The organism is Microbacterium sp. NPDC088619 (assembly GCF_044752825.1).
Lineage (GTDB): Bacteria > Actinomycetota > Actinomycetes > Actinomycetales > Microbacteriaceae > Microbacterium.
In genome coordinates this window covers 170,365-226,112 of record NZ_JBIVLZ010000001.1, presented here as the reverse complement: position 1 = coordinate 226,112, position 55,748 = coordinate 170,365, and the positions used below count along the sequence as shown (strand labels likewise).

Below are 55,748 nucleotides of genomic sequence, written 5' to 3'. Positions count from 1 at the left end.
CGAGCGCGACCAGTCGTCCTCGAACGGCATCTCGGAAGCGCGCGCTGTCTGGCATCGATCCGGCGATCGCCAGGATGCCGTCGCTGTTCGCCCTTCCGAAAGCGGCGATCGTCACGATGCGGGCACGGTCGGCGACGAGTTCGAGCGAGACGTCGACGGCTTCGTCGGTGCCCACGGCATCGAGCCCCGCAGAGATGCGCTCCCCGGCTGCGGCATCTCGGACCCTATCGGCGAGGCCGGATCCATAGCTCACGGGAATGCCACCGAATCGCTCGACGACATCGAACCTGCCGACGCTGGAGGTGCCGATCACCCGGATGCCGCGCAGCGCCGCCTGCTGAAGCACGCTCACCCCGACCGCGCCGGAGGCGCCGTGCAACAGGATCGTCTCGCCGGGAGCGACACCCGTCACACTCAGCATCTCCGCCGCCGTGGTGCCGGCGAGAAGCAGATTCGCCGCCTCAGGATGCGTGAGTGTGGTCGGCTTCTTGAAGGCCTTCTCCGCCGGGATCGTCAGCTCAGTGGCGTACCCGCCCCTCACGCGGAACGCGACGACCTCGTCGCCGACCGCGGCTTCACCCGACCCGATCCTCGTGTCCGGTCCGAGCGCCGTGATCTCACCCGAGACCTCGTAGCCGATCGGCACCGGCAGTTCGGCGCCAGGACTGGCCGCCGCTACATGCTTCGCATCCGCCGGGTTCACTCCGGCGGCGCGCACACGGATGGTGACCTCACCTGGGCCTGGACTCGGCACCTCGTACTCGACGAACTGCCAGGCATCAGGCGAGCCCCACGAGGTGGCGATCCAGTGGCGCGCCATCAGAATCCGAGACGTCCGAGCTGCTTCGGGTCGCGCTGCCATTCCTTCGCGACCTTCACATGAAGCCCGAGGAACACGCGAGTGCCGAGGAGCTCTTCGATGCCGACGCGAGCACGGCGTCCGACGTCGGCCAGACGCTTGCCCTTGTGGCCGATGATGATCGCCTTCTGGCTGTCGCGCTCCACCACGATCGACGCGTGCACATCGGTCAGGTCGGTTCCCTCGCGGGGGGCGATGTCGTCGATCACGACCGCGATCGAGTGGGGAAGCTCGTCGCGAACACCGTCGAGCGCCGCCTCCCGGATCATCTCGGCGATGCGGTCCTCTTCCGACTCGTCGGTCGTGACTCCCTCGCCGTAGAGAGCGGGCCCCGCCGGCATGAGGGCGAGGACTTCATCGGCGAGGACCTCGAGCTGATCGTTCGTGAGCGCGGAGATCGGGATCACTGCGTCCCAGTCCTCGCGCAGTGCGTCGACCTCCAGGAGGCGTTCGGTGATCTCGTCGCGCCCTGCGGCATCCGTCTTGGTGACGATCGCGATCTTCTTGGCCCGGCGATATCCATCGAGCGAGGCCGCGATGCGGCGATCGCCCGGACCGACCTTCTCGGTCGCCGGCACGCAGAAGCCGATCACGTCGACGTCACCGAGCACCTGCTCGACGAGGTCGTTCAAGCGCTCACCCAGAAGTGTGCGGGGCTTGTGGATGCCGGGGGTGTCGACGATGACGAGCTGTCCCTCCGGGCGGTTCACGATTCCACGGATCGCCCGACGAGTCGTCTGCGGCTTCTCGCTGGTGATCGCGATCTTCTCCCCCACCAGCGCGTTCGTGAGAGTGGACTTTCCGACGTTGGGCCGCCCCACGAAGGTCACGAACCCGCTCCGCGTCTGCTCAGTCATCGTTTCCGTCTCTCTCATCTGCGGTGTGTCCCGCATCGTCTGCGGCGCGTTCGACGAACACGGTCGCGATTCCACGGCCTCGCCCTCGAGACGCGCCGCCGGTGAGGGTCAGTCCCTCCACCGTCGCTGTGGATCCTGGTTGCGGAACCTGGCCGAGTGCCTTGCCCAGCAGCCCGCCGATGGAGTCCACGTCCTCGTCCTCGAGTTCGAGGCCGAACAGGTCGCCGACGTCCTCCAGCGAGAGTCGGGAACTCACGCGGTAGCGTCCGTCGCCCAGTTCGACGACCTCGGCCGATACCTGATCGTACTCGTCGGAGATCTCGCCCACGAGTTCCTCGATGAGGTCCTCCAGCGTCACGAGTCCGGAGATGCCGCCGTGCTCGTCGATCACGAGGCATACGTGCACGGCGTCGCGCTTCATCTGCTGAAGCAGCGTCTCGGCGCGCATGGACTCGGGCACGAAAGTCGCCGGCCGCGAGATGGGACGGATGGACGCGGTGCGCCAGGCGTTCTCATCACGGAAGGCGAACAGCACGAGGTCTTTCAGATACAGCACGCCGACGACGTCATCGGCGTCGTCGTCGACCACCGGCATGCGCGACACGCCACGCTGCAGGAACAGCGTCATCGCCTCGCTCGTCGTCGCAGTCGCGTCGACCGTCACCATCTCGGTGCGCGGCACCATCACCGCGCGGACGAACTGATCGGTGAAGTCGAAGACCGAGTGGATGAGGTCGCGATCGTCGGCCTCGATCAGGTCGTTAGAGGCGGCCTCGTCGACCATGCTGAGCAGCTGCTCCTCGGAGGTGAAAGTGCTGCGTCCGCGTCCGGGGGTCACTCGGTTGCCGAGAACCACCAGCCCTTGGGCGAGCGGACCGAGGATGATGCGAAGCCCACGGACGATCCGCGCGTTCGCACGGAGCATCCCCTCGGCGTGGTGCCGGCCGAAGGAGCGAGGGCTCGCCCCCACCAGCACGAAGCTGATGCCCGTCATCAGCAGGGCCGCGGCGAGCATCGCCCACCAGATGTTGTCGAACAGGATGCTGAACGCGACCGTGACGAGCACGGCGGCAGCCGTCTCCGCGAGCACGCGGATGAACGCGACGGCGTTGACGTGTGCGTCCGGGTCAGCCGCGATTCGCACCAGCTGAGGGCCGTTGCGCCCCTCGGCGCCCATCTCCTCGATATCCGAGCGCGACGTGACGCCGAAGGCCGCGTCGATCGCCGCCATGAGTCCGCCGAAGGCGACGAGCAGGACGGCGCCTGCGAGCAGGAGAGCCGCGGTCATCGTCGACGTTCAGCCGCGGCGAAGCCCTGGATGAGCTCCTTCTGCAGTCCGAACATCTCGCGCTCCTCTTCGGGCTCGGCGTGGTCGAAGCCGAGGAGGTGCAGCAGCCCGTGCGTGGTGAGCAGGATCAGCTCGTCCATGAGCGTGTGGCCGGCCGCCTGCGCCTGGGCCTCCGCGACCTGAGGGCACAGCACGATGTCTCCGAGCAGCCCCGGCGCTGTGGGGCGGTCTTCGGTGCCGGGGCGCAGCTCATCCATCGGAAAGCTGAGCACGTCGGTAGGGCCCGGCTCATCCATCCACTGCACATGGAGGGCCTCCATGGCACCCTCGTCGACGAGGACGATCGCGACCTCGGCATCCGGGCTCACGTGCATCTGGGCGAGATTGAAGTCGGTGAGTCGCTGCAGCACGGTCTCGTCGACATCGATCGCTGACTCGTTGTTGATCTCGATCATGGCTGTGCTCGTTTCATCAGGAGAGGCCTCGTTTCGGCGTCCGGTCTCGGGGCCCTGGTCTCTGCGCGCCGCGTCGCTCTGCGCGATTGGCGAACTCCGCCGCCTGCTCGCGCTCGAAACGCTGCGCCGTGCGGCGCTCGTCGTACTCGCTGTACGCGTCGACGATGCGGCCGACAAGAGAGTGACGCACCACGTCCTCACTCGTGAGTCGCGCGAAGTGGATGTCGTCGATGCCGTCGAGCACGCGAGTCACGAGGCGGAGCCCAGAGGATCCCTGCGGGAGGTCGACCTGGGTGATGTCGCCCGTGACAACCATCTTCGAGCCGAAGCCGAGACGAGTCAGGAACATCTTCATCTGCTCGGGCGTCGTGTTCTGCGCCTCGTCGAGAACCACGAACGAGTCGTTCAGCGTCCGTCCGCGCATGTACGCGAGCGGTGCGACCTCGATCGTCCCCGTCGCCATCAGACGAGGCACGATCTCGGGGTCCATCATCTCGTTGAGCGCGTCGTAGAGCGGACGCAGGTAGGGGTCGATCTTGTCGGTGAGCGTTCCGGGGAGGAAGCCGAGCCGTTCGCCTGCTTCGACTGCGGGACGCGTCAGGATGATCCGCGTGACCTCCTTGCGCTGCAGCGCCTGGACGGCCTTCGCCATCGCCAGGTAGGTCTTGCCCGTTCCGGCCGGACCGATGCCGAACACGATCGTGTTCTCCTCGATCGCGTCGACGTACTCCTTCTGGCCCAGGGTCTTCGGTCGGATGACCTTGCCGCGGGTCGACAGGATCGCCTCGCCGAGCACCTCGCTCGGGCGCGGTCCTCCGTCGTTGCGGAGCATGCGAGCCGAACTCGTGACATCACTCGGAGCGAGGTCGTGGCCGGCCTTGGTCATCGTCATCAGCTCGTCGACGAGGTTCTTGGCCTTCGCGACGGCATCCGCCGAGCCGGTGAGAGTGATCTCGTTGCCGCGGACGAGGACCTGCACGTCGCGATGCTCCTTCTCGAGCATCCGCAGCAGGCGGTCCTGCGGTCCGAGCAGCTGCACCATGGCGACGCCGTCGGCGTAGATCTTCTCGACAGCGGTGTCGGATGCGGTGACAGGGTCGTTTTCGTCAGAAGCCAACGAGCTTGTTCTCCTCGATATTGCCGAGCACATGGGCGTGCACGTGGAAGACGGATTGGGCGGCGCTCGCGCCGTTGTTGAAGATGAGGCGATACTCGCCGTTGGCATGCTCTGCGGCGAGCTGCTTCGCGACGGCGACCATCTCGGCGAGAAGCCCAGGATCGCCCTGAGCGAGCTCGGTGACGTCGCGATAGTCCTCGGTCTTCGGGATCACGAGCGCGTGCAGCGGCGCCTGCGGATCGATGTCGCGGATCGCGAACACGCGGTCGGTGTCCAGCAGGATCTCACCCGGGATGTCGCCGTTCAGGATGAGCGTGAAGATCGAGGGTTCGGACATGTTCCCAGTCTACTGACCGCAGCCTGGCAGGGCCCGTCGCGAGATCACCAGCGCCCGAGCGCCACGGACAGGACCGCGATGGCTGCGGGGCCGGCCGTCGAGGTGCGCAGCACCGTGTCTCCGAGCAGCACGCGCTCGGCACCGGCGTCGGACAGCTTCGTCAGCTCGTCGTCCGCGATGCCGCCCTCCGGTCCGACGACGAGCACGATGTCTCGACCGTCGGGCTCGAGCTCCGACAACCGGGTGGTCGCGCTCGGGTCGAGCAGCAGCACGCGCTCGGAAGACGCGCGCTTCACGAGGTCTGCGGTCGACGCGGGAGCCGACACCTCAGGCACCCAGGCACGGTGCGCCTGCTTGGCGGCCTCGCGGACGATGGTCGCCCAGCGCTCTCGGCCCTTGAGGGCCTTGGCGCCCTCCCATCTGGAGATGCTGCGGCTCGCCTGCCACGGCACGATCTCGTCGACGCCGAGCTCGCAGGCGGCCTGCACTGCGAGCTCGTCGCGATCACCCTTCGCGAGCGCCTGCACGAGGACGAGACGAGGAGTGGGTGCGGGATCGGCGGACCGCTCCGACACACGGACGTCGACGCGAGACGGCGACACCTCCTCTGCGACGCCCGTGAGCCAGACACCCGAGCCGTCTCCGACGGTGACCGCTTCACCGACGCGGAGCCGCCTGACGACTGCGGCGTGCTTCGCCTCCGCGCCGGTGAGCGACACCAGATCGCCGACCGCGGCATCCGACGAGTTCTCGACGAGGAAATGGAGTGCCATGAGGGCCGCCCGGATCAGTGCGAACGGAAGCGGTCGCGGAGCTTCGAGAACAGTCCCTGCTGGAACTGCGCGAGCTGCGGGCCCGGTGCTTTGGTCTTCTTCGCGAAGTCCTCGATCAGCGCGCGCTGCGCCGAATCCAGTTTCGTGGGCGTGACCACCTGCACGCCGACGCGCAGGTCGCCGCGCTGGTTTCCCCGCAGAGGGGTGATGCCGCGACCCTTGATGGTCAGGACGTCGCCCGACTGCACGCCCGAGCGGATCTCGAGATCGACCTCGCCGTCGAGTCCTTGGATCGTGGTCTCGGTGCCGAGGACAGCATCAGGCATCGACACCTCGAGCGTGGCGAGCAGGTCGTCGCCGTCACGGCTGAACGAAGGATGCGGGTTGACGGAGACCTCGACGTACAGATCGCCGTTCGGGCCACCGGCCTTGCCGACCTCGCCGGACCCGGGAAGCTGCAGACGCAGACCGGTCTCGACGCCGGCGGGGATGTCGAGGGACACAGTGCGGCGGGACCGCACCCGCCCCTGTCCTCCGCAGGTTCCGCACGGGTACGGGATGGTGGTGCCGTAGCCTTCGCAGGTGCCGCAGGGCTGAGACGTCACGACGTTGCCGAGCAGGCTCCGCACCTGACGCTGAACGTGACCGGAGCCGCCGCAGATGTCGCAGGTGACGGGCGACGTCCCCTCCTGACAGCACGAGCCGTTGCAGGTCTCGCACAGCACGGCCGTGTCGACCTCGATGTCGCGATGCGCTCCGAAGACCACGTCGCCGAGATCGAGGTTCACCCGCACCAGCGCGTCCTGGCCGCGTTCCCGACGCGAGCGCGGCCGCGCACCGCGTCCGCCGCCCTGCCCTGCGCCGAAGAACGTCTCGAAGATGTCGCCGAAGCCGCCGAAGCCGCCGAAGTCGTTCGCTGCTCCGTCTCCCCCGCCCATGTCGTACCGGCGACGGGAGTCGTCGTCGCTCAGAACGTCGTAGGCGTGCGTCACGAGCTTGAAACGCTCTGCGGCGTCGTCACCCGGGTTCACGTCGGGGTGGAGCTGACGGGCGAGGCGTCGGTACGCCTTCTTGATCTCGTCGGTGGAGGCGTCGCGAGAGACGCCGAGTACCTCGTAGTGGTCTGCCACAATGGCCCTTCTGCGTGTGCTGTCATCTGGGCGGCCGCGTCAGCGGGCCGCCTCGTCTTCGTCGAGCATCCGAGACAGGTAGCGGGCCACTGCCCGTGCCGCCGCGAGATTGCTCGGATAGTCCATGCGCGTCGGCCCCATCACGCCGACGCGCGCCGTGCCGCTGGGAGCGGCGTAGTTGCTGGCCACGATCGACGCCTCGCCGAGTCCGAAAGACGCGTTCTCCGTGCCGATGCTGGCGGCGAGCCCATGCGAGTCCGCCTCCATCTCGCTCATCAGGCGCAGCAGCGTCACCTGCTCCTCGATCGCCTCGAGGATGGGATGGATGCTGCCGCGGAAGTCCTGCTCACGGCGAGCCAAGGTGGCCGCGCCTGCCATCACCAGGCGCTCCTGGCGGAAGGCGCCGAGTTCGTCGATCACGATCGTCGCGAGTGCGCGGAGCACGATGTCGTGCGTGTGGTCGTCGTCGGTCAGGAGCGTCTGCAGCCGCTCGGCCGCATCGCTCACCGCCCTGCCGGTGATCAGCGCCGACAGGCGCGCACGGAGCAGGGCCATGTCGGCGTCGTCGACGTCGACGGGCAAGGGCGCGATCCGCTGTGAGACGCCGCCCGCGTCGGTGACGAGCACGATGAGCAGTCGATTGGGAGCGAGCGCCACGAGCTCGAGATGCGTCAGATGCGCGCGGGCGAACGACGGGTACTGTGCGAGAGCGACCTGGCCCGTGAGCTGCGTGAGCACACGGACGGTGCGCACCATCAGGTCGTCGAGGTCGGAGGGTGCGGTGAGGAAGGATTCGATGGCCGTGCGCTGGGCGACCGAGAGCGGCCGCAACTGCGCGAGGTGGTCGACGAAGACCCGATAGCCCTTGTCTGTGGGAACTCGGCCGGAAGAGGTGTGCGGGGCGGCGATCAGCTCTTCGTCTTCGAGAAGAGCCATGTCGTTGCGGATCGTCGCCGCGGACACGCCGAACGAGTAGCGGTCGACGATCGACCTGCTGCCGACGGGCTCGTGGGTCTCGACGTAGTCCTGCACGATCGCGCGGAGAACCTGAAGGCCTCTTTCACTGACCATCGCGACTCCCTCCTCTTGGCACTCACTGGCTACGAGTGCCAATTCTACCCGCCGACGCCGACCAGGTGCTGATCGCCATACGATGAGCCCATGAGTGTCGCCCCACAGGTCGCCGTGTCTGCCGGAATCGTGCGTGGCGAGGCCATCGACGGCGTTCGGCGCTTCCTCGGCATCCCGTACGCGGCGGCGCCGTTCGGGCCGAACCGCTTCCGTGAGCCTCAGCCGGCTCTCTCGTGGGCCGGCATCCGCGATGCCACGGCATTCGGACCCACCGCACCCCAGCTTCCGTACGCCGGTGCCATAGGCGAGCTGCTGGGCTCGGTGGAGATCCCCGGTGAGGACATCCTCTCCGTCAACATCTGGGCGCCGCGGGATGCCGACCGAGCCCCGGTCGTCCTCTGGATCCACGGTGGCGCGCTCGAGCGAGGCACCGCGGCGCTGCCGTTGTACGACGGCGCCGGGTTCGCGCGTGCCGGGATCGTCTTCGCCTCGATCAACTACCGACTGGGCTCCGAAGGATTTTCCGTTCTCGACGACGCTCCCCGGAACCTCGGATTGCAGGACGCTGCGGCGGGCCTCGCCTGGGTGCACAGCGAGATCGCCTCGTTCGGCGGAGATGCCGGACAGATCACGGTCATGGGCGAGTCCGCGGGCGGTGCGATCGTCGCGGGACTGCTCGCGAGTGAATCGTCGCGTGCGCAGATCGCTCGGGCCATCATCGAATCAGGGCCTCTCGAAGCGCAGACGGCGAAGAAGGCCGGCCGCGTGACCGCCCAGCTCGCGAAGCGGCTCGAGGTCGCCGCCGACCGAGCGAGCTTCGCGACGATCTCCCCCGAGCAGCTGCTCGAGGCACGGCTACAGCAGGCCGCAGGGTCGTCTCCGCTCGGCGGAGCCCCCGGGTTCCAGTTCGCGGTGGATGCCGGGTCGCTGCCCCGGTCGCCGCATGAGGTGCTCGCCGACACCGACGTGCCGCTCCTCATCGGGAGCAATACCGACGAGTACCGGCTCTGGTTCCCGCCCGCGGCCCTCGCCGGGATCAGCGAGATGAAACTGCTGCTGGCACGCCTCGCTCTGCGGATCCCCCGCCGAGCGGTGGCGGCCTATCGGTCGGCCTTCCCCGGCGCGACCACCGGCGAGAACTTCGGCCAGCTCGCGACCGACATCATGCTGCGCGCGCCCCTGACCCGACTGGCCCGGGCGCGCACGGCGCCGACCTTTGTCTACGAGTTCGCCTGGCGGAGTCCGGTTCGAGATCTCCGTGCCGCGCACGCGCTGGAACTGGGCTTCGTCTTCGACCGTCTCGGCGACCCCGAAGCGCAGCGGCTCGCCGGGACCGATGCGCCGCAGAACCTCGCAGACGAGATGCACTCGGCGTGGATCTCGTTCATCAAGACCGGTGACCCCGGGTGGCCGGTATTCGGCCCGGAGCGGAACACGCGCCTGTTCGACACGGACAGCGCCACGGTGCCGCAGCGTCGCACGGACGCGCTCGACCTGCTTCCGTAGCCCGGGTCTCTGCTCAGTCGGTGAGCTCGCGCACCACGGCGTCGGCGAGCAGCCGACCGCGCAGAGTGAGTTGCACTCGTCCGCGCACTGCGGCGCCGGCATCGACGAGACCGTCTGCGATCAGACCCGCGACCCTGGTGCGCTTGTCCGGCTGCAGGTCGGCGACGGCGATCCCCTCGCGGATGCGGCTCAGAAGCAGGATCCGCTCCAGCGTCCTGGACTTCTCGTCCGGTCGCTCGGTGCCCGCTGCCGGTGACTCCGAAGCCGCGAGACGCTGAGCGTACGCGGCCGGGTGCTTCACGTTCCACCAGCGCAGACCAGCCACATGGCTGTGCGCGCCGGGACCGAAACCCCACCAGTCGCTCCCGCGCCAGTACGCGAGGTTGTGTCGCGAGCGCTGCTCGACGCTTCGCGACCAGTTACTGATCTCGTACCAGTCGAAGCCCGCCGCTGCGAGACGCGCATCGGCGAGCTCGTACATGTCGGCCTGCAGGTCGTCGTCCGGCATCGGCACCTCACCTCGACGGATCTGCCGCGCGAGCTTCGTGCCGTCCTCGATGATCAGCGCGTAGGCCGAGATGTGGTCCGACTCGAACGCGAGGGCCGCATCGAGCGACGTCTCCCAGTCGTCGAGCGACTCCCCCGGTGCTCCGTAGATGAGGTCGACACTGACTGCGAGACCCGCATCCTTCGCGGCTGCGACAGCGGTCGTCACGTTCTCCGGACGGTGAGTGCGGTCGAGGGCAGCGAGCACATGGGGGACCGCCGACTGCATGCCGATCGACAGCCGGGTGACGCCGGCGTCCGCCAGGATTCGAGCGACCTCGGGCGTCACCGTATCGGGATTCGCCTCCACCGTGACCTCGGCGCCGTCGACCAGACCGAACGCGTCTGTCGCGGCGTCGAGCATCCGGGCGAGATCGCCCGCCGGCAGCAAGGTGGGGGTGCCACCTCCGAAGAACACCGTGTCCATCGGGCGCAGCGCGCCGGCATCCGAGAGCACTCGCCTGGCGAGGTCGATCTCCGTGATCAGCGTCGAGGCGTAGTCCTCCTGCTTCGCACCGCGGAGTTCTCCAGAGGTGTAGGTGTTGAAGTCGCAGTAGCCGCAGCGCACCCGGCAGAACGGGACGTGCAGATAGGCGGAGAAGGCTGCGGACGGATCGACCGGCAGATCGGACGGAAGGCGGCCGTCGGCCGGTGCCGGATCGCCGAGGGGAAGCGGGCCGGCCATCAGAGAGGTGCGGCCATCAGACCGGAGTCGCGTACAGCGGCGAGATCGCCCGCAGATAGCGTGCGAACAGCTCACGGCGGCGGCGCTTCACGAGAGCGGGGACGACCCTGTAGAGCAGAGAGTTCGGCGCGTCGAACGCTCGCACCGTGAACCAGACCTCGTCATTGTCCTCGCGCCAGTCGATGTCGAAGGATTCCTCACCGCGCACGACGGACCCACCGACGGTGCCGAGCACGAAGCCGATCCGACGCTTCTCCTCGGTCACGGAGATCACACGCAGCTCGGCATCCGCTCGCATGCTCGCGACCCGGCCGTGCAGGCGCAAGGTCATCCCCGGACCCGCGAACGGTGTGCCCTCCGCATCGAAGCGCTGTTCGACGTCGTTCTTGCTCGGAGCGATCGGCGTGCCCTCGGCGTCGAAGCTGACGCCGGCGTAGGCCGGCCCTGGCGCGGGGCGCACGTCTTCGACACTGAGCCCGGACGCGCGCTGCGCAGTCCAGCTGAGCAGTGCCTCGCCCGCGGACTGGAAGCGTTCGGGGCCGCTGCCGATCCGCCAGGAGTTCTCCGCCGGGATGCTGCGCTCCGGCGGGTACTGCATCAGATCGGGCGCGTGGGTCGCACCCACGGCCGCATAGTCAACCGTGTCGTCTCGGAAAGTCCCGCGCCGCATGATTTCCAGCCTACTTCCCGTTCCCTGGACGATCGCCCCCACGCGCCGAAGACGCTCGGCTCGCGGGCTCCTACTTCTTGTCCTTGCCCTCGACGTCGCCGGAGAGCGCGGCGATGAACGCCTCCTGCGGCACCTCGACCCGACCGACCATCTTCATGCGCTTCTTGCCCTCTTTCTGCTTCTCGAGGAGCTTGCGCTTACGGCTGATGTCACCGCCGTAGCACTTGGCGAGCACGTCCTTGCGGAGCGCCCTGATCGTCTCACGGGCGATGATCCTGGCGCCGATGGCGGCCTGGATCGGCACCTCGAAGTTCTGGCGAGGGATCAGCTTGCGCAGTCGCTCCGTCATCAGCGTGCCGTAGGCGTACGCCTTGTCGCGGTGCACGATCGAGCTGAACGCGTCGACCTTGTCACCCTGCAGGAGGATGTCGACCTTGACCAGGTCCGCCTCCTGCTGTCCGGCGGGCTCGTAGTCGAGCGAGGCATAGCCCTGGGTCTTCGACTTGAGCTGATCGAAGAAGTCGAAGACGATCTCACCGAGCGGCATCATGTAGCGGAGCTCGACGCGCTCCTCGGAGAAGTACTCCATGCCCAGCAGTGCTCCGCGACGCGACTGGCACAGCTCCATCACGGTGCCGACGTAGTCCTTCGGCAGCAGGATGGCCGTCTTGACCATGGGCTCCGACACCGAACCGATGCGCCCGTCAGGGTACTCGCTCGGGTTCGTGACCGTCACGGTCTCGCCCGTGTCGCTCGTGAGCACCTCGTAGATCACGCTGGGTGCGGTGGTGATGAGGTCGAGACCGAACTCACGCTCGAGCCGCTCGGTGATGATCTCGAGGTGCAGAAGACCGAGGAACCCACAGCGGAAACCGAAACCGAGCGCGACCGACGTCTCAGGCTCGTACTGCAGCGAGGCGTCGGAGAGCTTGAGCTTGTCGAGCGCCTCGCGGAGCTCCGCGTAGTCGCTGCCGTCGATCGGGTAGACCCCCGAGAACACCATCGGCTTGGGATCGGTGTAGCCGGCGAGGGCCTCGGTTGCGGGCCTGCGCGCCGTCGTGACGGTGTCGCCGACCTTGGAGAGCCGCACGTCCTTCACGCCCGTGATGAGATAGCCGACCTCGCCGACACCCAGACCCTTGGTCGGCACCGGCTCGGGACTCGACACGCCGACCTCGAGCGCCTCGTGGGTAGCACCCGTGGACATCATCTGGATGCGCTCGCGGGGCGACAGGCTGCCGTCGATCATGCGGACGTAGGTGACGACACCGCGGTACGCGTCGTAGACGGAGTCGAAGATCATGGCTCGGGCAGGCGCGTCGGCGTCGCCCACGGGTGCCGGGATCTCCTTGACCAGGCGGTCGAGCAGCTCCTCGACCCCCACGCCGGTCTTGCCCGAGACGCGCAGCACGTCTTCGGGCTTGCCACCGATGAGGGATGCCAGCTCCTTCGCGTACTTGTCGGGGTCAGCCGCCGGCAGGTCGATCTTGTTCAGCACCGGGATGATGTGCAGGTCGTTCTCGAGCGCCAGATAGAGGTTGGCGAGAGTCTGGGCCTCGATGCCCTGTGCGGCGTCTACGAGCAGGATGGCTCCCTCGCACGCGGCGAGAGAGCGCGACACCTCATAGGTGAAGTCGACGTGGCCGGGGGTGTCGATCATGTTGAGCGCGAAGGTCTCGCCGTCGATCTCCCACGGCATCCGCACGGCCTGGCTCTTGATCGTGATGCCGCGCTCGCGCTCGATGTCCATGCGGTCGAGGTACTGCGCACGCATGTCTCGGTCCGAGACCACGCCGGTGATCTGGAGCATGCGGTCGGCGAGAGTCGACTTGCCGTGGTCGATGTGCGCGATGATGCAGAAATTGCGGATCTGCGCCGAAGGCGTCGCGGCAGGCTGAAGCGGAGTGAGGGCGCGTGGTGACATGTCCTGACGATTCTACGGTGAGGCGAGGCTAATGCCCGCTTCGTGTGATCCGGTGATATTCTGCCGAGGTTGCCCGGGAGCCATCCGTGACACCGGATCCCGTGAGCGATAAGACTCCGTCACAGACCACGTGCAGGCGTCGTGTCGCGCAGATCGGCTGATGGTGATTGACTGTCTTCCCGGCTCAGCGTTGCGTCGGCAAAACCCGCGCGCGTCTGTAAAAGAGAAAGAATCATCACCTTGATCAAGTATCTGTTGCGCCGCCTGCTGGGTTGGGTGCTGATGATCGTCATCGCGACGAACATCACCTACTTCCTCGCGTGGCTGTACCTCGACCCCGAGAACAACTACGTCGGACGGCGTCCTCCTCTCTCCCCAGAACAGATCGACGGGCTCCTGCGTCCGCGCAACCTCAGCGAGTCGGTTCCCCTGCTCGAGCGGTGGTGGACCTGGTTCTCCAACATCCTCTTCCACTGGAACTGGGGCCTCAGCCCGACCGGCGAGTCCATCAACGAGCAGGTCGCCTACCGCGTCTGGATCAGTGCGGAGCTCGTCCTCGGTGCGACGATCATCACGACGATCCTCGGCATCGCCCTCGGCGTGTACACCGCCTCGCGGCAGTACAAGCTCGCCGATCGCATCGGTCAGGGCACCAGCATCATCACGATGAACATCCCGACCGTCGTCGCCGGCTTCGCTCTGGTCCTGCTGGCGATCAACTTCAACAACGCGGTCGGCACGACCGTCTTCTACGTCGTGGGTTCGTCCAGTCAGGGGGTGGAGGGCTTCTTCCCCGTCCTCATAGATGTGCTGCAGCATCTGACCCTCCCCACGCTGGCCCTGGTCCTGACGGGGTATGCGGGCATCCACTTCCTGCAGCGCTCGCTGCTGCTCGACAACATCAAGGCCGACTACGTGCGCACGGCGCGGGCGAAGGGGCTGACCAAGCAGCAGGCGATCCGCAAGCACGCGCTGCGGACCTCGCTGATCCCCGTCACGACACAGGTCGCGTTCACGATCCCGGCGGTCTTCACCGGTGCGGTGCTGACGGAGACGATCTTCAACTGGAACGGGATGGGGCGCTACTTCATCCAGACCCTCAACAACAACGACATCCACGGCGTCGTCGCGGTCGCGGCATTCGGCGCCCTGATGACGGCGATCGGCGCGATCCTCGCCGACATCGCCGTGGTCGTCCTCGATCCGAGAGTGCGGGTGAGCTGATGGCTCTGGAAAGCATCGGGGTCTCCCCCGAGATCGCAGACAAGCCGAAGAACCGCAAGCGCACCTCGATGCTGACGCTTTACACGCGTCGCTTCATGCGCAACCGCGGCGCGCTGATCGGCGTCGTCATCCTCGCTCTGCTGGTGGTCTTCGCCATCGTCGGTCCGCTGATCTCGCCGTATTCGCACACCGACCTCGACTTCCTCGCGCTGCGCACGGGCCCGTCGGCCGAGCACTGGTTCGGGACGAACGGATCGGGCAACGACAACTTCGCCCAGGTCGCGGTGGGTCTCCAGCGCTCCATGATGATCGCTGCGCTGGTGGCGATCGGCACCACCGTGGTCTCGGCCATCGTCGGTGCGACCGCCGCATACTTCGGCGGACGCTACGAGCGCGTGATGCTCGCCATCATCCACTTCATGATGGTGGTGCCGAACTTCCTCATCCTCGCGATGATCTCGAACGACGCCGGCGGAAACTGGCTCGTGATCTCGCTCGTGATGATCTTCATCGTCGGCTGGTTCTTCCCCGCGCGGGTCATCTGGACGCTCTCGCTGTCGATCCGCGAACGTGAGTACGTCCACGCCGCCCGCTACGCCGGCCTGTCGGGCATGCGCATCGTCGTCCGCCACATGCTGCCGAACATCGGCTCGCTGCTGGTGATCAACTTCACCCTCGGCGTCGTCTCGGCGGTACTCACCGAGACCGCCCTGTCGTTCCTCGGGTTCGGTGTGAAGCTGCCGGATGTCTCGCTCGGCGCGCTCATCGGCTACGGCTCGAGCACGCTCGTGAGTGCTCCGTGGCTGTTCTACTTCCCCGCGGCGGCGCTGACGCTGCTCACCGTCTCGATGGCTCTCATCGCCGACGGTCTGCGCGACGCCCTCGATCCGACCTCGGCGGCTGGAGGTCGCGCATGAGTACTGTCCTTTCCGTCCGCGACCTCAAGGTCAGCTTCCCGTCCGAAGCGGGTCGCGTCGACGCCGTCCGTGGCGTCTCGTTCGATCTCGAAGCGGGCAAGACGCTCGGCATCGTCGGCGAGTCCGGCTCGGGCAAATCCGTCACCTCGCTCGCGATCATGGGCCTGCTCGACGACAACGCCAAGGTCACCGGCTCGATCATCTACGACGGCCAGGAGCTGCTCGGCAAGTCCGACAAGCAGCTCTCGGTGATCCGCGGCAACGGCATGGCCATGGTCTTCCAAGACCCGCTGACCTCGCTCACCCCGGTCTTCACGATCGGTGACCAGCTGATCGAGGCGTTGACGGTGCATCGTCGACTGTCGAAGAAGGAGGCGTGGGACCGCTCGGTCGAGCTGCTGAAGCTCGTGGGGATCCCCGAGGCCGAACGCCGCATGAAGGCGTTCCCGCACGAGTTCTCGGGCGGCATGCGTCAGCGCGTCGTGATCGCCATCGCGATGGCCAACGACCCGAAGCTGATCATCGCCGACGAGCCGACCACCGCGCTCGACGTCACCATCCAGGCGCAGATCCTCGAGCTCATGGAGAAGGCGCAGGAGGAGACCGGCGCCGCGATGATGATCATCACGCACGACATGGGCGTGGTCGCGAAGACCGCCGACGACGTGCTCGTGATGTATGCGGGCAAGCCCGTCGAGCAGGCGCCCGTGCGCGAGCTCTTCTACCGCACTCGGATGCCCTACTCGATCGGCCTTCTCGGTGCGATCCCCCGCGTCGACAAGACCGAGAAGGTGCCGTTGATCCCGATCAAGGGCAACCCGCCGCTGTTGATCAACCTGCCGGACGCGTGCCCCTTCGCGGCGCGCTGCCCGATCGCGATCGACGCGTGCCGTGAGCGCGAGCCCGACCTGCTGCCCATCACCACGAGCGGCCACTCGGATCACTCCGTGGCGTGCATCCGTGCGAACGACATCGACGACGACGGCAGAATCGGCGGCCTGCCGGTCTTCCCGATCCCCGAGATCCCCGAGAGCTCTCTCGCCAAGGTCCCGCGGGAAGATCGCCCGATCACCCTCGAGGCCGTCAACCTGAACAAGACGTTCCCGCTGATGAAGGGCGCCTTCTTCAAGCGCAAGGTCGGCGAGGTGCGCGCGGTCAAGGGCATCAGCTTCGATATCCGCCAGGGCGAGACCCTCGCGATCGTTGGCGAGTCGGGCAGCGGCAAGACGACGACCCTGTTGCAGATCATGGACCTCGTCACCCAGGAGGACGGCGACATCCGGATCGGCGGCACGAGCGTCGCCGACATCAAGAACCGTTCGGAGGAGCGCAGGATCCGTCGCGACCTCCAGATCGTGTTCCAGGATCCGATGGGGGCGCTCGACCCTCGCATGACGGTGTGGGACATCATCGCGGAGCCGATGCTCGCGATCGGCATGAGCAAGGACGACGTGTTCGACCGCGTCGAAGAGCTCATGGGGCTCGTCGGTCTCGACCCGGCGCACAGCGATCGATTCCCCCAGGCCTTCTCGGGCGGTCAGCGTCAGCGCATCGGCATCGCCCGCGCCCTGTCGACGAACCCCAAGATCGTCGTGCTCGATGAGCCCGTATCGGCGCTCGACGTGTCGATCCAGGCGGGCGTGATCAACCTGCTCGACGAGCTGAAGGCGAAGCTCGGCCTGTCGTACCTGTTCGTCGCCCACGACCTCGCGGTCGTGCGGCACATCGCCGACCGGGTAGCGGTGATGTACAAGGGCTCGTTCGTCGAGCACGGTGACGTGGATCAGGTGTTCGACGATCCGCAGCATCCGTACACGAAGGCGCTGCTCTCGGCGATCCCGATTCCCGACCCCGACATCGAGCGCACGCGCGAGCGGATCATCCTCCCCGTCGAGGGCTTCGACGCCGAGGCGATCGCCGCCAGCTGATCCGCATATCGATGTGCACAGTCCGGTAACGGTTCCGTGTCCCTGGGGTTTAGCCCGCGAGTTGCGGGGTTAGTCTGCCCCTATCCCAAGTAAGGCCGACAGGCACTAAGGAGTACCATGAAACGGCATCAGAAGCTGATGGGCATCGCTGCTCTCGGCGCCGCCTTCGCACTCGTCATGAGCGGGTGTGCACCGGCAGGCAACGGCGGCGGCAACAGCGGCGAAGGCGAAGCTCAGACGGTCGAAGGCGCGGACTACAACCCGCAGCCCCGTGAGAACCTCGCAGAGGGTGGCGAACTCCGCATCCCGATCTCGAACATCGCCGAGCAGCTGAACTACTTCCACAGCGACGGCGACGCTCGCGTCACCCAGGTCGGCACGTGGTTCCGCCCGCAGATCCTGCTCATGGATCCTGACGGCACGGTCAAGAAGAACGACGCGTACCTCGACGACTACTCCTTCGGTGTCGAAGACGGCAAGACCGTCCTGCACTTCAAGGTCAACGAGAAGGCTGTCTGGAACGACGGCACGCCGATCGACGTCACCGCGTTCAAGGCCACCTGGGAAGCCCAGAACGGCGAGAACGAGGAGTACCAGCCGAACGCGACCGACGGCTGGAAGGAGATCGAGTCCGTCGAGGCCGGCGAGAACGACCGCGACGTCATCGTCACCTTCAAGGGCGAGTTCGCCTGGCCCGAGATGGTCTACTCCCAGCTCCTGCACCCGGCGGTCAACACGCCTGAGCTCTTCAACACCGCCTTCCTCGGCGACTGGCACCCGGAGTGGGGCGCTGGCCCCTACACGGTCGAGAACTTCGACAAGACCGGTGGCGTCGTCACGCTCGTTCCGAACGAGAAGTGGTGGGGCAACGCTCCGCTGCTCGACAAGGTCTCCTTCATCCAGATGGAGCCGACCGCTGCGGTCAACGCCCTGCGCAACGGCGAGGTCGACATGGCCGAGACCGGCAGCGCCGAGCTGCTCGCACAGGTCGAAGGCCTCGAAGGCGTCAAGACCTACAAGGGTCAGGCCACCGCGAACGCGATCTTCACGCTGAACTCGACCAACCCGGTGCTGGCCGACCTCGAGGTCCGCAAGGCCGTGTTCGAGGCCATCAGCATCGAGCAGGTCAAGGACATCGTCTTCAACGGTCTGAACTACACCGAGGAGCCCGCCGGGTCCCTCACGCTGTTCTCGTTCCAGCCGAACTACATCAACGCGCTGGAAGAAGCCGGCCGCAAGGACGGCGACACCGAGGGTGCCAACAAGCTCCTCGACGAGGCCGGCTGGGTCGCCGGTGCCGACGGCATCCGTGAGAAGGACGGCGAGCGTCTGTCGCTCGTGTTCCCGAACCACTCCGACACCGAGACCGCTCGTGCCCGCACGCTCGCGGTTCAGGCGCAGCTGAAGGAGGTCGGTGTCGAGGTCGTCATCGACCAGCGCCCGTCGGCGGACTTCGCAGAGGACTACACCACGCAGAACGGTGACATCTTCTTCCTCAACTTCACGTCGTCCGACCCGTTCGGTGCTGCCTGGTTCTGCCAGCTGTACTGCTCGGACAGCGGCCTGAACCTCTCGGGCACCGGCACCGAGGAGATCGACAAGATGATCCACGATGAGCTGGAGACGATCTCCGACCCGGTCGAGCAGACCAAGAAGGCCATGGAGATGGAGTCCGAGATCTTCGCGAAGACCTGGGGCGTCATCCCGGTCCTCAACGGCCCGGAGATCTGGACCGTCAAGGAGGGTCTCGCCAACCTCACGCCCGAGCCCTACGTGGGTCTCGACCTCTTCGGCATCACGCCGGTGGAGAACGTGGGATACGAGAAGTAATCCATTCGGAGCCTGACTCGTCAGGGCTTCGCGGCGGGGTCGGTGGTTCTTCCACCGGCCCCGCCTTTCTCTATGCTGAAGGCGTGAACGTCCAGATCGTCTTCGTGCACGGCATCCGCACGTCTGCGACGATGTGGCGCTCGCAGCTCGCATTCCTCGAGGAACAGGGCATACCCGCGGTCGCTGTCGATCTTCCCGGCCACGGCACGCGGATGGACGAGGACTTCACCCTGCACGAGGCGCTCCACACGATCGACGTCGCCGTGCGCGACGCTGCCGCGCGAGGGCCCGTGCTTCTCGTCGGGCACTCGATGGGCGGTCTGCTGTCGCTCGCCTATGTGGGCGGCGCCGCGGCGCCGAGAGTCGCCGGTCTGGTGGCTGCGTCCTGCACCTCGCTCCCCCGCGGCGCCGGGCTCGCGGCCTATCGCGCCATCGCCCGGGCGGTCGACCGCCTGCCAGACCGCGGGATGTGGATCACCAAGCGCATCCTCGAAGCGACGATCCCCGAGGAGACGCGCTCCGACTTCGCAGCCGGAGGGTATGCGCTCGACACCCAGGACACCGCGCTCCGGGATCTCGCGACCCTCGATCTCGCCACGGCCGTTGCCCGCATCAGCGTGCCGCTGTGGTTCGTGAACGGGCAATGGGATCAGCTGCGGGTCAACGAAGCCCTCTTCCGACGGCTCGCGCCGCACGCCGAGCTGATCGTCGTGCCCCGCACCACGCATCTCGTCACCGCGATGCGTCCGCAGATCTTCAATGCTGTGCTGCGGCTGGCCGTGGCGACCGTCGAGTCGGGAGCTACCGCTGGGGCAGTGGATCTCGAGCAGGCTGCCTCGCGAGAGCGGTGAGCCCGCCGCCGACGAGCGACAGCACGGCGGCGACGATGAACACGAGCCAGAACCCGCCGACCAGCGCCACGAGACCTGCGCCGAGCACAGGACCGATCAGCTGGCCGAGCGCGGCGGTGACGTAGACGATCCCGAGATCACGGGCGTGATCCTTCTCATCGGGCAGGAGATCGGCGGCGAAGGCGAGTCCGACAGTGGAGAACGCACCGTAGCCCAGCCCCATGAGTGCCGCCGCGACCATGGTCGCCTCGAACGTCGGGATGACTGCGATCACGACACCGGAGGCCGCCTGCACGAACGTGGCCAGGATGGTGAGGGCGCGCCTGTTGCCGGTGCGATCGGACAGCACGCCCGTGAACACGGACGCGAGCACCACGAACAGCGTGTAGACGACGATCAGGAGCAGCAGGTTGTCCTGCGCCACCGTCGTCTCCTGGCGCAGCCCGTGGAGCAGGAAGAAGAGGAACAGCGCGGTGCCCAGCGCGTTGCCGATGTTGGTCACGAGCCGGCCGGACAGCATCCAGGCGAAGTCGCGATCGCGCAGCGATGCCAACAGTCGACGATCCCGCCTCGCAGGAGAGGCGTCGACGAGTGTCGGAGGATCGGGCAGCAGCAGCGCCGCGCTGGTTCCCACGATCGCGATGATCGCCGCCAGCAGAAGGTAGCCGTCGCGGATGCCGAGGCCGAGGAGCACCACGAGACCGACCCCCAGGACGATCCCCACCGCTTGGCTGGAGCCCACGGCGGCTGATGCCGCACCACGCTGAGTCGCCGGGAGCTGGTCGGCGATCAGTGCGGTGAAAGCTGCGGAAGACACCGCGACGCCGATCGACACCCCGACCCACGCTCCTCCGACAGCCCAAGGTCCCTCGCTGAAGCCCGTCACGACCAGGAACAGCGCTGTCACGAGCGCGCCGCCCACCGCCCAGGAGCGCCGACGCCGACGCCCGGCGCCCGCTCGGTCCGAGAGGGCACCGGCCACCGGACCCGCGACGATCCCGGCGAGCCCTCCGATACCGAGCACGAGCCCGGATGAGATGACCCCGGGGATCCAGTCCTCCTCGGAGGTGTTCAGCTGCAGCGGGAGGAGCAACTGCACGGGCGTGAGCTGCACCGTCCAGATGGCCAGCCAGGCGAGAGTGAACACGGTCATCCATCGTGGCCCGACCCTGCGCAGGGTCGACACCGGCGAGGCAGGTGGGAGGGCGGGGCTCATGTCGCTCCTTGACGTCGATGTCGCGACACGAGTGTCGGGATACTGATGATTGTGCACCCGCATGCGCCGACGCCGCATCCCGCATCCGCAACCCGCACGAGGGGACGCCGCCACCGTGTAGGGCGAACCGCTCACATGCTGGTAGAGTTGGTTCTTGGCTTGCGTGTGGGTTCTTCCCTCACGACCGCCGAGTGGAAGCCCTCTTCTTCTGCCGGCATTTCCTAACAACTCCGTACAGAAAGCGTCCACACGTGGCAAACATCAAGTCGCAGATCAAGCGCAACAAGACCAACGACAAGGCTCACGAGCGCAACAAGGCCGTGAAGAGCGAGCTGAAGACGCACATCCGCGCGACGCGCGCCGCTGTCGTCTCCGGTGACAAGGCTGCAGCCGAGAAGGCTCTGAAGGCTGCTTCCCGCAAGCTCGACAAGGCCGTCAGCAAGGGTGTCATCCACCAGAACCAGGCTGCGAACCGCAAGTCCTCCATCGCCAAGCAGGTTTCCGCTCTCTGAGTTGATTCCACGCCTGACGGTGTGACAAGAGCCCGTCCCGTTCGCGGGGCGGGCTCTTTCGCGTGTGCTGAGGCCCTCGGCGACACGTCGGGTGCGCGTGACAGCGCACTGTCGACGTGGCGACGAGCGTGATGTCAGTGATGGAGCCGCACGACCGCGGCGGCGCTCACTCGCCGAACGGCTGACGCGTCGCGATGACTGTGAGCATGCGCTCGAGCGCGAAGATCGGATCGCGCGCCGCACCCTTGACCTCGGCATCGGCGCGCGCAGTCGCCTGGATCGCCATGCCGAGCGAGCGCTCGTTCCACCCGGCGAGGTCGCGCCGCGCACGGTCGACCTGCCAGTCCTTCATACCGAGGCGCTGCGCGAGCTGACGGCTCGGCTCACGGTTTCCGGCGACGCGCGCCATGGTGCGCAGCTTCATCGCGAACGCGGCGACCATCGGCACCGGATCGGCACCGGATGCGAGCGCATGCCGCAGTGCGACCAGGGCCTCGCCGTAGCGGCCGGCGATCGCCGTGTCGGCGACGACGAACGCCGACACCTCGACGCGCCCGCCGTAGTACTTCGTGACGACGTCTTCGGTGATGTCGCCCTCGACATCGGCGATCAGCTGCTGGCATGCCGCGGCAAGCTCGGTGAGGTCATCGGCGAACGCCGAGACCAGCGCACGCAGCGCGGGCGGTGCGATCCGCTTCTTCGCCGCCTTGAACTCGCCTGCCGCGAAGTCGACGCGATCTCCGTCACGCTTGATCGCCGGGCACGGGATCTCGATGCCGTCGCCAGTGCCTGCGCGCAGAGCGTCGAGCAGCTTCTTTCCGCGCACGCTCGCCCCGGTGTGCCGCAGGACGACCGTCGCGCCTTCCTGGGGATGTTCCAGGTACGAGACCGCCTCCTGCAGGAAGGCGTCCGAACACTTCTCGACACCCGACACCCGCACGAGGCGCGGTTCGCCGAACAGCGACGGCGACGTGAGCGAGAGCAGGGTGCCTGGCGCATAGTCGTCAGCCCGGACGTCGGTCACCTCGAGCGCGGGGTCTTCGGTGCGGAGATAGTCGCGGACCCCGGCGATCGCACGCTCTGCGCAGACCTCTTCGGGGCCGAACACGAGCACCACGGGGGCGGGTCGAGGATCGCGCCACGACACCTGCGCGATCTTGGCTGCCTTGGTCCCGCCGCGGGAGGGGGTACGAGAAGCAGCCATGCCTCAAGACTACCGGGGGCCGCAGACGTCGCCCTCGTCGTCACGGCGGCTGTCTCTCTGTCCACAGCTGCAGCTCGCCGTCACGGATGCCCACCAGCAGCCGTCCCTCTTGATCGGTTCTCAGCACCGCGGCCCCGGCAGACGCGAGCGCTGCGAGCGTCTCGGCCCGAGGGTGCCCGTAGTCGTTGTCGACGCCGGCACTGAACAGCGCGACAGCGGGGTGAAGGTCTTGGTACAGCTGCAGGTCCTGGTCGGCGCTGCCATGATGCGCCACCTTGACCACGGCGTAGCTGCCTCGAAGATGCGCGGTGCGCATCAGCATGCGCTGCGCCTCCGCCGACAGATCGCCCAGGAAGAGTGCCCGCGGCACCCCGCCTCCTTCGATCTCGAGCACCACGCTCTGGTCGTTGCCCGGCGGGAACACTTCGGATCCGCGCTGCGGCCACAGCACTTGCCATGAGGATGCGCCCAGCTCGCCCTGCATCCCCGCTCCGGCGAGGGTGGCCGTCGCGCCGCCGTCGGTCAGGCGCTGCAGCATCCGCTCGTCAGCGGTCTCCCCCGGCGGCCCATGCAGCACTGCCCCGATTCTCCCCTGTACGGCCTCGACGCCGCCCACGTGATCGAGGTCGAAGTGCGTGAGAACGAGGAGGTCGATGTGCTCGACTCCGAGACTGCGCAGGCAGGCGGCGAGGGGCTCGGGCTCCGGGCCCGTGTCGATCAGCGCGATCCGGCTGTCGGATCTGACGAGCAGCGCGTCTCCTTGACCCACGTCGCAGGCGGCGACCGACCAGTCATCCGGGCTGGTCGCGCTCGCGAGTGGCCCGTTGAGGACGACGTGGGCGCCGCCCAGTGCGAGCATCACTGCGAGAACGGATGCTGCAGCCCCTCTGATGACCGGGATCGTGCGGCACCCGTCGGTCAGAACCACTGCGGCCGCCGCGCTCACGATGCCGACGAGCGCCGCGCTTGCGACGCCGGGAGCCACCGCGACCTGGGCGAACGGAAGTCGAGCGGTGATGGTTGCGGTGTGAGCGATCCAGGCGGCCGGCAACCACGCGGAGGCCGCCAAGAGGTCTGCGAGCACTGGCACCGGAGCCGCGAGGCACGCGAGGAGACCGATGATCGTGGCGATCGGCGCCGCAGGTGCGGCCAACAGGTTCGCCGCGAGACCGACGAGCGACTGCTGCTCGGCGAACAGGGCGATGACGGGACCGCACACCAACTGCGCTGCCGTAGGCACGGCGATCGCGAGAGCGAGAGGCTGCGGCATCCATCGTGCGAGTCCGCGGGTGAGCGACGGCGAGAGCATGATCAGCGCCCCGGATGCGGCGACCGACAGCGCGAATCCTGCGGTGGACGCCAGCCACGGGTCGGCGATGAGGATGCCACTCGCGCTGAGCGCGAGCATTCCGGCCCCGGCGCTCGGTCGGCCGAGCAGCAGCGACAGCATCGCGACACCGGCCATGACCGCAGCCCTGATCACGCTGGGTTCCGGTGTGACCAGCACGACGAATCCCGCGAGGGCGACCGCCGCCGCGATGATACGAGTCACTCGTCCGGCCCCGCACAATGCGGCCAGCCAGAAGACGGCACCGACGACGATGGCGCAGTTCGCCCCGCTGACGGCGGTCAGGTGGCTGAGTCCGCTGGTGCGCATGTCGTCGTTCAGCTCGGTCGACACCGCGCGGGTGTCCCCCACCGCGAGCCCCGGGAGAAGACCCGCTCCGGGTTCGGGGAGATGCGTGGACCGCTCGATGAAGGCGCTGCGCAGGCCAGCGGCAACAGCGAACACCCCCGATGCCGGCACTTCAACCGATGCGGCGCTCACGAACACGACGAGCGCAGACCTCTCCCCCGGATCCGTCGCCGCTGCCTCGCCCTTCACTCTGACTGTGGCACCGAGATCGAATCCGTCGGCCGGATCGATGCCGACTCGCACCGGGGCGGATGCCGCGCGCACCGACCCCGGTGATCCGATGCCCGTGAGCTGCACCTCCATCCACAGCCGCCCGTCGCGACCGACCGACGCCGACGATGTGATCTCCCCCGTCGCCTCGACCACACGCCCATCCCAGGAGGCCGCGCTGTCGCGAGCCGGCGATGCAGCCATGACCGTGATCGAGACAGCGGCGATCGCGGCGAGCATCACGAGCACCAGCCCGGCCACGGACGCGGAACCCGAAGAATGCCGCAGCATCCACACCAGCGATCCCACCGCCCCGAGCGCGCCTGCGAGCACACACCACCCTGCGGCTGGAGGTACGAACACGCAGACGAGAGCGACCACCCACACAGCCCCGGCGATCGGCAGCAGCCGAAGATCGCGCCTCATACCGGCGCGCCGTAGAGCGCCCGAGCGCGCGCGTCGCTCCTCATCGTCGGCCAGTGCATCAGGTCAACCTAGGTGCGTGCGACCGTCCCGCAGCGCACCCGCCACCAGGTGAGTGGAGAACCTATCAATACCTGTGCGGCGTGCAGGAGCCGCGGATGCGAAGCCGCGAGGCACTGCTTCACCCGACGGTGCTCGTGGCGCAGAGGCCCAGCGACTGCTGGGTATCGCGAAGTGTTGCCATACGTTCGCGCCCGGTTTCCGGGAATCTCGAGGAGTTCGGGCGCTCCCCTGCTCTCGACGAATGGGGCATCGAATCAGGCCCCCGGCAGTTGAGCTCATCCGGGCCCGGCCAAGTCGGACGATTACCTCGCCCTGTACGATCGCACGATGGCAGAGATCGCTGGAACCCGCTGGGTCATCACAGGAGCGGCCGGGAACATCGGTTCGCCACTCCGCTCCGCATTACTCGATCGGGAGGCGGTGCTCATCTCCACCGACATCCGAACAATGACTCCGCTCGGACCGCAGGAGTCCGTCGTCCGGACGGACCTTGCCGACCTGGATGCGCTGGTCGAGCTCTTCTCCGGTGCGGACGGTGTGATCCACCTCGGCGGGATACCCGACGAGGCCGACTTCCACGACCTGGCCGAGGTGAACATCGTCGGGACTTATCACGTCCTCGAGGCCGCGCGGCGGGCCGGTGTCCCCCGAGTCGTCTACGCGAGCAGCAACCGGTTGACAGGCCTGTACGCCTCTGACCGTCACGTGACGCCGGACATGCCGCCCCGCCCGGACGGGTTCTACGGCGTGTCCAAAGTCGCCGGGGAAGCGCTGTGTCGGCTGTATGCGGACAAGTTCGGCATCAGCACCATCTCGCTCCGCATCGGCAGCTACGAGCCGCGACCGGGGTCTGCCCGGGAGCAGCGGACGTGGCTCAGCCCCGCCGACGCCGTGCGCGCGTTCACTGCGGCGATGACCACCACCGAACACACGGCTGTGTTCTATGCCGTGTCCGCGAACACCGGCGGATGGTAGGATCTCGACACCGGGTCGACGGTCGGGTTCGCACCCCGAGACGACGCCGCTCGATGGGGTGAGGTCGAGCCGATCGACGCCGAAGTCCCCCAGGGCGGGGTCTACGCGACCCCGGCATATTCGACCGATCGGATGCGACGGTAACGCGTGCCGGACAGAGAACCGGGTTTCGAACCCGTGCGCCAGCCGTTCCCCATAGCCATCCCCGTGACTTGCCCGAGTACCGCGCTGACGGAGTCGACGCGTTGACCGATCCTCACGTCGCCAGTCCGCTCGCGCTGGTCATCGTCGCCGGGCCGCAAGCCTCCGGCAAGAGCACGTTGGCCGCAGCCCTGAGTGCGGACCTGCGGCAGCGGGGCGAACGTGTCGCGCTGGTCGAACTCGATCGGATCGCGGAGATGGCTCAACCTACCCTTCCGAGTTGGGAGGCAGCGCACCGCGTCTTCGAAGTGACCACCGGGCTGTGGGCGAGAACGGAACTGACGTGCGTCGTCGCCGAGGGGTCCGGCTCGGAAGACGAGGTGTCGCGACTCCGTAGCCAAGCTCCGTCCAGCGCAGTGGTCGTCACGGTCGCGACCACCACGACATTCGAGATCGCATTCGCTCGAGCTCAATCGGACCCGTCGAGAGGGATTTCGAGGGAGCATGATTTTCTCAGCAGGATCTACCGGAGCTGGCCCGAAGAGTCTCTCTGCATGAATCCGGACGTCGCGATCGACACCAGCATCCATTCGACCGTGGAGGGGTCTCGGCGCGTGCGGGCCGCGATAGAAGAGGCACGACGCGGTGGAGCCGACTGGCGTCGCAGACTCGGGTGAGGTCGCGAGGGTGCATCACTCCGCCGCGACGGATTGGCCGGCGATCGGCGACAGCCGCAGATCGGCCTTCACACCCGCACACCGTCGCGGATGCCCGCGAGCAGCTTCTCGCCGATACCGGGCACGGACAGCAGATCGTCGACGGACGTGAACCGGCCGTTCTCCTCCCGCCAGGAGATGATCCGCTCAGCGAGCGCCGGGCCGATTCGCGCGAGGGTCTCGAGTGCTGCCTGGTCCGCGGTGTTCAGGTCGATGAGATCATCCGCGGGCGCGACAGCTCCCGGACCGCCCGCTGCGGCGCCGAAGGCAGGCACGATGATCTGCTCTCCGTCCGTCAGCACTCGCGCGAGATTGATCGCCGTGAGGTCAGCCTCATCGGTCGTCCCGCCGGCTGCGGCGACGGCGTCGACCAGGCGCGAGTCGAGGTCGAGGACGTAGAGCCCGGGACTCGCGACAGCGCCGAGCACATGGACGTACAGCTCGCCTGACGGCCCCGCAGAAGCACCACCAGCAGCGGGCAGCGGCACGGAGTCAGTCGGAGCGGCCTGTTCACGCATCAGCCCGAGTCCGACCGCCCCTGAGAGCACGACGAGAGCGAGCACGATCGCCGCGCCGATCCCCAGCCTCAGCCGTCGTGGAGGCGCGGACACAGGCGGGGCTTCAGGCATCCCGCAACGCTAGACCGCGCAAGGAGACGGCGGAGACAGCCGACCGCCCGTCGGGGAGAAACCCCGCGGGCGGCCGGATGTGCAGAGCGGATGCGTCGCCGAGACGACGCGAGGGATCAGCCCTTGACGACGATGCTCACGATCTTCGGTGCGCGTACGACGACCTTGATGATCTCCCGGTCGCCGATCGAGCGGATGACGCGCTCGTCGGCGCGAGCCAGCGCCTCGAGCTCGGCCTCGCCGATGCGCGCCGGAACCTCGAGCTGCGCGCGGACCTTGCCGCCCACCTGCACCACGGCGGTCACCGTGTCTTCGACGAGCAGAGCCGGATCGGCGGAGCGCCACGTGACGAGTCCGACGGAGGGCTCGTGGCCGAGGATCTCCCACATCTCTTCGGCAGTGTGCGGCGCGATCAGATCGAGCATCACTGCAACCGTCTCGGCGGCCTCGCGCACAGCCGGATCACCGGCACCCGCAGCTCCATCGATCGTCTTGCGGGTGATGTTGACCAGCTCCATCAGACGCGCGACCAGGACGTTGAACTTCGTCTGCTCGACGAGGGACGGAGCATCGGCGAGCAGCTTGTGCGTCGCGCGGCGCAGCGCCGAATCGCCTCCGGCGAAGACCACGTCCACCGGGGACGACACCTCGCGGGCCACCCGCAGCGCACGCGCCAGGAACTTCTGGGCGCCGGTCGTCGAGACGTCCGCCCAGTCCTTGTCGTCTTCCACCGGGCCTGCGAACGCGAGGCCCACACGCAGAGCGTCGGCACCGTACGCGTCGAGCTCCTCTTCGAACAGCACCAGGTTTCCCTTGCTCTTCGACATCTTCGCGCCGTCGAGCAGCACCATGCCCTGGTTGATCAGGTTCGAGAACGGCTCGGTGAAGTCGATCAGCCCCATGTCGAACAGCACCTTGGTGATGAATCGCGCATAGAGCAGGTGCAGGATCGCGTGCTCGACGCCGCCGATGTATGAGTCGACCGGCGACCAGCGTGCTGCCTGGGCCGGATCGAAGGCCACGGTGTCGCTGTTCGGCGAGAGGAAGCGCAGGAAGTACCACGAGCTGTCGACGAACGTGTCCATCGTGTCGGGGTCGCGCAGCACCGGGTCGCCGCTGGCGGCATCCACCGTGCGCACCCAGCTCTCCGCCGCGCCGAGGGGCGAGGACCCCTTGGGCTTCAGGTCGAGTCCCTCGACGCTGGGCAGCTTCACCGGCAGCTGGTCTTCGGGCACGGGGATGATCCGGCCGTCCTCGGCGTGCAGCATCGGGATCGGCGTACCCCAGAAGCGCTGACGCGAGATCAGCCAGTCACGCAGCCGGTAGTTCTTCGCAGCCCGACCGGTGCCCGAGGCTTCGAGCTGCTCGATCGCGCGGGCGATCGCGTTGCGCTTCGACAGACCGTTGAGGGGCCCGGAGTTGATCATCCGTCCCTCGCCGGTCAGAGCGATGCCCGTAGAGGCGGGGTTCTGCTCGTCGAGTGCTGCGCCGGTATCGATCGGCACTCCCTCTTCGTCCACCTCGATGACGGGCATGGCGCCGGTGATCGGCGCCGTCGTGTCGACGACGACCTTGACCGGCAGGTCGAAGGCACGCGCGAAGTCGAGGTCGCGCTGGTCGTGCGCAGGCACGGCCATGACCGCTCCGTGCCCGTAGTCGGCCAGCACGTAGTCGGCTGCCCAGACCGGCAGCTTCTCGCCGCTGACCGGGTTGATCGCGTAGCGCTCGAGGAAGACGCCGGTCTTCGGGCGATCCGTCGCCTGACGGTCGACATCCGTGGTCTTCTGCACATCGGACAGGTACTTCTGGAAGCGCTCGCGCACCTCGACAGGAGCATCCGCAGCCAGCTCCGATGCCAAGTCGGAGTCGGGCGCCACCACGAAGAAGGTCGCCCCGTGCAGCGTGTCCGGACGCGTCGAGAACACGGTGACCGGCTCCTCGCGCCCCTCGATGCGGAAGTCGACGTCTGCGCCGATGGAGCGGCCGATCCAGTTGCGCTGCATCTGCAGCACCTTGTGCGGCCAGAATCCCTCGAGCTGGTTCAGGTCATCGAGCAGACGGTCGGCGTAGTCCGTGATCTTGAAATACCACTGGGTCAGCTTCTTCTTGATGACCTCTGCTCCGCAGCGGTCGCAGCGCCCGTCGACGACCTGCTCGTTCGCGAGCACGGTCTGGTCGTTGGGGCACCAGTTCACGGCGCTCTTCTTGCGGTAGGCCAGACCGCGCTCGTGCAGCTTCAGGAACAGCCACTGGTTCCAGCGGTAGTACTCGGGGTCGGACGTGTGCAGCACCCGGCTCCAGTCGAAGGACACTCCGTAGTTCTGGAACGCCTGCTTCTGCTGCGCGATGTTCTGGTAAGTCCACTCGCGCGGATCGGCACCCTGACGGATCGCGGCGTTCTCGGCGGGCAGTCCGAACGAGTCCCAGCCGATCGGGTTGAGCACGTTGTGCCCGCGGTGGCGCCAGAACCGGGCGACGATGTCGGAGTACAGGTAGTTCTCGGCGTGCCCCATGTGCAGGTCGCCGGAGGGATACGGGAACATCGCCAGCACGTAACGGCGAGGCCGCTTGTCGTCGTCGCCGCCGGTGAGGAACGTCTCGTTCTCCGCCCAGTACTTCTGCCACTTGGCCTGGATAGCGTGCGCCGAGGAGGTCTCCTCGTCGACGGGAGAGGTGGACAGGTTCTCAGACAACGAACGCACGACCAATCTGAAGGGAAAAGGGGATCAGTTCAGGATATCGGAAGCCCAGGCCGCGGGCATTTCCGCTCCCAGCGCCGCGAGAGGTGCCCGCGCCTTCGTCGCGACCTCTGCGACCTCCGATTCGGCGACCGACCGCCACGTGATTCCACCGCCGGCCCCGACGACCGCATGCGCACCGTCGATGACGATGCTGCGGATGACCATCGCGAGGTCGAGCGAACCGTCGTCGCCGATGTATCCGAAGCATCCAGCGTAGACGCCCCGAGGAGCGCCCTCCAGGTCGTGCAGACGGGTCATCGCGGAGAGCTTCGGCGCTCCGGTCATGCTGCCGGCAGGAAAGGACGCGTCCAGGAGGGCGGTCGCCGTGGTGCCCGCGGCCGCCGTGCCGCTGATCGTGCTGACGAGCTGATGCACGGCCGGATAGGTCTCGACGGCCCATAGCGCGTCGACACGGATCGACCCCGGTTCGCAGACCCTCGACAGGTCGTTGCGCATCAGGTCGACGATCATGACGTTCTCGGCACGCTCCTTCACGTCGGCGGCGAGCTCGGAGGCGAGCTCGGCATCGCGAGCGGCATCCGTGCCGCGCGGTCGCGTCCCCTTGATCGGGCGGGTGCGGATGACGCCGCCTTCCGCATGGAGGAACTGCTCGGGACTCGCGCTGAGCAGTGAGCGGCCGGCGATGCGGATGAAGCCACCGTGATGCGCCGGGGTGGCCGCTCGGAGTCGTCGATACACCGCGACGCCGTCGTGCACCCCGGGGACGGTGAAACGAGTGGTCAGGCACAGCTGGTAGGCGATCCCCGCGCGGATGAGCTCGCGGCAGCGCTCGATGAGTGCTGCGTACTCGGTCGGAGTGTGACGCGACACGACGCGCCTCGATCCGGCCTCGTTCGCGGCCGGATCGTCGTACGGCGCCGTCGTCGCCGCGACGCGCGTCACGAACACGTTCCACTCGTCGAGGTCTGCCTCGACCGCCGCCACCCAGACGACGCCGGTCGTGTGATCGAACGCGGCCAGTCGGGAGATGCGCAACCAGGCCCCGCCTGGCACGTCGGCAGCATCCGACACGGGAGCACCTGCTGCTCGTGCCCCGCTCTCGTAGTCGTACCAGCCGACCCATCCTCCCCGCAGCGGCGGACCCGCGTCGGCGGCGGCTGGATCGAGAGTGGGAGCGTCGAGCCGGACTTCGCCGGGGAGAGATGACGGAGCGCCGGTCCCGATGAAGCTCCACCCCTCTGGCGCGTCGGCGCCGGCGTCGAGCCAGAACACGTCGGCGCACTCGCGCTCGAGCGCGAGGAAGAGCGCTTCGGGCACCACTCGGTCGCGGAGGACGCGGGCGCTCAGAGGTTCGGGCACGTTCTCAGCCTAGGCCGCGACCAGTCCCGTATTCTCAAGGGGTGGACGAGTTCGTGCCGTGGCTGATCGACTTCATGCGGTCCATCGACCCGGTCGCCCGCACGCTCGTCGCGGGGCTAGCCGTGATGCTCGAGACCAGCGTGCTGATCGGCCTCGTGTTCCCCGGCGACACAGTGGTGCTCGTCGCATCCATCGGCATCACCAGCGTCCCCCAGGCCGTGGCGATGGTCGTCTCCGTCGTCGTCGGTGCGTTGATCGGCGAGAGCATCGGCTTCTGGCTCGGGCGATGGATCGGTCCGCACATCCGCGCATCCTGGGTCGGACGTCGGGTCGGCGAGGAGAACTGGGTGCGAGCCGAGCGCTATCTCGCCCGCCGCGGTGGCATCGCCATCTTCCTGTCGCGCTTCCTGCCCGTGCTGCACTCTCTCGTGCCCCTGACAGTGGGCATGAGCCACTACTCGTACCGCCGGTTCCTCGCGTGGACGGCGCCCGCCTGTCTGCTGTGGGCGACGGCCTACGTGAGCATCACGTCTCTCGCCGCCGGCAGTTTCGACGAGCTCGCCGATCGAGTGCATTACGCGGGATACATCTTCGTCGGCATCATCGCTCTGTTCCTCGTCGCCGTATTCGTCGGCAAAAAGGTGATCTCGCGCCTCGAGTCGCGTCATCTCGACATCTCCGACACGAAGGACTCGACCGACGTGAAAGACTGAAGCAATGGCTTCGTCACCCCCGGCGCCCCGGATCCACTGGTTCGCGCGCCTAGAACACCGCCTCCACGTGTGGCGCGAGGGACGAGCGCGCCGTCGCGGTCGAACCGCGACCATCCTCCCGTTCCCCGGCTACGGCGGCCCGGGGTGGGTGCGTGTCGTCGGACGCGTGCTCATCGTCCCGCCCGCACGGAGCACGAAAGACGGTGAGCCGGCCAGCGTCCGCGGCTGGCGGAGCTTCGTCGGCATCCCGGTGAGCTTCGCCAAGGTCGCCGTGCAGATCGGCGATTCGACGCACTACGTCGTCGCCGACCGGGGAGGCGTGATCGACTCTGTCGTGCACACCGATCTCGAGCCGGGGTGGCAGACGTTCACGTTCTCCGTCGAGGGCCAGGATCCCGTCGAGACGACCGCGTTCATCGTGGCCGAGTCGACGCACTTCGGCGTGGTGTCCGACGTCGATGACACGGTGATGGTCACGGCTCTCCCCCGTCCGTTCATCGCCGCCTGGAACTCGTTCGTCGTCGACGAGCACGCGCGCATCCCCGTGCCGGGCATGGCCGTGCTTCTTGACCAGGTGCTCCGCGAGTACCCTGGTGCGCCGATGGTCTACCTCTCGACCGGCGCCTGGAACGTCGCCCCCACGCTTCGGCGATTCCTCGGACGGCACCTGTTCCCGGCAGGCTCGATGCTCCTCACCGACTGGGGCCCCACGCACGACCGATGGTTCCGCAGCGGACGAGAGCACAAGCTCACCAATCTTCGTCGGCTGGCAACGGAGTTCCCGCACGTGAAGTGGCTGCTTATCGGCGATGACGGTCAGCACGACGAGTCGATCTATTCCGAGTTCATGGACGAGCACCCCGCCTCCGTCGCCGGTGTCGCCATCCGACGACTGCTGCCGGCCGAGGCGGTGCTCGCCGGTGGGCGCGCCGGTCACGAGCCGCATGCGGAAGGCGTCGCTCCCTGGGTCAGCGCCGAGGACGGCGCGGGACTCCGTGACCTGCTCGGCAAAGCCGGCATCCTCGACTGACATGACCACGTCGCTTCCGCGGACCGACTGGCTGGAGCGCGAGCGAGCGCACCAGGCGAGGGCGGATGCGCTCACGGCAGCGCACCGGGAGCGCGCGGCCCGAGGTGAGAAGCACCCGGTGTGGGACTTCCTCTTCACCTACTACAGCTACAAGCCCGCCCAGCTGCGCCGCTGGCACCCGGGTGCCGCGATCGAGTTGGAGCACGCCTCCGAGCGGCTGACATGGCGCTGGTACTCCCCCGGCGGAACCGAAGGCAGTGTGACGCCCGATGCCGCGAGGTTCGCGCATGAGAAGGCAGACCTCGCCGGTCTGATCGAACGGATGCTGCGCCGCACCGCCTCGCGCCCAGGCCAATTCGGCTGCTTCGGACTGCACGAGTGGGCGATGGTCTACCGAGCAGATGAGCACAGACACCCGGTGCCCTTGCGTCTCGGCCAGGCGGGCACCGACCTGGTCGTCGAGAGCCATGACCTCAGGTGCACGCACTTCGACGCCTTCCGGTTCTTCACCCCCGCGGCAGTGCCCCGCAACCGCACGGAGCTCACCCGTGACGACCAGCCTCTGTTCGAGCAGCCCGGCTGTCTGCATGCCGGCATGGACCTGTACAAGTGGGCGGTCAAGCTCGGCCCCCTCGTGCCGGGCGAGCTGCTGCTCGACGCGTTCGAGCTCGCCAGGGACATCCGTCTTCTCGACATGCAGGCCGCGCCGTATGATCTGGCACCGTGGGACATCGTCCCCGTTCCGATCGAGACGGTCGAGGGCAAGGCGGAGTACGTGCGACAGCAGCGCGTCTTCGCTGAGCGCGGCACTCGTCTTCGCAGCGAGCTTCTGCACGCCTGGCTCGGCTCGGTCGAGCCCGCCGCGATCGCTGGCTGACGCGTCAGTCCGCAGGCTCGCACTCCGGGCACAACGCCCAGTCCGCGGGCGCTGACATCGACTGCAGACGCAGCGACATCACGCGAGTCGCCGCCTCGGTGAGGCGATCGGCGGGGATCGTTCCCGCATCCACCGCCGCCACTAGCCCCTGCACGATCTGACCCGCGGTGTCGGGCGTGGAACCGGCGATCATGAGCACGAGATCAGTGCCAGCCACGACCGCGGAGACGGCGTTGGCCACGGGGTCGGCGTACTCCGGGACCCCCGAAGATTGCAGCATCCCGAGGTCATCGGTCACGATCACGCCGTCGAACCCCAGTTCCTCCCGGGCGATCTCGTGCCAGCGCGCCGAGAGAGACGCAGGAGCCGGATCCACCGAGGCGTACGTCAGATGTCCGAACATCAGCAGCGAGGCTCCGGCGTCCACACCGGCGGCGAACGGCACCGCGTCGGTCGCACGCCACTCGTCGAGGGTCTCGCCCGTCGTCGGGATGGCGTGATGGGAGTCGCCGGGCGCCGCGCCGTGACCCGGGAAGTGCTTCAGCGTGGAGGCTACGACCTGCTCTTGCGCCACCGTCGCGACCGCGACCCGCTCGGCGGCCGACTGAGGATCGGTCCCGAGCGCCCTGCCGAAGATGAACGACGACGACTCCGACGTGACGTCTGCGACCGTGCCGAAATTCACGCTGATCCCGGCCTTCGCCACCAGCGCGGCCCTGGCCGAGAAAGCCGCAGATGAGTCGGAGACCGGCAACGACTTGAGACTGTTCGAGGCAGGGAACCCGTCGCCGCCGAGGCGCGACACCAACCCGCCTTCCTGATCGATGGCGACGAGCGGAGGCAGCGCGGGATCGACGGTGAGAGCGGCGGTGAGAGTCGGCAGTTCCTCGTCCGTCGCGGGGATGTTCGCGCCCATCAGGATGAACCCGCCGAGGCCCTGCTGCATGTACGCGTGAAGAGTGGCGGCATCCGTGGTCGGGATGTGCCCCATCACGATGCTCGCCGCCTGCTCGGTCGTCGTCATGTCGGCGACGAGATCCGCTGCGCGCTCGTCGGTGCCGGAGGAGGCGACATCCGATCCCGAGTCACCGGCACGCGCCGAGTCGTGTTCGGCGGCGGCGGCCGGTGCAGATGCCGCGGCCAGCGCGATGATCACCGCCGCCCCGACCGCCCCGAAGCGACGCCGCAGCATGGGGTCAGGCGCTGAGGGCGTCGACGATCGGCACCGAGGTGTCGTCCGTGCCGTTCCCGAATCTGATGGTGCGGCCATAGGTCGACGGGTTGCCGACGGCCTCGGCGATCACCGCTGCCACGTCGGCGCGGGACACCTCGCCCTTGCCCTCGGGGTCGAGGACGATACGACCCGTGGGCTCGTCGAAGGTGAGCGTGCCCGGTCCGAGGATCGTGCCGTCGAGGCCAGTCGATCTCAGGTGCTCGTCCGCCGCCCATTTCGCATCGGCATACGCGAAGAAACCGTCGCTCTCGGGCACTCCGTGGTCGGCCTTCGATCCGAGCCAGGAGACCATGACGTAACGCTTCACTCCGGCAGACTCGGCGGCGTCCATGGTGCGGATCGCGGCGTCGCGGTCGACGGCGTACGTCCGCTCGGGAGAGCCTCCACCGGCGCCGGCCGACCAGACCACGGCGTCGTGCTCACGGATGATCTCCGCGAGCGCGTCGGTGTCGAGTGTCTCGACGTCCGCGACAAGCGCGTGCGCACCCGTCGCTTCGACCTCCGAGACGTGGTCGGGATTGCGGATGACCGATGTCACCTCGTCGCCGCGGGCGACGAGGAGGGGAGCGAGGAGGAGTGCGATGCGGCCATGGCCGCCGAAGACGATGATTCGCGACATGTGTTCACCCTACGCGTCTGCGCCGACGTCGGCTCGGGCATCCTCTCAGCGAGGGCCCTGCGAGCTGTCGATGACGAACGCCTGCGGGTGACCGGGCAGGTATCTGACGACCACCGGCTCACCCGAGGGAAGGTATACGTCGCGATCCGGGTAGACAGACGGTGTGAAGAAGTTGCTCTCGATCGTGTACTCGGTCCCGTCGGCGGTGGTGAAGGTGACCCAGTCGCCGTCTCGGGTTCCGGTCGTCGGCTGGCCGTGCTCGTAGATGTAGGCGCGTGTGACCGGCACGCCGGTGAGGCTCAGGATGCCGATCATGAGGTTCGCGAGCATGAGGATGGCGAGAGTTCGGAACACGATCCGTCTGGTCGCGCCCCCGACCCGTCCGCGTGAGGCGCTCTCACTGCCAAGGAGGCCTTCGCGCTCGCGGATGCGTCGGAGAGAGACACCGGGCGTCGCTCCGGCGGCCGACATCGCGAACAGACCGAGGATCGAGAACCCGGCGATGAAGACCATCGCGTATCCGTGCGCGGCGGGGAAGTTGATCAACCAGATCAGGGTGTCGAGGACATTCATCGTCCGGCCTCCTTCTCGATCGTCACGGCAACGGTCTGGGGATCCTCCCGGCGATAGAACGCCCAGATCGGCGCGCCCACCTGGAACCGCGAGATCGCCTCGGGGAATGCGAACACGGTCGTGTCGGCCTCCCAGGTCGCGGCGCCCTCCGGAGCCATGAGCACCTTGAGGCTGAGCTCGCTCTGCCCTTCGAGGCGTCGCCCTGTCGGACGCACCTCGAGCACCGACGCGGGTACCTGCGTGCCTGTCGTGCGTGCCTTCACAAGGCGAGGGTCGATGAGTCCTCGTTCGATGCGCCACTGCAGCATCGCGTCTCGGACTTGCGGATCGGTGATGTCCGCGAGTTCCACGGTGTCGTGATCGGTGGGGCTGTACCTGACGGGAACCGGCTGGCCCACCTGCAGTGCGGCGATGTCGCTGTGATCGACGAGCATCCGCAGCTGCCCGACGAAGTCGTCTCCCCCGCCAGGAGTCACTCGGATGAACATGTCGTACTGAGGCACATCGTTCACCGTCAGACCGGTTCGGGAGATCTCGAGGAGGCGGCCCACCCCGATCCGCGACTCCCCCTTCAGCTTGCTGCGGCGGCCGAGACCCGTCAGCGTTCCGCCGAAGGTGAGGATGAGCCCCCACGCGACGCCGATGATGATCGGACCGCCGAGCGTGTCCTCCCCGGCGAACGGCAGGATCGACTCACGTTGGTTCACGCCGAAGAGGCCCTCGCCCGTCCAGATGACGAGCCAGGCCGACAGCAGCAGCCAGATGATCAGGAGCACGATGCGGATCATGCACACAGCGTATCGATGGCAGGTGTCCCGGATCACGCGGCGCGAGAGCACGCCCCCCGCCCGATCAGACGGAGCGCACGGATGCTGACGTGAGTGCTCGCTGCACGCCCTTCGCGGCCGAGCGCCCTGCCCTGTTGGCACCGATCGTGCTCGCGGATGGACCGTAGCCGACCAGCTGCACCCGATGGTCCTGCACCGCGGTCGTCCCGCGGCCTCCACGGTCGAGCTGGATTCCACCGGCCGCACTGCGCAGGTGCAGAGGTGCGAGGTGCGCGATCGCGGGTCGAAACCCTGTCGCCCAGAGAATGACGTCGACGCGTTCGAACGAGCCGTCCGCCCAGCGGACGCCGTCTGGCTCGACGCGAGCGAACATCGGGCGCCGGGAGGCGTATGCCCCGAGACGCTCGGCCTCGTGCTCCTGAGTGCGCAGCATGAGCCCGGTCACGCTCACGACGCTCTGCGGAGGAAGCCCCTGTGCGACGCGTTGCTCGACGAGAGCGACGGCAGCTGCCCCGGCCTCAGGGGTGAAGTCATCGTTGCGCCACACCGGCTCACGACGCGTGACCCACAGGGTGTCTGTGAGTGGCGCGAGCGCACCGAGGAACTGCACGGCTGATGCGCCGCCGCCGACCACCAGGACGCGCTTGCCCCTGAAATGCTCGGGACCCGGGTAGTCGACCGTGTGGAGCTGTTCGCCGAGAAAGGTCTCCATGCCCGGGTAGTGCGGCAGGAACGGATGCGTCCAGGTGCCGGTGGCGTTGACGAGGGTGCGAGTGCGCCACTGCCGCTCCCCCGTGTGGACCACCAGGAGCCCGTCGTCGTCGAGCACCCGGTCGACGCGGACCGGGCGGATCACAGGCAGGTCGTGAGCACGCTCGTAGGCGGCGAAGTATGCCGGGACGGCGATATTGGCACGCTGTCCGTCACGCGGAGGAGGCGACTCCCCGGGCAGCTCGGCCACCCCGTGCACGTCGCGCATCGTCAACGCATCCCACCGGTGCCGCCATGCTCCCCCTGGCTCGGAGTCCGAGTCGAGCACGGCATGAGAGATGCCCAGACGGGTCAGGTGGAAGGAGGCCGACAGACCGGCCTGACCGGCGCCGATCACGACGCTGTCCAGGATGCTCACGGTGGTGACAACACCCGCAGTCGCACCGTTGTTCCGCAGTGCTCAGAGCACGATCTGGTAGTGGGTGTATCCGGTATGCGTCGCAACGCTGTCGTAGAGTGCGCGAGCCGTCATGTTGGTCTCCTGGGTCAGCCAGTAGACCTTCTGACAACCGCGCTCCGCGGCCCACTCCCGCACGTGCGCGATCAGCCGTCTCCCCGCGCCGGATCTGCGAGACTCGGCATCGACGTAGAGATCCTCGAGGTAGCAGTACGCACCTTTGCTCCATGTAGCGGGGTGGGTGAGCCAATGCACGATGCCGATCGCCCGCCCGGCGTCATCACGAGCGACAGCGCCGTGCAGCTCCCGATCCTCGACGAGCCGCCTGAAGGTCTCGGCCGTGATCTCCTCCGCGAGCTCGGTGCCGTAGAACGTCAGATATCCGCGCCACAGCCCCGACCATTCGTCGAAATCGGCCTGCGTGATCGCGCTGATCGTCGTCATGCCGTTCAGCCTAATGCGACGCGCCCGGGAGCCCCTCGCCGATTGGTGCTGCGCGCGATCCGTGTAGTACTCTGTTCAAGTTGCTTCGAGCAGTGAGGAAGCAGTTCTGGGCCTGTGGCGCAGCTGGTAGCGCACCTGCATGGCATGCAGGGGGTCGGGGGTTCGAGTCCCCCCAGGTCCACGTACAGAAGGCTCCGCGAGAGATCGCGGAGCCTTCTTTTCGTCTACCCTGACTCAGCGTCCGCGCAGGCTCGTCGCGGGCGCATGGTCGAGAGGTCATCAGGAGGCGCAGCGCCAGGGACTTGCCATCATCCGCTGGGCCGGATAGAAAGGCGAGGCCGTCTTCGTCAGTGAGACGGCCTTCGACGAGGTGGAGGACGCACGTGCTGGGACTGTTCCGACGACCGGGGATCACGTCCGCCCCACCATCCGGTGGCTCGCGGCCGATCGCAGAACACGGCCTCTGGTCGCGCGGCTTCGGGCTCGCCGCCACTCGGAGCCTGCAGACGCTGTCGGTGCTCGCCCTGGTCGCCATCGGCGTCCTGGTGATCACCCAGCTCTCACTGGTGTTCATCCCCGTGACGATCGCGCTGATCCTCGCCTCCGCCATCCATCCGCTCGTCGCCTTCATGCGCCGCCGCGGGGTACCGTCGATCCTCGCCACGTGGATCGCACTGATCGGAATCCTCGCGATTCTCGGCGGAATCGTCTGGGTGATCGTGCTGACGGTCCGCTCGCAATGGGACGACCTCGTCGACTCGGCCACCGACGGCATCACCCAGGTCACTGCATGGCTCGACACTCTGCCGTTCAATTTCGCGTCGTTCGATCTCGATGAGGTGTGGGCCGGCGTCGGAGACTTCCTGACGAGCGCCTCGTTCGGACGCGGCGCCCTGGCCGGCGTCTCGGCCACGGCGAGCTTCTTCACCGGCCTCGCTCTCATGATCGTCGTGCTGTTCTTCTTCCTCAAGGACGGACCGCGCATCTGGGAGTTCCTGCTGCGTCCCTTCACCGGGACCAGCTACGAGCGCGCCCGCCGCATCGGCGACAAGACCGTCGACGTGTTCGGGGGATACATCCGCGGAACCTCGATCGTCGCAGCGGCTGACGCCCTGGGCATCGGCATCGGTCTCGCGATCCTGCAGATCCCTCTGGCACTGCCCCTTGCCGTGATCGTCTTCCTCACGGCCTTCATCCCGCTCGTAGGTGCGACCGCAGCCGGCATCCTGGCAGCGCTCGTGGCTCTGGTCACGCACGGCCCCGTGGCCGCCCTCATCGTCGTCGGCATCGTGGTTCTCGTGAATCAGCTCGAAGGCAACTTCCTGCAGCCCGTCGTGATGGCTCGCTCGCTCAAGCTGCACGCCCTCGTCATCCTCCTCGCCCTGACCACGGGGACGATCCTCGGCGGGATCGTCGGCGCGGTGCTGTCGGTGCCGATCGCCGCGGTCGCATGGGGGATCATCACCGTGTGGGATGGCCCGCACACGCCGGCGAAGCCGTTCCGCAAGAAGCGTCCCGAGACGGTCTGACCTCACGCGCTCATCTGAGGCCGAGGAGTACTCCTCCGGAGGGCCGCCGTCAACCCGCTCCCCCTCTCCGGGTGCACACCTTAGCGTGGCGCGCACATCTCACGAGAGGAGTCGACGATGACCAACAACCCGATACCCCCGCTCGTCCCCCGACCGGACGACGAAGGAGCGATCGACGGTGTCCCTCACCGCGAAGTCGACGGGGAGCCCGTACTGGACACAGACGCGGATGCCGACCAGATAGACGGTGCCTCTGCCGATCGTTTGGCCGCGGAGAAGCCGCTGGACGAGGACTCCTGAGTCCTCGTCCAGCACGCCTGCGCGGCAGGTCCCTCCCCGGGTCCTGCCGCGCAGTCTGTTCAGGTCGCGAGTAACGGAGGCAGGTGCGGGATCGCGATGGGCCGCGTCGCCCGACTCGAATCCTGCACTCGCATCACCTCGTCGAGAACCTCGGCAGCCGTGGTGTACCGCACCGCCAGAGGCAGATCGCGAAGCCACACGACCTCGACCTCTGTGTCGGCGTATTCGTAGACGCTGGCCACCACGTACCGTGGATCCTGCGATTCATACCGCCGGTCGTTGATCACCCACTCCGATGGCGTGACACGATGCAGCACGTATCTAGGATCTGGATCTCCGGACATGTGATTCCCTCCAAGACTCTCTCCCCCACTGCACATCTTCCACGTCACCGCGCGAAGGCCACAGGGGCTTGACAGCTGCGAGAGAGACTGCAGGGACGAGGATCAGCCCCGGGGACGGATCGTCAGATCGGTGAGAGCGGCGTCATCCGACAGGTCGAGCGCAGTGAGGATCGTCGTCGCCACCGAGTCGGCCGTGATGAAGCGCTGCGGATCGTAGTCGCGACCCTCCTGCTGGTGCACACGCTCCTGCATGGGCGTCGCAGTGCGACCGGGGTAGATCGAGGTCACCCGCACACCGTGCTCTGCCTCCTCGGCGCGCAAAGAGTCTGCGAGAGCCTTGAGACCGTGCTTCGACGCAGCGTACGCAGACCAGCCTGCGTGCGCGTGGAGTCCTGCGCCGGAGTTGACGAACACCACCCGAGCGCGCGAGACGCGCAGCAGCGGCAGCAGCAGACGCGTCAGCTCTGCGGGGCCCACGAGGTTCACCGCAAGCTGACGCTCCCACAGGTTGGCCGGGAGATCGGCGACCGGCCCGAGATCGACGACACCCGCCGCATGAATCAGCGAGTCGATCCGTTCGGGGAGCGCCTGCTTGGACAACGCCCACGAGAGCCTCCCCGGCTGCGCCAGATCGCCGACGATCGCCGACGCACCCGGCAGCGCCGCGGCGATCTCCTTGGCGCGACCCGCATCACGGGCCAGCAGGACGACCTGATCACCCCGGTCGAGCAGACGGCGCGCGACAGCGAAGCCGATGCCGGATCCGGCACCGGTGATCAGGTGGACGCTCACGTCAGTCGCGGTCTGCCGCGGCGGAGTCCGCGAGCTCGAACGGCACCACCGGGCAGTCCTTCCAGAGGCGCTCGAGGCCGTAGTAGACCCGCTCCTCCTGATGGAAGACGTGCACGATCAGGTCGCCGAAGTCGAGGAGCACCCAGCGGGCCTCCGCACGACCCTCACGGCGGACCCGCTTATGGCCGGCTTCGATGAGCTTGTCCTCGATCTCATCGGCGATGGCGGCGACGTTGCGCTCGCTGTTTCCGGTGACGAGCAGGAAGATGTCGACGAGCGGTAGGGGCTCCGACACGTTGAGCGCGACAAGATCCTCACCGCCCTTCGAGACGGCGGCGTCGGCCGCGAGCTGGAGCATCTCTTCGGCGGTTTCAGGTGACTGCATCAGAACACATTCGTGGTGAAGGCGACGATCAGGGAAACGCCCAGCGCGAGCGCGAGACCACCCGCCACGATCGCGAGGATGAGCATGAGTTTGTTGCCCTTTTCGGGGGCGGGCGGGCGGATGACCTCGCCGGCGGGCTTGATTGTGCTGACGGCCGCGCTGGCGGCGATCGGCGTCGGAGAGGATGCGGGCGGCAGCTCGCCGTCGATCAGCACGGCATCGACGTCCTTGCCGTCTGTGGTGCCGTGCGCATGGCCCTGCGAACCGAGGCCCTTGGGCAGTTCGTATGAGCCGGTCACGAGGATCTCGCCCGTGGAGGCGACAGGACCCGACAGCGACCCGTCTCCCGGGGAGGGGTTGAAGATGAGCGTGTTCGGAGCGAGATGCTGCGATCCGGTCGAGTCGCCGACGGTCAGCAGCTCATCGAACGACGGAGAGAAGGGCTTGCGGGACTCGGCATCGTCACTGAGCAGGCCCTGCCCGAAGGCGGAGTTCACCGTGGGGCGTTCCCCTTCGGCGATGTCGACGTCGTCGGACTCCGCGACATCGGCCAGGACGTCATCGTTCGCCTCTGTCGGTTCTGCATCGATACCGAGCTCGGCAACGGCAGCGGAGGTGTCGCCCGTGTCGGAAGCGATCGGATCGTCGTCTCCGGAAGCCTCGAGCGGAGTCGACGCGCTGACGGGAGCGGGAAGGTCCTCGTCGGCAGCATCGTCGTCGTCGTCGTCGGCAGCATCGTCATCATCGTCATCGGACGCCGCAGGCGCATCGGATGCGGGGGTCTCGCTCTTCGGCTCGGAGATGGGCTCGGTGACCGGCACCTCTTCGGCGGCCTCCTCGTCGACCGATCCGTCCGCAGCAACGGATTCGTCGACAGGGACGGACCCCGTCACAGAGCGCTCGCGCTCCCGGACCTGACGACGTGTCAGCGGCGTGGCGCCCCCGGAGGCCTCGCCGTCGGGCTCGACGGCGGCTGCCGACGGCTGGGGGGCTGGCGCATCCTCGACGGATTCCGGAACCTCCGGCTTCGGCGGCGCGGGTGGTGTCGCGACGGCGGCGGCCGCAGCCTCCTCCGCTGAGATGACCGGTGTGGAACCCGTCAGCCGGATCTCACGCAGCTGCTTTCGCGTCAGCGGACCGTGACCCTGCTGATCCGATGTACTCATGCCTTGCTCCGATACAGATGATGCTTCGCGATGTATTGAACGACTCCGTCGGGGACGAGGTACCAGACCGGCTCGTCGTCGCGGACCCGTGCGCGGCAGGCCGTCGACGAGATGGACAGCGCCGGCACCTCCAGTTGGCTGACGTTGTCGCTCGGGAGGCCGTCAGTGCTCAGGACGTGTCCTGGACGCGAGACCGCGACGAAGTGGGCCAACTCCCACAGTTCATCATGGTCCCTCCAACTGAGAATTTGCGCCACGGCGTCAGCACCCGTGATGAAGAAGAGCTCCGCGTCCGGACGCTTCTCCTTCAGGTCGCGGAGGGTGTCGATCGTGTACGTCGGCCCTTCACGATCGATATCCACCCTGCTCACCGTGAACTGCGGGTTGGATGCCGTCGCGATGACCGTCATCAGGTAGCGATGCTCGCTGGGGGTGACATCCGACTTCTGCCACGGGTGGCCGGTGGGTACGAAGACGACCTCGTCGAGATCGAACGAGTGGGCGACCTCGCTCGCGGCGACCAGGTGGCCGTGGTGGATGGGGTCGAAGGTACCGCCCATCACACCGATGCGCGCCGGACGCGAGGTCGTGTCGTTCATACGGGCCTAGTGGCCGTGCCCTGCCTCGTGGCCGTCCTTGCCGTGCTTCGCCGCCCAGGCGTCGGCCTTGGCGGAGTGACGGTTTGCGACGTTCTTGTACGACAGCGTGACCAGCCCGAGGAACGCGAAGACGATGATCGCGATCACGCCGAAGATCAGCGTCTCGAGCTGCACATTGCCGTGGTGCTCGGTTTCAGCAGCGACCATCGCGATCTGTGCGACGAGGTTCATCCTGGCTCCGTTTCGTGGCTGGCGGGCATGGCTCACGAAGAGCCACAGCGCCACCTAGTCTAGTCCTCAGCCGCGCGTCTGCCCTGCCCCACGCGCCAGCCATTTCGTGCTGGTCAGCTCGGAAAGCCCCATGGGACCCCGCGCGTGCAGCTTCTGCGTCGAGATGCCGACCTCGGCACCGAACCCGAACTCTCCCCCGTCAGTGAATCGGGTGGAGGTGTTCACCATCACGACCGCCGAGTCGACCTCGGCCAGGAAACGCTCCGCGTTGCGCGAATCAGTGGTGATGATCGACTCGGTGTGGCCGGTGCTGTATCGACGGATGTGATCGATCGCGTCCTCGAGCGTGTCGACGACCTTGATCGCGATGTCGAGACTGAGATACTCCGTCGCCCAGTCCTCCTCCGTCGCCGGGATCACGTTCGACACGAGCCCCGCCACCATGTCGTCACCGTGGATCGCCACACCCTCGCTCTGCAGCGCGCTCGCGACGAGCGGAACCAGCCGCGGCGCGGCCTGACGGAGCACGAGCACCGTCTCGACGGCGTTGCAGACGCTGGGACGCTGCACCTTCGCGTTCACGACGATGTCCTGCGCCCAGTCATCAGGGGCGGTCTCGTCGAGCACGATGTGCACGTTGCCTGCGCCGGTCTCGATCACCGGCACCGTCGACTCGGTGACGACGGTCTCGATGAGGCCTGCGCTGCCCCGCGGCACGAGCACGTCGATGAATCCCCGACCGTGCATCAGTGCGGTCGCGCCGTCGCGACCGAAGTCATCGACCGTCTGCACGGCTTCCGGCGTGACGCCTGCGGCCTGCAGTGCACCCCGCATGATCTCGACGAGCACGGAGTTCGACTCACGCGCGGCGCTGCCCCCGCGCAGAACCACGGAGTTCCCCGAGCGCAGAGCGAGCGCGGCGATGTCGACGGTCACGTTAGGACGTGCCTCGTAGATCGCGCCGACCACTCCGAAGGGCACCCGCACCTGCTCGAGCGCCACACCGTTGGGCATCCGGTGCCCTCCCACCACTCGACCGACGGGGTCGGGAAGCGCCGCCACCTGGCGGACGGCCGCGGCGAGGGCGCCGACGCGCTTCTCGTCGAGGCGCAGCCGGTCGATCAGCGATTCGCCGATGCCGTCGGCGCGACCTCGCTCGATGTCTCGACCGTTGGCCCCGATGATCGAGGCGGCATTCCGCTCGAGGTCCACGGCGATGGCCTCGAGAGCACGCGCCTTGTCGTCGCTGGTCAGCCTGGCCGTGGCGCGGGACGCCTCTTTGGCGCGCTCCAGGCGCGCCTGGGGGGTCTGGTCGGTCATCCGCCCAGTCTAGGAGAGCGCGGGTTCGAACCAGGTCCCTATGTCAGCTCCGGCGAGGGCCTTGTCGACGAGGTCGGCGCTTGTCACGAGCACACCGATCCCGGACGCGGCGGCCAGGCGTGCAGCCGAGACCTTGGTCGCCGCTCCCCCGGTGCCGACGCTGTTGACGACGGTCGAGCCGAACTCGAGGCCCGACAGATCGGCGTCGGGCGCGACCACATCGATGGGCTGAGCTGTCGGGTCGGACGGTGGCTTGGTGTACAGCGACTCGATGTCGCTGAGCAGGATCAGAGCGTCGGCCTCGATCAACTGGGCGACGAGTGCCCCGAGGCGGTCGTTGTCGCCGAAGCGGATCTCCTGCGTCGCGACCGTGTCGTTCTCGTTCACGATCGGCAGGATGCGCAGACCCAGAAGCCGCTCCATGGCCCGTCGCGCGTTGCTGCGCGACGTGGGGTTCTCGAGGTCGCCCGTCGTGAGCAGCACCTGCCCCGCGACGATGTCGAAGGGGCGAAGGGATTCCTGGTAGCGGTAGACGAGGATGTTCTGTCCGACCGCTGCCGCGGCCTGCTGCGTGGCCAGGTCCGTCGGTCGCGCGTCGAGACGCAGGAACGGAATGCCCGTGGCGATCGCTCCGGATGAGACCAGGATCACCTCTGCACCACGACCGTGCGCCGCTGCCAGCGCCTCGACCAGCACGGGGATGCGCCAGGACGACTCCCCGCTGATCGAGGAGGAGCCGACCTTGACGACGATCCGCGAGGCGGTGGCGAGATCCGCCCGCGTGCGAGCGGTCACTCCCCGTCCTCGCGGTATGCCGCGAGCCGCTGAGCCTCGACCTCGGCGCGAGCCTCGGCCTTGGCATCCATGCGCTCGTAGTAGTTCTCACGACGCTCGGAGGTGGTGCGACGGGCGTTGGGCGCCAGTCGCGGATCGGTGCCGCGGGGCGCCGTCATGAGCTCAGCCGCGGAAGTCATGGTCGGCTCCCAGTCGAAGACGATGCTCTCGCCCTCGCCGATGACGACCGTCGACCCCTGCACTGCACCGAGGCGGAAGAGCTCGTCCTCGACGCCCAGCTTCTCGAGACGGTCGGCGAGATACCCCACGGCCTCCTCGTTCTGGAAGTCGGTCTGCTGAACCCAGCGCACCGGCTTCTCGCCGAGGATGCGGTAGATGTTGCCGTAGCTGCCGCCTTCGACACGGATCTCGAAGCCCTTCTTGGGGCCCCTCGGACGAAGGACGACGCGCTCACGCGGAACCTCGGTCGCGGCGAGTTCGGCGCGGTGCTTGTCGACGATCTCGCCGAGCGCGTAGGTCAGCGGGCGCAGGCCTTCGTGCGAGATGGTGGAGATCTCGAACACGCGGAATCCGCGAGCTTCGAGATCGGGACGCACCATGTCGGCGAGGTCGCGGGCCTCCGGCACATCGATCTTGTTCAGCGCGATGAGCTGAGGACGATCGAGCAGAGGAGTCTGCCCCTCGGGAACCTCGTACGCGGCCAGCTCTCCGAGGATGACGTCGAGGTCGGAGATCGGATCACGACCGGGCTCGAGGGTCGCGCAGTCGAGGACGTGCAGCAGAGCAGTGCAGCGTTCGACATGACGGAGGAACTCGAGTCCGAGACCACGTCCCTCGCTCGCTCCTTCGATGAGCCCCGGGACATCGGCGACGGTGTAGCGCGACTCCCCCGCCTGCACGACTCCCAGGTTCGGGTGGAGCGTGGTGAACGGGTAGTCGGCGATCTTCGGGCGGGCCGCAGAGATCGCTCCGATCAGGCTGGACTTGCCTGCGGAGGGATAGCCGACCAGTGCCACGTCTGCGACGGTCTTGAGCTCGAGGACGACATCGCTCTCGTCTCCGGGGGTGCCCAGAAGGGCGAAACCGGGCGCCTTGCGCTTCGGGGTCGCGAGGGCGGCGTTGCCGAGTCCGCCATGTCCGCCCTTGGCGACGACGAATCGCTCGCCGGGCTCGATCATGTCGATCAGAACGTCGCCGGCCGCATTCCGCACCACCGTGCCGACGGGAACGGGAAGTTCGAGATCCTCGCCCATGAATCCCGCGCGGTGGTCGCCCATGCCGGGTCCACCGTTGCCGGAGCTGCGGTGAGGCGAGTGGTGATACGAGAGAAGGGTTCCGGTCTGCGTGTCAGCGATGAGCACGATGTCGCCACCGTCACCGCCGTTGCCTCCGTCTGGGCCGCCGAGCGGCTTGAACTTCTCGCGGTGCACCGAGACACAGCCGTTGCCGCCCTTGCCCGCACGCAGGTGCAGCGTCACGGTGTCGACGAAACTGACCATGTCTCTCTCCTCAATAACGAACTCGGCCTGAACCGAGAATTCGGCCGGCATTCCGGCCTGAAACGCAAATTCGGGACGGGCCGAAGCCCGCCCCGAATCGCATGACTACTGTCGTGCTGTGATCACTCAGCAGCGGCGACGATGTTGACGACCTTGCGGCCGCCCTTCGCGCCGAACTGCACCGCACCGGCGGCCAGAGCGAACAGCGTGTCGTCGCCACCACGGCCGACGTTCACGCCGGGGTGGAAGTGCGTGCCGCGCTGGCGGACGATGATCTCGCCGGCGAGAACCTGCTGTCCACCGAAGCGCTTGACGCCAAGTCGCTGAGCGTTGGAGTCACGACCGTTACGGGTGGAGCTTGCGCCCTTTTTATGTGCCATGTCCTGGTCTCCTCGGTCTTACTTGATGCCGGTGATCTTGACGCGCGTGAGCTCCTGACGGTGGCCCTGGCGCTTCTTGTAGCCGGTCTTGTTCTTGTACTTCTGGATGATGATCTTCGGGCCGCGGAGGTTGCCGATGACCTCTGCCGTGACCTTGACCTTCGCCAGCGAATCGGCGTCGGTGGTCACCGAGGCGCCGTCGACGAGCAGCACTGCGGCCAGCTCGATCTTCTCGCCCTGGGCAGCCTTGACACGGTCGAGCTGAACGATCGTGCCGACCTCGACCTTCTCCTGCCGCCCACCGGCGCGCACTACTGCGTAAACCACTTCATACCTGTTTCGTTGGGGAGCTCGCGGCTCCGATATCTCACGGGAAGACTGTTGCTTGCATGCGACGCAGGGCGACGGGCACGAACGCAAGACTCTCCGCTTCGACCGTCCAGGACGACGCGGCATACGCACCAAGGGACTACTTTACCGGATGCAGGACACTGTGGCAAAACGCGCCGCCTGGTGTGTCCGGTCATAGGCTGAAGGAATGACCGTTCTCGTCGATGACCCCGTATGGCCCGCGCACGGGCGGCTGTGGGCTCATCTCGTCAGCGACGACAACCTGCAGGAGCTGCACGCCTTCGCGAAGTCGCACGACGTTCCTGCGCGCGCCTTCGACCTCGACCACTACGACGTCCCCGAAGAGCTCATCCCCCGGCTCCTCGCCGCCGGCGCACAGCATGTCGGCGGCAAGGAGCTGGTCAGGCGACTGATCGCCTCAGGACTGCGAATCCCCGCCCGCGACCGGCGCTGACGGCTCCGAGTTCACGGAGATGGGGGTGCCTGTGAGCGCTGCGGTCGACACACGGCGACGACCGCGTCCCTGACCCGGGGCCTTCGGCTCGGGAAGAGCATCGAGCACCGAATCGAGCAGCGCTTCGGCCGGCGACTTGGGCGACTTGCGGTCGGATCCACGCTTCTTGCGGGGCTTCTTGGCACGTTCCTGAGGGGCAGATGCTTCCGTCGCCTCTGCGGCGGGAGCGACGACCTCGGTCGCCTCATCGGCATTCGGAACCCGCGTCGAGGCGGCGATCTGCGCGAGGGCGGACTTCGCCCCCTCGGGGATGCTGTGCGTCGTCACCGCGGCGGGAGCCGAGTTCTGCGACTGCCCGTTGCCGCCGCGCTGGCGACGGTTGGACTGCGAGTTGCCGTTGCTGTTGCCGTTGCTGCTGGAGCGGTGCTTCACGACCGGGTCGTGGTGCACGATGACGCCACGACCGGCGCAGACGTCGCACGCCTCGCTGAACGTCTCGAGCAGGCCGAGTCCGAGCTTCTTGCGGGTCATCTGCACGAGCCCCAGCGACGTGACCTCGGCGACCTGATGCTTCGTCCGGTCGCGGCTGAGGCACTCGATCAGGCGCCGCAGCACGAGGTCGCGGTTGGACTCGAGCACCATGTCGATGAAGTCGACGACGATGATGCCGCCGATGTCGCGCAGACGCAGCTGGCGGACGATCTCCTCCGCGGCCTCGAGGTTGTTCTTGGTGACCGTCTCCTCGAGGTTTCCGCCCGAGCCGACGAACTTGCCGGTGTTGACGTCGACGACCGTCATGGCCTCGGTGCGGTCGATGACCAGCGAGCCACCCGAAGGCAGCCAGACCTTGCGGTCGAGGGCCTTCTCGATCTGCTCCGTGATGCGGAACACGTCGAAGGGATCGCTCTCGTCCTCGTACGACTCGACGCGCTCGAGCAGGTCGGGTGCGACGCTCTCGAGATAGGCCCGGATCGTGCGCTGGGCTTCCTCGCCCTGGATGAGCATCTTGGTGAAGTCCTCGTTGAAAACGTCACGGACGATCTTGACGAGAAGGTCGGGCTCGGCGTGCAGCAGCGCAGGAGCCTGCTGACTCTCGACCTGCTTGCGAATGTGCTCCCACTGGCTGGTGAGCCGCTGGACATCGCGCGTCAGCTGGTCTTCGGTGGCGCCTTCGGCCGCGGTGCGGACGATCACACCGGAGGACTCGGGGAGGACCTCCTTGAGGATGCGCTTGAGGCGCGTGCGCTCGTTGTCGGGCAGCTTGCGGCTGATGCCGTTCATCGATCCGCCGGGCACGTAGACGAGGTAGCGACCCGGGAGGGAGATCTGGCTGGTCAGGCGCGCACCCTTGTGCCCGATCGGATCTTTGGTGACCTGCACCAGGACGCGGTCGCCGGCCTTGAGAGCGAGCTCGATGCGACGCGGCTGGTTGCCGGTCTCGACGCCGTCCCAGTCGACCTCGCCGGAGTAGAGCACCGCGTTGCGGCCACGGCCGATGTCGACGAACGCGGCCTCCATGCTCGGCAGCACGTTCTGAACGCGGCCGAGGTAGACATTGCCGATCAGCGAGGCGTCCTGGTTGCGCGCGACATAGTGCTCGACGAGCACACCGTCTTCGAGCACACCGATCTGCGTCCGGCCGTTCTTGGAACGGACGACCATCTTGCGGTCGACCGACTCCCGACGCGCGAGGAACTCGGCCTCGGTGACGACCGGACGCCGGCGACCGGCATCCCGCCCGTCGCGACGGCGCTGCTTCTTCGCCTCGAGGCGCGTGGATCCCTTGATCGCCTTGGGCTCGGTGATGTACTCGACGACGCGCTGGCGGGGCTGACGCGGTTCGTCGCGCTGATCACGCGGCTCACGCTGCTCGCGCGGCTCGCGCTGATCACGCGGCTCGAAATCGTCTGAACCGCCGCGACGGCGACGGCCACGGCGACCGGCCGGCTCTTCCGGCTCGCGCTCGGCGATGCGGTCGAACACGCGCTCACGACCGGGGCGAGCCGGAAGCGGCAGCACCTCGGGTGCGTAGAAGTGCAGCTGCGTCGAGACCTGCGAGACGAAGACCTCGGGAAGGAGACCCAGTGAGACAGCCGTGAGGGGCTTCGACGCCTCGGGCTTCTCCGGAGCAGACTCGGCGACGGTCGCGTCTGCTGAAGGAGCGTCCTCGGCAGCGGGAGCAGCAGGAGCGTCCTCGGCAGCAGGAGCGTCCTCGGCAGCAGGAGCATCCTCGGCCGGAGCATCGGTGGCAGCAGAAGCATCCTCGGCAGCAGGAACATCCTCGGCAGCAGGAACATCCGCAGCGGGAACGTCCTCGGCAGCAGGAACATCCTCGACCGGAGCATCTTCGGCAGCGGCAGCATCCTCGGCCGGAGCATCCTCGGCCGGAGCATCCTCGGCAGGAGCCTCCTCCGTCGAGGAGGTCTCGCCGGTCGGACCCGCGCCGTCTTCCGGAGCGTCGGACATGCCGTCGGTCTCCGGAGCGTCGGCGACTACCTCTGCGGGTGCATCAGCATCCGCAGAGAAATCGAGGGTAGGGGCGTCGTAGTCATTGTTGTCATCGGCCATCTCTGGCTTGCTCCTCGCGCGGACACTTCGTGTTCCGCTAACTCTCATGCGGCACCCGCAGGTGCCGCGAACTCATTCGGTGTGCGACCGGCTCATGGCTCTGATCACGAGGGGCATACGGCCCCGAAGTCTGCGTCGATGCCCGCCACGACAGGGTCGAGCGATGCATCACAGGCCATTATCGCACCAAGTGCGCCGGTTCGCGGCATCGTCGCGACCCCGAGTCGTTTTCTCCGGCGCGCTCACGCCCGATACATAGCGATCGCTGAGAGAATCCACACATGAGCGAGCAGCGCACCCGCCCCGTCGTCTATGCCGTGTGGTTGATCATCGCGAGCGTCATCGGCTGGTTCGCCGCGTTCCAGCTCACGGTCGAGAAATTCGTCCTTCTCGAGAACCCGACCGATGCCCTGGCCTGCGATGTCAGCCCATTCATCCAGTGCAGCAAGAACCTGGGGTCGTGGCAGGGCGAGATCTTCGGCTTCCCCAACCCGCTGCTCGGACTGACCGGATGGATGGCGCCGTTGGTCATCGGCGTCGCGATCCTCGCCGGAGCCCGCTTCCCCCGGTGGTTCTGGGCTGCATTCGGCGCCGGCATCACATTCGCATTCGGACTCGTGTGCTGGCTGATCGGCCAGAGCCTGTATGCATCGAACCTCGGAGTGCTGTGCCCGTGGTGCATGGTGACCTGGGCTGTGACCATCCCGACCTTCTTCGCGACGATGCTGCATCTCACCCGCAACGGAACCTTCACCCGGAATGAGAAGACGCGCGAGCGCGCAGACAAGCTCATGGTCTGGGTTCCGCTCGCGACCATCCTGGCCTACGCCGTCATCATCATGATGGCTCAGCTGCAGGGTCTCGACTTCCTCGGCGAGATGGCCCGCATCATCTTCTGATCACCCGATCCCGGAACAGACGAAAGCCCGCCGCACGATCTCGTGCGGCGGGCTTCGTCGTGAGCGGATCGGTCAGTCGAACCAGATGCCGAGCTCGCGTGCGGCCGACTCGGGGCTGTCCGAGCCGTGCACGAGGTTCTGCTGCACCTTGAGGCCCCAGTCGCGACCGAAATCGCCGCGGATCGTGCCGGGAGCGGCGGTGGTGGGGTCGGTCGTGCCGGCGAGCGAGCGGAAGCCCTCGATCACGCGATTGCCCGCGAGGCGGATCGCGACGGACGGGCCGGACAGCATGAACTCCAGGAGCGGCTCGTAGAACGGCTTGCCCTCGTGCTCGGCGTAGTGCTCGGCGAGAAGGTCACGGTCGGGTTCGACCAGGCGGATGTCGACGAGGGAGTATCCCTTCGCTTCGATGCGCGCCAGGATCGTGCCGGTGAGGCCGCGGGCGACACCGTCGGGCTTTACGAGGACGAGGGTTTCTTCGGTGGCCATGTCATTCACTCTCTGTCTGAGTCTCAGTCGTGGGCTCGGCTGGACGTCGTGCGTCCAATCGGGCCCCCATGATCGTCGCATACCCCCACATGCCGCCGAAAACCACGACGACGAGCAGGATCGCGGGCACCAGGATAGCCGCCAGTGCGATGACGACCTGCAGGATCCACCCCGCGGTGATCGCCCAGGGCTTCGTGATCATGCCGGCCACGGCGATGCAGGCGAGTCCGACGACCGCACCCCCGACGATGCCCCACCACTGCGGGATGCCGGCAGGCAGCGTCTTCAGCCCGAAGACCGTGAGCCCTGCCAGGAAGACGACGATCGACTCGAATCCGAGCACGATCGGCGCCAGCTTCTGCACCAGTGTGCGGGGCGCACGCGGACGGCGAGCAGCCGGGGAGGGGGCGGTCATGCGCGCCACCCGGACTTCCAGTCCTCTGCCTCGGCGAGAGCGATCGCCTCGCCCGCGAGCACGACCGATCCCGCGATCACGACGGCTCGTCGATCGGAGGACGCCGCCCACTCGCGTGCGGCGTCCGCGGCCTCCGCGAGGGTCGGGTGCACGGTGGCTCGCTGCCCCGTCGCCTCGACGAGGTCGGCGATGAGATCCGCGTCGCTCGCGCGATCGGACTCCGGCGCAGTGGCGAAGACGTGAGCAGCTGCGGGCGCGAGCTTCGCGACGATCCCCGCGGCGTCCTTGTCGGCCAGGACGCCCAGCACGACGCCCCACTCATCGAAGTCGAAGCTGTCGTCCATCGCCTGCACGAGCGCTGCAGCCCCGTGCGGGTTGTGCGCGGCATCCACGATCACCGTCGGCGCGATCCCCAGCAGCTGGAGGCGTCCGGGAGACGTCGCGCCCTGGAGCCCCTCCGAGATGATGTCGGCTGCGATGGGCTGCTCGGCGCCTCCGATGAGCGACTCCACCGCGGCGACGGCGAGGGCCGCGTTGTGACCCTGGTGCGCGCCGTACTGGGGCAGGTACTCCTCGACGTAGGCACCTGCGAGTCCGCGGATGGTGAGCAGCTGTCCGCCGACCGCGAGCTTCTGGTCGGCGAGTCCGAACTCCTCGCCCTCGAACGCGATCGTGGCGTTCTTCTCGGCCGCGACACGGCGCAGTACGTCCGCGGCCTCCGCGGGCTGCTGCGCCGAGACGACGGCCGCGCCCTCTTTGATGATCCCTGCCTTGACCTTCGCGATCTCGGCGATCGTGCCACCGAGACGATCCGCGTGGTCGATGTCGATGGGCGCGAAGACCGCCACATCGCCGTCTGCCGTGTTCGTCGAGTCCCACTCGCCCCCCATGCCCACCTCGAGCACGAGTACGTCCACAGGAGCGTCGGCCACTGCCACGAAGGCGAGCACCGTGAGCAGTTCGAAGAAGGTCAGCGGTTCTTCGCCTGAGGCCTCGAGCTCCGCGTCGGCGATCTCGACGAAGGGCTCGATCTCGTTCCAGGCGTCGACGATCGCCGCATCGTCGATCGGCTCACCGTCGATCATGATGCGCTCGGTGAACCGCTCGAGGTGCGGGCTGGTGAAGAGTCCCGTGCGCAGACCGTGGGCGCGCAGCAGCGTCTCGATCATCCGTGCGGTCGACGTCTTCCCGTTCGTGCCCGTGATGTGCACGACGCGATAGGTGCGCTGCGGGTCGTCGAGGTACGTGAGGATGCGCGCGGTGCGCTCCTTGCGGGGCTGCACCCAGCGCTCCCCCGCGCGGCTCAGCAGCTTGTCGTAGACGGCGTCGGCCTTGTCACGGGCACTCATGCGGCGGGCTCCTTCGTCGTGACGTCGATCGTGACGATGATCGGACGCTTGTCGGCGCCCAGCGCGGTCGCCCCGCTGCGGAAGACGCCGTCTCCCGGACTGGTGACGTCCTGCACGAGCGTGCTCATCTCGTCGGTGGCCTGCACAGCGAAGGCGACCGCCAGGGTCTCCCCCGCGATCAGGTCCGCGTGCGCCTGCAGCGCCTCGGCGTCGTCGGGGCTCACGTTGAGCGCGAGCACGATGCGGTCGCTCACGTCGAGGTCCGCGTTCTTGCGGGCCTCTTGCACGACGCGGATGGCGTCGCGCGCAAGCCCCTCGGCCTCGAGTTCGGGGGTCGTCTGCGTGTCGAGCAGCACGAATCCGCCGCTCGGGACGATCGCGAGTGCCTCACCCTCCGGTCGGCCGGTGGTCTCGAGCACGAGGTCGTACTCGCTCGGCTCGAGTGAGATGCCCCGGGCCGTCACGACACCGTCGACCTCGGACCAATCCCCGTTCCGCGCGCCCTGAATGGCCTTCTGCACGTCCTTGCCCAGACGGGGGCCCGCTGCGCGAGCGTTCACGCTGAGGCGATGATCGATTCCGTAGTCGGCGGCGGTGTTCTCCGTCGCCTCGACGAGCTCGAC

56 protein-coding genes and 1 tRNA gene (2 of these 57 only partly in view) are annotated in these 55,748 nt (G+C 67.5%); 17 read left to right on the top strand and 40 right to left on the bottom strand.

All coding sequences use genetic code 11. The features are described from left to right. The 9 genes from ACIP5T_RS01155 to hrcA all read right to left on the bottom strand — a co-directional run. Positions 1-820 carry the 5' portion of a zinc-binding alcohol dehydrogenase family protein gene (locus ACIP5T_RS01155; RefSeq protein WP_400859908.1) on the bottom strand. Its footprint begins 125 nt before the window's first position, so the window shows 820 of its 945 coding nt (coding positions 1-820); the start codon lies at positions 818-820; its stop codon lies off the left edge, out of view. After that, the gene (gene era / locus ACIP5T_RS01150) at positions 820-1,716 is read right to left on the bottom strand and encodes a GTPase Era (protein ID WP_400859906.1); all 897 of its coding nucleotides are present in this window, start codon (positions 1,714-1,716) and stop codon (positions 820-822) included. Before era ends, ACIP5T_RS01155 begins: the two co-directional genes overlap by 1 nt. Continuing rightward, on the bottom strand, positions 1,709-3,004 hold the full coding sequence (locus ACIP5T_RS01145) for a hemolysin family protein (protein WP_400859904.1): 1,296 nt from the start codon (positions 3,002-3,004) through the stop codon (positions 1,709-1,711). Before ACIP5T_RS01145 ends, era begins: the two co-directional genes overlap by 8 nt. Beyond that, positions 3,001-3,459: an rRNA maturation RNase YbeY gene (gene ybeY / locus ACIP5T_RS01140; protein WP_042537641.1), complete on the bottom strand. Its 459-nt coding sequence runs from the start codon at positions 3,457-3,459 to the stop codon at positions 3,001-3,003. Before ybeY ends, ACIP5T_RS01145 begins: the two co-directional genes overlap by 4 nt. 16 nt (positions 3,460-3,475) lie before the next feature. Next, entirely contained in the window at positions 3,476-4,501 is a 1,026-nt protein-coding gene (locus ACIP5T_RS01135; RefSeq protein ID WP_400864546.1) for a PhoH family protein, read from the bottom strand. A gap of 64 nt (positions 4,502-4,565) precedes the next feature. Beyond that, entirely contained in the window at positions 4,566-4,913 is a 348-nt protein-coding gene (locus tag ACIP5T_RS01130; RefSeq protein WP_400859901.1) for an HIT domain-containing protein, read from the bottom strand. 44 nt (positions 4,914-4,957) lie between these two features. Then, positions 4,958-5,686, bottom strand: coding sequence for a 16S rRNA (uracil(1498)-N(3))-methyltransferase (locus tag ACIP5T_RS01125; RefSeq protein WP_400859900.1), 729 nt, complete (start codon positions 5,684-5,686; stop codon positions 4,958-4,960). Between the two features lie 14 nt (positions 5,687-5,700). Continuing rightward, a complete protein-coding gene (gene dnaJ / locus ACIP5T_RS01120) occupies positions 5,701-6,816 on the bottom strand; it encodes a molecular chaperone DnaJ (RefSeq protein ID WP_400859899.1) in 1,116 nt (371 codons plus the stop codon). Positions 6,817-6,855: 39 nt separating this feature from the next. After that, complete coding sequence (hrcA, locus tag ACIP5T_RS01115) at positions 6,856-7,887, bottom strand: heat-inducible transcriptional repressor HrcA (protein WP_400859897.1); 1,032 nt, start codon at positions 7,885-7,887, stop codon at positions 6,856-6,858. A gap of 90 nt (positions 7,888-7,977) precedes the next feature. Here hrcA and ACIP5T_RS01110 point away from each other — a divergent pair, with 90 nt between their 5' ends. Continuing rightward, positions 7,978-9,393, top strand: coding sequence for a carboxylesterase/lipase family protein (locus tag ACIP5T_RS01110; protein ID WP_400859895.1), 1,416 nt, complete (start codon positions 7,978-7,980; stop codon positions 9,391-9,393). A 13-nt stretch (positions 9,394-9,406) separates the two neighbouring features. On the opposite strand, the gene hemW is transcribed toward ACIP5T_RS01110, so the two are convergent. The 3 genes from hemW to lepA form a co-directional block, all read right to left on the bottom strand. After that, entirely contained in the window at positions 9,407-10,624 is a 1,218-nt protein-coding gene (hemW, locus tag ACIP5T_RS01105; protein ID WP_400859893.1) for a radical SAM family heme chaperone HemW, read from the bottom strand. Positions 10,625-10,640: 16 nt separating this feature from the next. Further along, a complete protein-coding gene (locus tag ACIP5T_RS01100) occupies positions 10,641-11,294 on the bottom strand; it encodes a DUF1990 family protein (RefSeq protein ID WP_400859891.1) in 654 nt (217 codons plus the stop codon). A 70-nt stretch (positions 11,295-11,364) separates the two neighbouring features. Next, the gene (gene lepA, locus ACIP5T_RS01095; RefSeq protein WP_060926148.1) at positions 11,365-13,218 is read right to left on the bottom strand and encodes a translation elongation factor 4; all 1,854 of its coding nucleotides are present in this window, start codon (positions 13,216-13,218) and stop codon (positions 11,365-11,367) included. A gap of 240 nt (positions 13,219-13,458) precedes the next feature. Between lepA and ACIP5T_RS01090 the strand changes: the two genes are divergently transcribed. From ACIP5T_RS01090 to ACIP5T_RS01070, 5 genes are all read left to right on the top strand, one after another. Continuing rightward, a complete protein-coding gene (locus ACIP5T_RS01090) occupies positions 13,459-14,442 on the top strand; it encodes an ABC transporter permease (RefSeq protein WP_400859889.1) in 984 nt (327 codons plus the stop codon). Beyond that, the gene (locus ACIP5T_RS01085; RefSeq protein WP_400859888.1) at positions 14,442-15,359 is read left to right on the top strand and encodes an ABC transporter permease; all 918 of its coding nucleotides are present in this window, start codon (positions 14,442-14,444) and stop codon (positions 15,357-15,359) included. Before ACIP5T_RS01090 ends, ACIP5T_RS01085 begins: the two co-directional genes overlap by 1 nt. After that, positions 15,356-17,287, top strand: coding sequence for an ABC transporter ATP-binding protein (locus tag ACIP5T_RS01080; protein ID WP_400859887.1), 1,932 nt, complete (start codon positions 15,356-15,358; stop codon positions 17,285-17,287). Before ACIP5T_RS01085 ends, ACIP5T_RS01080 begins: the two co-directional genes overlap by 4 nt. A gap of 117 nt (positions 17,288-17,404) precedes the next feature. Next, a complete protein-coding gene (locus ACIP5T_RS01075; protein ID WP_311259339.1) occupies positions 17,405-19,117 on the top strand; it encodes an ABC transporter family substrate-binding protein in 1,713 nt (570 codons plus the stop codon). Between the two features lie 83 nt (positions 19,118-19,200). After that, positions 19,201-19,968: an alpha/beta fold hydrolase gene (locus ACIP5T_RS01070; RefSeq protein WP_400859884.1), complete on the top strand. Its 768-nt coding sequence runs from the start codon at positions 19,201-19,203 to the stop codon at positions 19,966-19,968. Here ACIP5T_RS01070 and ACIP5T_RS01065 read toward each other — a convergent pair. Then, positions 19,919-21,184 carry an MFS transporter gene (locus ACIP5T_RS01065; protein ID WP_400859882.1) on the bottom strand — a complete coding sequence of 422 codons (1,266 nt, stop codon included), beginning with the start codon at positions 21,182-21,184 and terminating at the stop codon, positions 19,919-19,921. The genes ACIP5T_RS01070 and ACIP5T_RS01065 overlap by 50 nt on opposite strands. A gap of 251 nt (positions 21,185-21,435) precedes the next feature. Between ACIP5T_RS01065 and rpsT the strand changes: the two genes are divergently transcribed. Then, complete coding sequence (gene rpsT, locus ACIP5T_RS01060; RefSeq protein ID WP_400784974.1) at positions 21,436-21,696, top strand: 30S ribosomal protein S20; 261 nt, start codon at positions 21,436-21,438, stop codon at positions 21,694-21,696. 166 nt (positions 21,697-21,862) lie between these two features. Here the strand turns inward: rpsT and holA are convergent, their stop codons facing one another. Continuing rightward, on the bottom strand, positions 21,863-22,900 hold the full coding sequence (gene holA / locus ACIP5T_RS01055) for a DNA polymerase III subunit delta (RefSeq protein WP_400859880.1): 1,038 nt from the start codon (positions 22,898-22,900) through the stop codon (positions 21,863-21,865). 40 nt (positions 22,901-22,940) lie between these two features. Then, positions 22,941-25,232, bottom strand: a complete 2,292-nt coding sequence (locus ACIP5T_RS01050) for a ComEC/Rec2 family competence protein (RefSeq protein ID WP_400859878.1) — start codon at positions 25,230-25,232, stop codon at positions 22,941-22,943. A gap of 387 nt (positions 25,233-25,619) precedes the next feature. Here ACIP5T_RS01050 and ACIP5T_RS01045 point away from each other — a divergent pair, with 387 nt between their 5' ends. Together ACIP5T_RS01045 and ACIP5T_RS01040 are read left to right on the top strand one after the other, a co-directional pair. Then, a complete protein-coding gene (locus ACIP5T_RS01045; RefSeq protein ID WP_400859876.1) occupies positions 25,620-26,267 on the top strand; it encodes an NAD-dependent epimerase/dehydratase family protein in 648 nt (215 codons plus the stop codon). A 212-nt stretch (positions 26,268-26,479) separates the two neighbouring features. Beyond that, positions 26,480-27,085 (top strand): adenylyl-sulfate kinase, encoded by a 606-nt coding sequence (locus tag ACIP5T_RS01040; protein ID WP_400859874.1) that lies wholly within the window; start codon positions 26,480-26,482, stop codon positions 27,083-27,085. A gap of 68 nt (positions 27,086-27,153) precedes the next feature. Here the strand turns inward: ACIP5T_RS01040 and ACIP5T_RS01035 are convergent, their stop codons facing one another. The 3 genes from ACIP5T_RS01035 to ACIP5T_RS01025 form a co-directional block, all read right to left on the bottom strand. Next, positions 27,154-27,753, bottom strand: coding sequence for a helix-hairpin-helix domain-containing protein (locus ACIP5T_RS01035; RefSeq protein WP_400859872.1), 600 nt, complete (start codon positions 27,751-27,753; stop codon positions 27,154-27,156). 116 nt (positions 27,754-27,869) lie between these two features. Next, a complete protein-coding gene (gene leuS / locus ACIP5T_RS01030) occupies positions 27,870-30,446 on the bottom strand; it encodes a leucine--tRNA ligase (RefSeq protein ID WP_400859870.1) in 2,577 nt (858 codons plus the stop codon). Between the two features lie 33 nt (positions 30,447-30,479). Continuing rightward, positions 30,480-31,814 (bottom strand): anthranilate synthase component I family protein, encoded by a 1,335-nt coding sequence (locus ACIP5T_RS01025; protein WP_400859868.1) that lies wholly within the window; start codon positions 31,812-31,814, stop codon positions 30,480-30,482. Between the two features lie 41 nt (positions 31,815-31,855). On the opposite strand from ACIP5T_RS01025, the gene ACIP5T_RS01020 reads away from it, so the two are divergent. From ACIP5T_RS01020 to ACIP5T_RS01010, 3 genes are read left to right on the top strand one after another with little or no spacing between them, the layout of a single operon-like run. Next, on the top strand, positions 31,856-32,527 hold the full coding sequence (locus tag ACIP5T_RS01020; protein ID WP_400859866.1) for a DedA family protein: 672 nt from the start codon (positions 31,856-31,858) through the stop codon (positions 32,525-32,527). Between the two features lie 4 nt (positions 32,528-32,531). Next, the gene (locus tag ACIP5T_RS01015) at positions 32,532-33,557 is read left to right on the top strand and encodes an App1 family protein (RefSeq protein ID WP_400859863.1); all 1,026 of its coding nucleotides are present in this window, start codon (positions 32,532-32,534) and stop codon (positions 33,555-33,557) included. 1 nt (position 33,558) lies between these two features. Next, complete coding sequence (locus tag ACIP5T_RS01010; RefSeq protein ID WP_400859862.1) at positions 33,559-34,434, top strand: 3-methyladenine DNA glycosylase; 876 nt, start codon at positions 33,559-33,561, stop codon at positions 34,432-34,434. Positions 34,435-34,438: 4 nt separating this feature from the next. Here the strand turns inward: ACIP5T_RS01010 and ACIP5T_RS01005 are convergent, their stop codons facing one another. From ACIP5T_RS01005 to ACIP5T_RS00980, 6 genes are all read right to left on the bottom strand, one after another. Then, on the bottom strand, positions 34,439-35,626 hold the full coding sequence (locus ACIP5T_RS01005; RefSeq protein WP_400859861.1) for a glycoside hydrolase family 3 N-terminal domain-containing protein: 1,188 nt from the start codon (positions 35,624-35,626) through the stop codon (positions 34,439-34,441). 4 nt (positions 35,627-35,630) lie between these two features. After that, a complete protein-coding gene (locus ACIP5T_RS01000; RefSeq protein ID WP_400859860.1) occupies positions 35,631-36,287 on the bottom strand; it encodes an SDR family oxidoreductase in 657 nt (218 codons plus the stop codon). A 45-nt stretch (positions 36,288-36,332) separates the two neighbouring features. Continuing rightward, positions 36,333-36,860, bottom strand: a complete 528-nt coding sequence (locus tag ACIP5T_RS00995; protein WP_400859859.1) for a hypothetical protein — start codon at positions 36,858-36,860, stop codon at positions 36,333-36,335. After that, on the bottom strand, positions 36,857-37,648 hold the full coding sequence (locus ACIP5T_RS00990; protein ID WP_400859858.1) for a hypothetical protein: 792 nt from the start codon (positions 37,646-37,648) through the stop codon (positions 36,857-36,859). The genes ACIP5T_RS00995 and ACIP5T_RS00990 overlap by 4 nt, the downstream gene beginning before the upstream one ends. 64 nt (positions 37,649-37,712) lie before the next feature. After that, complete coding sequence (locus ACIP5T_RS00985; RefSeq protein WP_400859856.1) at positions 37,713-38,777, bottom strand: NAD(P)-binding domain-containing protein; 1,065 nt, start codon at positions 38,775-38,777, stop codon at positions 37,713-37,715. Positions 38,778-38,819: 42 nt separating this feature from the next. Beyond that, positions 38,820-39,260 (bottom strand): GNAT family N-acetyltransferase, encoded by a 441-nt coding sequence (locus ACIP5T_RS00980; protein ID WP_400859854.1) that lies wholly within the window; start codon positions 39,258-39,260, stop codon positions 38,820-38,822. A 108-nt stretch (positions 39,261-39,368) separates the two neighbouring features. On the opposite strand from ACIP5T_RS00980, the gene ACIP5T_RS00975 reads away from it, so the two are divergent. From ACIP5T_RS00975 to ACIP5T_RS00965, 3 genes are all read left to right on the top strand, one after another. Next, positions 39,369-39,441 (top strand) — tRNA-Ala (locus ACIP5T_RS00975). A gap of 205 nt (positions 39,442-39,646) precedes the next feature. Further along, positions 39,647-40,789: an AI-2E family transporter gene (locus tag ACIP5T_RS00970; protein WP_400864543.1), complete on the top strand. Its 1,143-nt coding sequence runs from the start codon at positions 39,647-39,649 to the stop codon at positions 40,787-40,789. 117 nt (positions 40,790-40,906) lie between these two features. Continuing rightward, a complete protein-coding gene (locus ACIP5T_RS00965; protein WP_400859852.1) occupies positions 40,907-41,089 on the top strand; it encodes a hypothetical protein in 183 nt (60 codons plus the stop codon). A gap of 59 nt (positions 41,090-41,148) precedes the next feature. Here the strand turns inward: ACIP5T_RS00965 and ACIP5T_RS00960 are convergent, their stop codons facing one another. The 11 genes from ACIP5T_RS00960 to rplU all read right to left on the bottom strand — a co-directional run bounded on the left by ACIP5T_RS00960 (position 41,149) and on the right by rplU (position 48,927). Next, positions 41,149-41,433, bottom strand: coding sequence for a hypothetical protein (locus tag ACIP5T_RS00960; protein WP_400859850.1), 285 nt, complete (start codon positions 41,431-41,433; stop codon positions 41,149-41,151). 102 nt (positions 41,434-41,535) lie between these two features. Next, positions 41,536-42,225 (bottom strand): SDR family oxidoreductase, encoded by a 690-nt coding sequence (locus ACIP5T_RS00955; RefSeq protein WP_400859847.1) that lies wholly within the window; start codon positions 42,223-42,225, stop codon positions 41,536-41,538. Between the two features lies 1 nt (position 42,226). Continuing rightward, a complete protein-coding gene (gene rsfS, locus ACIP5T_RS00950; RefSeq protein WP_042537705.1) occupies positions 42,227-42,610 on the bottom strand; it encodes a ribosome silencing factor in 384 nt (127 codons plus the stop codon). Continuing rightward, a complete protein-coding gene (locus ACIP5T_RS00945; protein ID WP_400859846.1) occupies positions 42,610-43,776 on the bottom strand; it encodes a hypothetical protein in 1,167 nt (388 codons plus the stop codon). The genes rsfS and ACIP5T_RS00945 overlap by 1 nt, the downstream gene beginning before the upstream one ends. Further along, complete coding sequence (gene nadD / locus ACIP5T_RS00940) at positions 43,773-44,375, bottom strand: nicotinate-nucleotide adenylyltransferase (protein WP_053096575.1); 603 nt, start codon at positions 44,373-44,375, stop codon at positions 43,773-43,775. The genes ACIP5T_RS00945 and nadD overlap by 4 nt, the downstream gene beginning before the upstream one ends. A 6-nt stretch (positions 44,376-44,381) precedes the next feature. Beyond that, entirely contained in the window at positions 44,382-44,606 is a 225-nt protein-coding gene (locus tag ACIP5T_RS00935) for a hypothetical protein (RefSeq protein ID WP_042537709.1), read from the bottom strand. Between the two features lie 66 nt (positions 44,607-44,672). Continuing rightward, complete coding sequence (locus ACIP5T_RS00930; protein WP_400859843.1) at positions 44,673-45,926, bottom strand: glutamate-5-semialdehyde dehydrogenase; 1,254 nt, start codon at positions 45,924-45,926, stop codon at positions 44,673-44,675. A 9-nt stretch (positions 45,927-45,935) separates the two neighbouring features. Next, entirely contained in the window at positions 45,936-46,721 is a 786-nt protein-coding gene (gene proB, locus ACIP5T_RS00925) for a glutamate 5-kinase (protein WP_400859841.1), read from the bottom strand. After that, on the bottom strand, positions 46,718-48,220 hold the full coding sequence (gene obgE, locus ACIP5T_RS00920) for a GTPase ObgE (RefSeq protein ID WP_400859840.1): 1,503 nt from the start codon (positions 48,218-48,220) through the stop codon (positions 46,718-46,720). Before obgE ends, proB begins: the two co-directional genes overlap by 4 nt. Positions 48,221-48,342: 122 nt before the next feature. Next, positions 48,343-48,600, bottom strand: coding sequence for a 50S ribosomal protein L27 (rpmA, locus tag ACIP5T_RS00915; protein WP_028501603.1), 258 nt, complete (start codon positions 48,598-48,600; stop codon positions 48,343-48,345). A gap of 18 nt (positions 48,601-48,618) precedes the next feature. After that, positions 48,619-48,927 carry a 50S ribosomal protein L21 gene (rplU, locus tag ACIP5T_RS00910; RefSeq protein ID WP_072591411.1) on the bottom strand — a complete coding sequence of 103 codons (309 nt, stop codon included), beginning with the start codon at positions 48,925-48,927 and terminating at the stop codon, positions 48,619-48,621. Between the two features lie 211 nt (positions 48,928-49,138). On the opposite strand from rplU, the gene ACIP5T_RS00905 reads away from it, so the two are divergent. Beyond that, positions 49,139-49,405: a DUF4031 domain-containing protein gene (locus tag ACIP5T_RS00905; protein WP_400859838.1), complete on the top strand. Its 267-nt coding sequence runs from the start codon at positions 49,139-49,141 to the stop codon at positions 49,403-49,405. Here the strand turns inward: ACIP5T_RS00905 and ACIP5T_RS00900 are convergent. Then, positions 49,370-51,973, bottom strand: a complete 2,604-nt coding sequence (locus ACIP5T_RS00900; RefSeq protein ID WP_400859837.1) for an Rne/Rng family ribonuclease — start codon at positions 51,971-51,973, stop codon at positions 49,370-49,372. The two genes, ACIP5T_RS00905 and ACIP5T_RS00900, sit on opposite strands and share 36 nt — an antisense overlap. A 281-nt stretch (positions 51,974-52,254) precedes the next feature. On the opposite strand from ACIP5T_RS00900, the gene ACIP5T_RS00895 reads away from it, so the two are divergent. Beyond that, positions 52,255-52,872, top strand: coding sequence for a vitamin K epoxide reductase family protein (locus ACIP5T_RS00895; protein ID WP_400859835.1), 618 nt, complete (start codon positions 52,255-52,257; stop codon positions 52,870-52,872). Positions 52,873-52,944: 72 nt separating this feature from the next. Here the strand turns inward: ACIP5T_RS00895 and ndk are convergent, their stop codons facing one another. The 4 genes in view from ndk to ileS are tightly spaced (at most 1 nt apart) and all read right to left on the bottom strand, a layout consistent with a single transcriptional unit that may run on beyond the window. Next, a complete protein-coding gene (gene ndk / locus ACIP5T_RS00890; protein ID WP_042537730.1) occupies positions 52,945-53,361 on the bottom strand; it encodes a nucleoside-diphosphate kinase in 417 nt (138 codons plus the stop codon). A gap of 1 nt (position 53,362) precedes the next feature. Then, entirely contained in the window at positions 53,363-53,776 is a 414-nt protein-coding gene (locus tag ACIP5T_RS00885; RefSeq protein WP_400859833.1) for a DUF4233 domain-containing protein, read from the bottom strand. Further along, positions 53,773-55,125, bottom strand: coding sequence for a bifunctional folylpolyglutamate synthase/dihydrofolate synthase (locus ACIP5T_RS00880; protein WP_400859831.1), 1,353 nt, complete (start codon positions 55,123-55,125; stop codon positions 53,773-53,775). The genes ACIP5T_RS00885 and ACIP5T_RS00880 overlap by 4 nt, the downstream gene beginning before the upstream one ends. Beyond that, positions 55,122-55,748: the end of an isoleucine--tRNA ligase gene (gene ileS / locus ACIP5T_RS00875; protein WP_400859829.1), read on the bottom strand. 2,739 nt of this gene lie beyond the right edge of the window; 627 of the gene's 3,366 nt are visible here — the last part of the coding sequence; its start codon lies off the right edge, out of view — the gene reads right to left on this strand; the stop codon is at positions 55,122-55,124. Before ileS ends, ACIP5T_RS00880 begins: the two co-directional genes overlap by 4 nt.

Bases quoted from the DNA above. Each gene is read 5' to 3' on its own strand.
- era (WP_400859906.1), bottom strand. From the start codon at position 1,716: ATGACTGAGCAGACGCGGAGCGGGTTCGTGACCTTCGTGGGGCGGCCC.
- ACIP5T_RS01145 (WP_400859904.1), bottom strand. From the start codon at position 3,004: ATGACCGCGGCTCTCCTGCTCGCAGGCGCCGTCCTGCTCGTCGCCTTC.
- ybeY (WP_042537641.1), bottom strand. From the start codon at position 3,459: ATGATCGAGATCAACAACGAGTCAGCGATCGATGTCGACGAGACCGTG.
- ACIP5T_RS01135 (WP_400864546.1), bottom strand. From the start codon at position 4,501: ATGGTGCAGCTGCTCGGACCGCAGGACCGCCTGCTGCGGATGCTCGAG.
- ACIP5T_RS01130 (WP_400859901.1), bottom strand. From the start codon at position 4,913: ATGTCCGAACCCTCGATCTTCACGCTCATCCTGAACGGCGACATCCCG.
- ACIP5T_RS01125 (WP_400859900.1), bottom strand. From the start codon at position 5,686: ATGGCACTCCATTTCCTCGTCGAGAACTCGTCGGATGCCGCGGTCGGC.
- hrcA (WP_400859897.1), bottom strand. From the start codon at position 7,887: ATGGTCAGTGAAAGAGGCCTTCAGGTTCTCCGCGCGATCGTGCAGGAC.
- ACIP5T_RS01110 (WP_400859895.1), top strand. From the start codon at position 7,978: ATGAGTGTCGCCCCACAGGTCGCCGTGTCTGCCGGAATCGTGCGTGGC.
- hemW (WP_400859893.1), bottom strand. From the start codon at position 10,624: ATGGCCGGCCCGCTTCCCCTCGGCGATCCGGCACCGGCCGACGGCCGC.
- ACIP5T_RS01100 (WP_400859891.1), bottom strand. From the start codon at position 11,294: ATGCGGCGCGGGACTTTCCGAGACGACACGGTTGACTATGCGGCCGTG.
- lepA (WP_060926148.1), bottom strand. From the start codon at position 13,218: ATGTCACCACGCGCCCTCACTCCGCTTCAGCCTGCCGCGACGCCTTCG.
- ACIP5T_RS01085 (WP_400859888.1), top strand. From the start codon at position 14,442: ATGGCTCTGGAAAGCATCGGGGTCTCCCCCGAGATCGCAGACAAGCCG.
- ACIP5T_RS01080 (WP_400859887.1), top strand. From the start codon at position 15,356: ATGAGTACTGTCCTTTCCGTCCGCGACCTCAAGGTCAGCTTCCCGTCC.
- ACIP5T_RS01075 (WP_311259339.1), top strand. From the start codon at position 17,405: ATGAAACGGCATCAGAAGCTGATGGGCATCGCTGCTCTCGGCGCCGCC.
- ACIP5T_RS01065 (WP_400859882.1), bottom strand. From the start codon at position 21,184: ATGAGCCCCGCCCTCCCACCTGCCTCGCCGGTGTCGACCCTGCGCAGG.
- holA (WP_400859880.1), bottom strand. From the start codon at position 22,900: ATGGCTGCTTCTCGTACCCCCTCCCGCGGCGGGACCAAGGCAGCCAAG.
- ACIP5T_RS01050 (WP_400859878.1), bottom strand. From the start codon at position 25,232: ATGAGGCGCGATCTTCGGCTGCTGCCGATCGCCGGGGCTGTGTGGGTG.
- ACIP5T_RS01045 (WP_400859876.1), top strand. From the start codon at position 25,620: ATGGCAGAGATCGCTGGAACCCGCTGGGTCATCACAGGAGCGGCCGGG.
- ACIP5T_RS01035 (WP_400859872.1), bottom strand. From the start codon at position 27,753: ATGCCTGAAGCCCCGCCTGTGTCCGCGCCTCCACGACGGCTGAGGCTG.
- ACIP5T_RS01015 (WP_400859863.1), top strand. From the start codon at position 32,532: ATGGCTTCGTCACCCCCGGCGCCCCGGATCCACTGGTTCGCGCGCCTA.
- ACIP5T_RS01010 (WP_400859862.1), top strand. From the start codon at position 33,559: ATGACCACGTCGCTTCCGCGGACCGACTGGCTGGAGCGCGAGCGAGCG.
- ACIP5T_RS01005 (WP_400859861.1), bottom strand. From the start codon at position 35,626: ATGCTGCGGCGTCGCTTCGGGGCGGTCGGGGCGGCGGTGATCATCGCG.
- ACIP5T_RS01000 (WP_400859860.1), bottom strand. From the start codon at position 36,287: ATGTCGCGAATCATCGTCTTCGGCGGCCATGGCCGCATCGCACTCCTC.
- ACIP5T_RS00995 (WP_400859859.1), bottom strand. From the start codon at position 36,860: ATGAATGTCCTCGACACCCTGATCTGGTTGATCAACTTCCCCGCCGCG.
- ACIP5T_RS00990 (WP_400859858.1), bottom strand. From the start codon at position 37,648: ATGATCCGCATCGTGCTCCTGATCATCTGGCTGCTGCTGTCGGCCTGG.
- ACIP5T_RS00980 (WP_400859854.1), bottom strand. From the start codon at position 39,260: ATGACGACGATCAGCGCGATCACGCAGGCCGATTTCGACGAATGGTCG.
- ACIP5T_RS00965 (WP_400859852.1), top strand. From the start codon at position 40,907: ATGACCAACAACCCGATACCCCCGCTCGTCCCCCGACCGGACGACGAA.
- ACIP5T_RS00960 (WP_400859850.1), bottom strand. From the start codon at position 41,433: ATGTCCGGAGATCCAGATCCTAGATACGTGCTGCATCGTGTCACGCCA.
- rsfS (WP_042537705.1), bottom strand. From the start codon at position 42,610: ATGCAGTCACCTGAAACCGCCGAAGAGATGCTCCAGCTCGCGGCCGAC.
- ACIP5T_RS00945 (WP_400859846.1), bottom strand. From the start codon at position 43,776: ATGAGTACATCGGATCAGCAGGGTCACGGTCCGCTGACGCGAAAGCAG.
- nadD (WP_053096575.1), bottom strand. From the start codon at position 44,375: ATGAACGACACGACCTCGCGTCCGGCGCGCATCGGTGTGATGGGCGGT.
- ACIP5T_RS00935 (WP_042537709.1), bottom strand. From the start codon at position 44,606: ATGAACCTCGTCGCACAGATCGCGATGGTCGCTGCTGAAACCGAGCAC.
- ACIP5T_RS00930 (WP_400859843.1), bottom strand. From the start codon at position 45,926: ATGACCGACCAGACCCCCCAGGCGCGCCTGGAGCGCGCCAAAGAGGCG.
- obgE (WP_400859840.1), bottom strand. From the start codon at position 48,220: ATGGTCAGTTTCGTCGACACCGTGACGCTGCACCTGCGTGCGGGCAAG.
- rpmA (WP_028501603.1), bottom strand. From the start codon at position 48,600: ATGGCACATAAAAAGGGCGCAAGCTCCACCCGTAACGGTCGTGACTCC.
- ACIP5T_RS00905 (WP_400859838.1), top strand. From the start codon at position 49,139: ATGACCGTTCTCGTCGATGACCCCGTATGGCCCGCGCACGGGCGGCTG.
- ACIP5T_RS00900 (WP_400859837.1), bottom strand. From the start codon at position 51,973: ATGGCCGATGACAACAATGACTACGACGCCCCTACCCTCGATTTCTCT.
- ACIP5T_RS00895 (WP_400859835.1), top strand. From the start codon at position 52,255: ATGAGCGAGCAGCGCACCCGCCCCGTCGTCTATGCCGTGTGGTTGATC.
- ndk (WP_042537730.1), bottom strand. From the start codon at position 53,361: ATGGCCACCGAAGAAACCCTCGTCCTCGTAAAGCCCGACGGTGTCGCC.
- ACIP5T_RS00885 (WP_400859833.1), bottom strand. From the start codon at position 53,776: ATGACCGCCCCCTCCCCGGCTGCTCGCCGTCCGCGTGCGCCCCGCACA.
- ACIP5T_RS00880 (WP_400859831.1), bottom strand. From the start codon at position 55,125: ATGAGTGCCCGTGACAAGGCCGACGCCGTCTACGACAAGCTGCTGAGC.